Origin of the sequence: Polyangium jinanense, from assembly GCF_028435265.1 — a bacterium.
Lineage (GTDB): Bacteria > Myxococcota_A > Polyangia > Polyangiales > Polyangiaceae > Polyangium > Polyangium jinanense.
The window spans coordinates 57,672-115,342 of sequence record NZ_JAGTJK010000013.1 but is presented as its reverse complement, the minus strand read 5'-3'; the positions used below and the strand labels follow the sequence as shown (position 1 = coordinate 115,342).

Below are 57,671 nucleotides of genomic sequence, written 5' to 3'. Positions count from 1 at the left end.
TGGAAGACGAAGTGCTCGCAGACGCAGTGGGCGAGATCTTCGCGGCCGTGTTCCAGATCGAGGGTGGCGGCAACTTCGCCCGCCTGGCATCGTGCGCAGAGGAGCGCCGCGTTCCGCTGCTCGCCCGCGTTCTCGGCATCGACCCCGTGGAGGCTGAGGCTCGCGTCACGAAGGCAAGCCATGAACTGCACCTGCCTCTGGAAGGTTCGAGCCCACGTGCGGCTCCTTGGGTCGAACCGCCTGCTCATGGCGAGGAAAAGGGACGGGATCCGGAGGTGCGCGCAGGGCAAGGCCCAGGTGAGGGAGCGTCGCAGGCACCTTCTCCACCGCTCGGACCACCTCCGGCCCCCATGGATTCGCCCGGAGCCGTGGTTGCCGTCGCGCAATCCCGCCCCGTGCTCTCGCCGCCACGTACCATTCAACTGCGGGTGCGCGCGACGCCCCGCGGTCCAGCCGATCGGTCGTCCTCGCCGTCAGAGCGACGGATCACGGACCCCGTCCGTTGCCAGGAGCTTGCTGCACGGTTCGAGGAAGCCGAGGGGCAAGGCCGCTTCCCCCTCCCGGTGGATCACCTGCAAGGGACGGACGCCTATGGCTGTGACATCCTCAGTTTCAAAAGTGCGGCAGACCGGGAGCAGTTCCGTGCGCAACCTCGGATCGACCTCGTCGCACGCTTCATCGAGGTCAAAGGGCGTGGCGACGAACACGGCCATGTGGAGCTGAAGGGAAATGAGCTCGGAGCGGCGAAACGATTCGCCGATAAGTACTTCGTGTACCGAGTCTACGACTGTGGTGACGGCAATTGCGATATTGCGATCCTGCCGAACCCCATTGTGGGAGCGCGCGACATCGTTTATGACATCGATATTTCGCGAAGCCCCCGGATGACGCTTTGGCGTGTCACCGTTGTTCCGGGAACGTGACGCTCCCTTTACGTCGTTCCGAGCACCTTCATCGCCGCCGTCTTCGGATCCCCGAAGAAAACCGGATCCACGTGCTCCATGATATCCGCACTCACATCGAGAAAATTCCTCTTGTTCTCGATGGGAATCAGCGCCCGCTTGGCCCCATTGTCCTTCGCCACCTGAAGCGGCTCCGTCAGCGAACGCAGAGGCTTGATGTTCCCCTGCACGCTCATGTCCCCAAGCACGAGCAACGCTGGACTCACAGGCGCTTTCCGCATCGCCGAGTAGCAGGCCACGAAGAACGCCACGCCCACCTCTGCATCGACACGGTTCGCGAGCAGATCGATCACCTCGACATGTAGATCCGACGTATCGAGATCCCGCGCTACCCCGAGATCACTCTTCTTCGCCTGCAAATAGCTGAACGCCCGCTGCACCGACTCCTTCATCGCCCCCGCGACCCCACCCGCGAGCTTCAGCTTCCCCGTACCCGTCGACACGGACACCTCGACCCGATACAGCCCGACCGTGCCATCCGCCGTGACGCCCGCCGCGTACGCCGTGCCAGGGGGAAGTGGATCCGTGGAGATCAGGTCCCGGCCACCCTGCTCGGGCACCCCGACGAACTTCTCCTCGCCCGTCTCCTGCAGCGTGTAGCTGAACGACGTGTGGTAATACTCGAAGGAGCCCATCTTCTTGAGCTGCTCCTTCACGCGCCGGCGCCCCTCGAGCGCGAGCTCGAGGAGCTCGGCGAGCTCGTCCTGGCTCACCTCGCCATGGGGGAAAAGGATCTTCATCAGCCCCGACACCGTCTTCCGCACCGCCTTGCGGTCGCGGGCATTCAGGTGCGCGCCCATCGAGAAGTGCCGATCGATCACCTCCGTGAAGTTGTGCTTCCGCATCTCGCGGAGCGCCTCGGCGAGGTAGTCGACGACGAAACCGTAATGGTCCGTGAAGAAGTCGTTCCGCATCTTCGGAATCTCCCAGCCGGGGAGATAGAAGTGCAGACGATCGATGAACGCCATGTCGTCACGGATGATGTCGGGCATCGGCGCGAAGAGATGCCCCGTCTGCACCATCACGTCGACGGGCTGGTTCGTGTTGCCGAACAACGCAATGCTGGCATCACCCGTCATGGCCTCCTGGCCACGCTGGAACGTGCCGGACTCGCAGTAGGTCTTCATCGTCGTGATGACCTCCTTCGGCATCTTTTGCAGGTCCGCGACCTCGTCGAAGCCGACGACGTCCCAGATCTGCACCATGCCCTTCTGCCGGCCCGACATGTGCCCGAAGAGGTTCGCCACAGTGGTCCCGCCGGTCAGCAGCGCCGAGTACGGCGAGACCTCCTGCACGACGTAACTCTTGCCCGTGCCCCGAGGGCCGAGCTCCACGAGGTTGTAGTTGCGCTCGGCGAGCGGGATGAGACGCACGAGGAAGAGCATCTTCAACCGGCGCGACATCTCGCCGGGCTCGTAGCCCATGCTTCGCAGCATCAGGTCGAGCCACTCGTCCGTCGTGAACTCGCGGCGGACCCGGCGGTACTCTTCGAGATCAAACGTGGCGATCTGGATCGGCGTGAGCTTGTCGATCCAGAACGGGTTTTTCCCGCGTGATTCCTCGTCGTACTCGAAGCGCATGTCGACCTGCGCCCAGACGCCGCCCATCACGAGCCGCTCGTAGTCGCGAACGTAATGCTCGGGGATGTGCACGTTCTTGTGGCCGAAGTTCGCGACCTCGGCCCAGTAGTCCGAGTCGACGATGCGCACCTTCACCTTGTCGATGAACGTGTGACGGCCCCGGTCCTTCACCTTCGCCTGGGCCTTCATCGACTCGTCGGAGCGGATGTAGTTGTTCGCGAGCGTGTCGTGGACGACCTGCAATCCCATCTGGATCGCGATTTCATCCGACGACGCGCAGTATTTACCGAGGAGGAACTCGAGGACGAACACCGGCACATTCGCGCCGACCTTCACCTTGCGAACGAGATCCTTGCGCACGACCTTGCCGGCGAACAGGCGGTTCACCTTGTCGTCGAGGGCGTCGCGGGCGGACGTGGCTCCGTTGCTCATGGATCAGATTCCGAGTCGAACCGGGATGTCGGCGGGAGAACGGTACAGATCCGCGTCCGTTGTCGGGTCCTGAACGACCACGCGGAGGGAGGCTGCGCTCTCGTCGCTGAGCAGGAAGGCCACCGTGACGGGCTTGTTCGGCTCGAGCTTCACGCACCCCGTGGCTCGGTCTAGCTCAGCGTCGATGGCCATGCCCACCATGCCTACCTGCTTTCCTGCCGACATCAAGAGCGGGCGAACGATCATGGCCGTGGCTCCGAGCATCATCTGCTGCTTCTCACCGAACACCAGCGTGACGCTGAAGATACGGTTGGTGATCGCCTCGGGCAAACCCGTGGCCGTGATCGGGCCCGCCGAAGGTCGGGCGGACGGACGGAGCTTGGTGCGGATGGAGAGGACGGGCACGATCAGCTCCTGCAAGGACGGCCCGCCGTGGTGGAACGCGAGGTCTCCGCCGGCCTTGAAGACGCCGGCACCGGTCGGGAACACGAACTCGAGGTCCGACGCGTAGCCGAGCGCGGACGCCGCTACGCGAACGCACCCCGGCGGCGTGGCGCCGCCACGACCGATCCAGCAGCGACGATGCAGATCCACCGTGTCGCCGCCCGGAGCATCGGTCCGCATGGACTCATCGCGATCCGAGGCGAAGAAGAGATGGCCATGGTCCGCGCTGACCACCGCGTGTTCGACGCCCGCGGCCGCGAGCTTCCGGATCGCCCGCGCGATGTCGTCGATGACAGCGTCCATCACGCGCCGAGCCTGGGACGCGAAGCCTGCCTCGCCTGCGTGGTCGATCTCCTGGGACCGAACGACAACGACCTGGGCGCCATCGAGCTTCTTTCCAAGCCTCGACGGCTGAGAGGTCAGCAGCTCGTCGAGCGTCATGTCGACGAGCTTCGGCACGCGCGACATGGCGAACTTCTTCCTCGATGTCACATCCGACAGGAACGCCCCCTCGATGCTCGCGCCGAGCTTCCCGGCTTGCGCGACGACGCTGAAGCTCTGCGATGCGCCAGGTTGCAGCGCCGCCATGCCAACCGGCGTGATGCTCGGCAGCGTGCAGAGGGCGTGCCTGACCGAGATCTCTGACGTCTTCGGCAGACGCTCGGCGAGCTCGACGCCCATCTCGAAACGCATGGCGTCTACGAGGAAGTAGGCCACGGGCTTCGGCCGCTCCGAGACGACCTCGCTCCAGAGCCGCGTCTGGTTCAGGGAGCCCCCGGACGCCGCCCAGCCGGCCTTCACGAGCGCCCGGACAAAACCCTCGGCCATCGCGTGGCACGTGTCCTCGTACGCGCGACGAACGACCCCGAGCGGCCGCTCCTCGGGCTCCTCGTCGAGGTTCGCCACCCAGGCTTCGAGCCGGCGTTGCGCTTGGTCGAGGCGATACCAGCCGTCCTTCGCCGTATATGCCTCAATCCAGGCATTCGCGTCGCCGCTCGCCTTGTGGACGGCTGCGCGGACCAACGTGGCCACGCTTCCCAGCTCCGCCATGCGGCGGCACGCCTCCCACTGGGCCTTTCGTCCGACGTCCCGGTCGAGCCAGAAGCTGTGCTCGCGCTCGCCCACGAGCTTCAACGCCTCGTCGAACTTCTTGTTTGCGATGAGCTCACCGCAATGGGTGAGCAGCGAGCGCTCCTCGAACCGGAAAGTATCGATAGCGCCGAGCACGCCGGGGGGCAGCTTCGCGTTCCGTAGTCCGAGCTCCTTCTCGACCCGATCTGCGAGGCTCGCATACGCGTCCGCGAAGTCAGAGCGAAGACGGCGCGCAAGCTCTCGAAGCGCGTCTCCCTGCGCCTTCGTCTTCGGGCTCTCGACCCCATCGAGGCACGCGGGGGGCGGGCAGTTCAGATCACTGCGGAACTCGCCCGCGAGCACGTACCGCAGGGTCACGGCGCGTAGCTTCGCGAGCGGCCCGTCCTCCGCCAAATCGAGCCCGAGGCGTGATCGAACCAGCTTGCAGAGCTCGCGTGTTGCTTCCTTCGCCTCGATGTCTGCGTCTCGCGTGTCGCTTACGAGCCATGCCGCGAGCAATCCATCATCATCACCTGCATCGTGGAAGATGCTCTTGAGGATTGAAGGCGGCTCCATCGACGACGCGTTCGAGCACGCGATGGCGAGATCTTCGTATGTCACCCGCCGGTCGAAGGGGAGCAAGTCGTCGACTGTGCCCAGCGTGTACTTTTGGAGCAAGACGTTCTTCGCGAGCTGCTTCAGCTGCGGCTCCCACGTCGTCCCGGCCTTCTCCAGCTCCATGAGCACCGAGGCGTGTCGGTCGCGTTCGCAGCCGGGCAAATAAAGGAGGACCGACTCGGGCGTGTCCCCGCTGACGCGTGGCTCCACGAGCGCACGCAGCTCGAACATGGATCCCGCGTACTCAACGAGGTGCGTGTCAATGCCGGCCACCGATATGGCCACAGGCTCGCTGCTCTTTCGTTGGCCGCCACGCGCCTCGTCGATGAACGGTGCGAATTCACTGCGGGCGTCGTACCAGACGACGACCTTCTTGCTCTTCAGCTTCTCCGCGAGTTGCTTGGCGACGTATTCGTGCAGCGGATGCATCAGCTCTTTCCCCCGGCTCCGTGGAGCTCCTGGAAACGTTCGGCCAGCCAGCGCACCCGGGCGACGCCATCCGAGCCACCATCTGCCGGCAACGCAGCGAGAAATCTTTTGATCTTGGGCAGCAACAAGACGAGAAGTAGATCCGATGAATTGCGATCGAGAGAAAACCGTGAATCCGGGAGCCCGGCAAGCTGCGTCGAAAACTCGTCTACCGCAATGCGCGCAGACTCGGTCATGGGCGGACTGACATCGAGCTGCTTGCGGATACTATCCGGAGTGAGCAGACGGATTTCTCGAAAAGCCTCGAAAAGTGCACCGGCATGACGACCGAAGTCGGTATCCGGAAACCAAGGGCGGACGCGGGCGACGAAGTCGTACACGTCCGTGAACGCGCCGCCCTGCTCCCTCTGTCGACGCTCGGTTTCGGCGAAAAGATTACCGATCGTCCCATCCCCGACCCGCACCGATTGTCCCAGCATGACGAGCAGCTTCCGCTCTTGCTCCGAGAGCGCGCCCGCCATGGGCTTGTAGCCGAGATCATGCTCGATCTCGTTCCACACGTGGGCCATCATGCTGCACACCTGAATTTCGCAGGGGACATCCGCAACATTGGAGTACGTGCCGACGACATCCGAAGCTCGGAGGAAGACCTCGACGTGCGTGGCACGATAGAAGTTGTTCTGGTCCACTCGGTTCTTGTCCTTGCGCTCGGGCTCCGGTGTGTGCCCCGACCGGTCCACGAATCGCTTGGAAACCATCTGAACGATCTGGTCCTCGTGTCTCTCCTCGTAGGTGGCGACTCGAACGGCCGCCAGATCACGGATTTGTTCGAACACGGCGTCCACGTCGGGCATGTCTTTCTTGCCGCTCGCCGCGAATCGCCGAAGCTTGCCTTCGAGACTCTTCGGGCTCTTCGCCCGCGAGGTGACCTGCGCGCGAATCGCGTTGCCTTCGACGACCTCGACGCGACAGATTTCGGCCACGCGCGCGCAAAGCTTCAGATACCGATCGTACTCGCGGTGGTAGCGCTGCACCGCTCTTTTGATGACGTCGTCCGGGATCGTCATCGGCCCCCCCGCGATCGGCCCGACGTCTTCCCGGTCGCCGTGGGCACGCCGAGCAGGCTCTTCAACGCGGCCTCCACAGCCGGTGAGGTACGTTCGCGGACGAGTTCATCGACGGGCCTCGGCAGCTTCGTGCGCGCTTTTCGCTTCCCATCGGCGCCCTCCACCCAGAACTCGCTTTCGAGGCCGTGGGCGATAGCGAGGCTGCGGTCCGTTAGACACTTCTCGACGACTCGGGCTGGCCAAAGACGCAATGCGGTCGCGCTCCAGTCCCACTCGCCCGCCTGCAAGACCCGCCAAGCCTCAAAGCACTCGCGCTGCCAAGCTCGGTTGCAGCCGAACAGCTTCCACAACGGTGCGCATGCCACCAACGTTCCGTCGTTTTGACATGGCTTCCACAAAATCGCCGCGAGCTTCAAATCCTCGACAAACCCCTTCAGTTCAGCGACAAAGTCCTCCTGTTGCTGAATCGCCTTGCGTCGCTGGGTGGCACTGCCACCCGTTTCCGCCATAAGCTGGGTGAGCCTGCGCTCCTCGTGAGCAGTCTTCGGAAGAACAAAATCCTGAAGTACCGCAAAGAGCGTGTCAGGACGCATGCTCGGGTAGTGCAGCCACACAGAATACCGGCAAGAGCGAACGCCCAGTTGCAAGTAGATTGGGGCCTTCCGGCGAGCATCCTGGTACCGACGCACATGTAAATCAAAAAATTTTTCCGCGATCCACTCCCGAAGTTCTTCGCCAGAGCAAAGAGCCCGCTCAATCTCGGCGAGCACCGTATCCCCACTCGAGCCCCACCGTCCTTCAAGCGCACGGCGTACGGCCGCTATGATGTCATTCGAGTGCCCGGCGTCATCGAGAAGAATCGGACTCAAGTCAGAGTCTGCACGTGCGGCGGAGAAGGGAGTCCCGAAGAGTTCCTCTATTGCCAGATTCCGCTCGAGATTCGGCGTCGCGTGCACATGCCATCTTCCAAATGATACGCCGATCGCGTAACTGACTTCATCAATAGCCGCGCGCTCGAGTTCGGCCGATGTCGGACAGATCGCCTTCGCGAATCGGCCAGCCAGCGACGACGCAGAAAACTGCATCAGATGGGAGACAAGTTCCAGCTGTCTATCCGCAATATAGGACTTCTTCGTTAGCTGTCGACGCGCACCCAGCTCATCAATGGCTCGTGCCATGAGATGGTCTGCGTCGCCTCTGTATAGCTGGATGGCTTCCTCTTCTCGGGACGATGGTAGCGAGGCATAGTGCTCCGGGTGAGGACCTACCAGGTCATCAAGTAGAGCGATATCGGCCGAGTTGAAGCCGTAATAGTCGCGGACTGCATCCTCAAGGAGGAGGTTCGTCTGTAGCACGTGACCATAACTCAACAATTTCCATCGGAGCACGGTCGCGACCGCTTCGCTCAAGCTCGCGCCGGCCCTGACGTAGGTACCGGCAAACGTCGACGAGGTCTCATCGAGAGCTGCGACTTTCCAGTAGAACGACGCACTCAGAATAATGGCATCCAAGAGTGGGGGGGCAGCCCACGTCAGTGGCGCCGGAATTTGATTTAGGAGACCAGAACGATATCTCTTGGCAGCAGACCCGGAGAATGCGTTGTCACCCGAGCCCACGAAGCTCTCGGTAACCATCTTGAAAACGCGAGTGTACGACCCACCTAGATACGCTAGAGCCTGTGCTCGATCGGGAAATTGAATTGCGATGCCGGTACCACTGAAGGCCGCGCCGCGTGGAAGAATCCGAGGACTGAAGTCGCTGGTGGTTCGCTCTGGATATGTCAACCCTTCTTGAAAGTAGAACTCGCTGTGATTCAGCCAGGGTGTCCAGTCCGCCGATCCCTGAAGCCGCAGTCGCTTATCCGCCAAGTAAGTTTTCAGCAGCGCCCCGTCCTCGCCCCAATCAACGACGAGGGTCAGATCCTCCCAGTACGGCTGATACTCGCCGCCCTTCGCGATCGGGACCCAGCGCCGCTCCTCGCACCTTTCGACTTCCCAACGAAGCCGAAGGAACCTGAAGTCGTCGGTCGTCTGCATCCCGTGGCGCGCTGCGGCGCCGGACTCGGCGAGAGCTGGCAACGATGTAATCTTCGACAAGACCCGCTTTGGGAGCCAGTAGCACAGAACGTGCAACGGCACTGACGCGAACTCATCGACTGAGTGCTCCCATCTGCTTACGTCTCGACGAACTTTGCCTTCGCCAAAGTACTCGGCGACCGCCCGTTCCTTTTCACGCGATTCGAGGACTCTAAAGAATACTGAAGTCTCTGTGCGTCCCGGTTCAAGGACGTACGCTGCGGCCTCGACCATTGCAGCATCAAGGACGCCATAGCCAAGGTCGAGAAGCACGGCGGGCGGGGCATTGGCGACGAGAATGTGCTCGCGGAACCACTTGAACGTGTCCACAGCGAGGAAGTTGCGCGATGTGATCGCGCCAAGCAGACCGCCAGGAGCCAAAAGCTCCAGCATCCGATTCACGAATGCTAGCCCAATGTCAGTTTTGAAGTGTGGGTACTGTGAGTCGAAGTACTGTTTGCTCTTGGCGGATGCCTTGCCGAATGGCGGATTCATTAATACGACATCGAAGCGCAGCTGCAAAAGGTCGACAAGAGCTACGCCGTTCGCTGCGTCTTCGACAAATAGACGTTTACGCGCCCCAGCCCCGCCGGCTGCAACTGATGCGTACGTCTGCAACTGAGACAGAAGGTCGTTTTCGGCCTGGAGCCAGAACTGATTGGAGAGCGTAGCTGGTGCCGCAAATAGATCTCCCTGCTTTGTTGTCGACTCAGCCGCCTTCAGAAGACTGCGGATGTCTGATTCGAGCCGAAGGAGGACACCGAGTTCGCCTGCGCGCTCAAGACGATCGCAGAGTGCAACGAACAAGTCCGCAAGGGCACGGGGCCTCAAACTCGCCGCGAAGCCGCTTCGCACGTCAGCACCGTCAGGTATCGGTTCGGCGACGATGATATTCGTGCGAGTGACGGGCTCTCGGATCTCACGAGGCACCTTGCGTCTCGCCAGCCAGGCTTGCGCTCGAATCCATAGGGCAAGCTGGGCGATCTGAGCGCACCGAGCGTCAACGTCCACCCCAAAGAGATTGTTACGCAGGATCAGTGAGGGAAGTGCGGCATAGAAGGCACTATTAGTGGGGTAGTCAGCTCGCAGGCTGGGGGACCCGAGCTCGGCATCGAACTCACCGGACCAACATTCCTCGTAGATCGTGGTTAGCAGGTCAAAAGCGTACAGCAGGAAGTGCCCGGAGCCGCAGGCCGGATCGATAACCCGTATCTCTCGCGGATCCTTGCGTGCTCGCGTCGGCAAGCTTCCACTTGGTACCCGCAAGAATGAGCAGCGGCGCGACAATGCCGAGCGGCCTTGGGTCATTTCGACCCATAGACGTCCCAGCGTATTATCGACAAGGAACTCGACAACGTAACGAGGTGTAAAGAACTGGTTCCGAATCGCCAGTTCGCGAGCATCCCTGGGGGCTTGCGACTCATCACGCATGTCGCGGCGTTCATCGCTCGAATTGAAGTACTGGTAGACCCACCCAAGGGTCTCATCCTGGGTCCAAGCGCGGTCCAGTTCCGGTACGTTCAGAGTGTCTAGCATTGCGTCGAACGCGGCTCTGCGGGGCCAGACCACAGACGCCGGATCGCGGCGATCGAAAAGGACTTTCACCTCTGTAGACAACTCGTCGAACAGAGACTCGATATAGAGACGGTAACCGGCGCTTGCGGGGAGGAGCACGACGGCAGGGGCCATGCCGCAAAACTCGCGGTATCCCGAGGACTGCTCCCCCTTCGTGACACACTCCTGCACGAGCTCGCGCGCTTCGAGCATCTTGAGCGCCACAAAACGATTGAGCGTCGTGAACGCGGCGTCACGCAGATAATCGACGACCGCCTCGGCAGAGCTCATGCCAGCAGCCCGCTTGTGCTCGATCGCGGCGACAATCTTGTCCCGATGGAAGACCTGCCGCGGGGACAGGTGGGATCCGGCCTTCGTCGCGACGGTTCCATCCCGCAGCACGTCGAACGTACCCTCGAGCTGCGCGGCGAAGTCGTCCTCGAGCAGCTTGCGGGCCCGCTGGGTCGCGCGCTCGATGGCGTTGCGTGTTTCCTTGTCCATCCGCGGATTCCTCGGGGTTGGGGCGAAGGATGCCGAATGGCGATCCCAAGCCCCAAGCATTTACTGCACGATCACTTTTTTGCCGGCGCCGATGAGCCGCGCGCATTCCTCGCGCATACCTGCGAGCGCGGCGTCGAGCTGCTCTTCGTTCTCGATGCCGCCGCCGAAGTAGCTCCCGAGGCTCACGCTCACGACGCGCTCGCCGTCGATCATGCGGCGAAGCTCGGCGATGGCAGCACGAAGCCTGCCATCACAAGCATCCCGCTCGGAGCGGAGCTGGGGGATCGGCAGAGATTGCCCGTCCCGCGATTTCCCCCGCTCGAACGGCGCAGCGAGGCGACGCTGCTGCTCTTCGTCAATCTCGCCCCAGCCGGGCGTCTTCACGAGGCGTTCGAATGCCTTGGTGTAGGCGGCGGTGCGCTCGGTGAGCGCCTCTTCGAAGCGGCGTTCATACTCGACCTCGAGCGCCTTCGCGCTCTGCTCGATGGTGGGAATCTCCTTGTAAAAGCTCTCCCGCTCGAGCAGGTCCTCGAGCGCGGCGGCCTTGGCACGCAGCGCCTCCGACACATCGGCTTCTTCACGCAGGAAGGGCCACGCGGTCGCGAGAGCCTTACGCGCGCGCCCGAGGTCGCGGAGGCGGGGCTCGGTGAGGTTCTGCTCGAGCTCCGCGGCACGCTTGATCGCGTCCTTGATCGAGCGGTGCGACGCGTTGAACGTGGCGAGGGCGTTGTCCTCGGAGCCACGAAGGATGGCCTTCATCTGCCCGAGGGCCCCCTCGAGCACAGCGCCGCCGGGGAGCCGATGGGCCGAGAGCTGCGCGAGCGCCGAGGCCACCGTGTCTTCGTGCCGCGCGACCTCTTTGCGCAACTCGTTGACGATCGCGCCTGCGTTCAGCTCACGAACCTCGCTCCCGAACGTATCGCGGAAGGCCTCCGATGCCTTCACCAGCTCCTCGAACTCGATTCCCCTCTTCGGGCGGAACGACGCAGCCCGGAAGTGATTGTTGTTCGAGAAGGTATCGCGCGCCTCGATGCCGGTGATCGTGTCGATCGTTTGGCCCTTGCTGGTCGCCTCGATCGTTCCCGCACGGAGGAGCGAGAGGACCAGGAGGCGAACGGCCTCGAAGTCCCAACCGAACGGCTCCTTCGCGAATTCGTCCGCGAGGAAACGACCGCTCGCGGTATCCCCGTAGTTGGCGCGCTCGTCGATCCGGTCGAGCACCTCCTTCAGCGGCCCGCTCTCGACGCGGAAAACGGTCTTCCCCTTCTCGTCCCGGAGCAGGCTGAGGCTCGTGAACACCGGCGGAAGGCCCTGCAGGTTCTCCGCGGTGAAGAGCGCATCGACACCCCTTTTCACGTCGGAGGACTTGGCCGCGGCCTCCTTGAAGCGATCGAAGACCTCGGGCAACACATGGCCAAGAATCTCCGCGACGCTCTTGCCGACATCGACGACGCGATCCCCAGGGCTGCGATCATTGCCTCGGAAGTACACGCTGCCCGAGAGGCATGCGGCCTTCAAGAGGCGTCGAAGCTCCTCGCTGTGCCTGCGCTGACGACCCCGCTCCTCGGCGATGAGGCCCGGAGTGTCCTCGCCCTTGGTATCACGCTCCTTGCGGGCGAGCATTTCCTTCGACCGGAACAGCTCGACCGTCTCCCGATCGACCGCTTCTTTGAGAGGGATGGCCCAGAAGACGTGCTTCCGCTCCTGCTGGCTGCGCGTGCGAAGCTCGGTCGCGAGCGCTTGCCATTCCTTGCCTTCCTCGGCGAGGTGAAGGTGGAAGATCATATCGCCATCGACGATTTCACGACCGTGGATGGCGAGACCGGCCTTGAAGGTCTTGGTGTCGAGGAGCGTGTGCGTCGGCTGCGGCTGCCAGAACGACGACAGCACCTCGGCGTAGATGCGGTGCGAATCGCCGGGTTTGGGATTGATGCCATTCCGAAGACGCTCCCAGTCGTCCTCGGCCGGCGTCGGGATGCGATACCCATCGTCGCCGCGCCGAACCTTGTGCGCGGCCTCGAGCTCGCGCAGCGCTTCCTTGACCGCCGCGAGCTGGGAATCGGCCGCGACGCCCGGGTGCAGGGCAGCAGCGATGTTCTCCGCCGTACGGTGGACGCTCTTCACGTATTGAAGAAGGCAAATCACCTTCGCGACGGGCTGCGCGAGCGGGTGGCTCAGCTCCTTGGCGATGGCGGAGATCTTCGCGCGCACCTCCGAGCCGATGTTTCCTTCGACGAGGTCATAGACCTGGTCCAGGCGTACCAGCGTGCCGATCGGCTCGTCGGCAAGATGGACGGCCGGGTTGATGAGAAGCTGCTGCGCGAGCTTGATGATCGTCCGATTCGCTCCACCGACGTGCTTACTCGCGCCCCCCTGGGTGCGGAGCCCCGACACGACCTGGATGATGAGGTCGATCTGGTAGGGCAAGAGCGGGTAGAGGTCGATGAAGCCATCACGCCTGAGCTCGGCGAGCTTGATATCCGCCGTCAGCCGCGTGTGCTCCGTGAGCCGCGCCCGATGGTCGTCGAAGAGCTTCCCGAGCGCGGTTTGCGCCCCGGCGTTCTTGGAGAGCACGCGCCGGCTCGTGACCTCGGAGATGTCGGTAGACTCAAGATGGACCTGGAGGGGAAAACGGTCCATGAGGCGCGCGAGTTCGGGCTTCCTTTCCCCCAGCGCGCTGACGAGATCCCCGAGTTGCTCCTGCGATGTCACGACGACCCAGTGCTTGCCGCGTCCCTTCACGCCGAGGCTCTGCACGACGGCCTGAAGGTCAAGCATCTTCTGCACGTCCCGCGCGACGAACTGGCCGACCTCGTCGATCACGAAGATCAGGTGCTGACCGGGACGCCGCCGCTTCATCAGCTCATTGGCGCGCTCGGCGAGCTTGCCCGGCGTGATGTCCGCCTTGTTCTTGACGGCCTTCACCCAAGAGTCCGCCATCGGGTACGTCGCAGGATCGAGCTGATGCAAGACGCGGCTCGCCTGGCTCAGGGCGAAGGCGACCTTGCCCTTCTCGACGGACCATTCTTTGTTCTCGAACGTGCGCCGATACTCCTCTTCGAACCGCCCGAGCTGCCCCTTCTCTTCGAGCCCGATCTCGAGCTCCGACAGATCGAGGTCCTTCGCATAGCCGAGGCTCTGGAGGAAAAGCCCGTACATGATCTCGGTGAGTGTCTGATTGCCGCTGCGAATGCCGCGATCCGTCGAGACGTCGAAGATGACCGCGTGCGTGGGGATCTTCTCGTTGATCGTCTTCAGCAGCGTGTAGAGCTTTTTGTCGCCGGCACGCGCCGCGAAACGCGCGGCGGCGGGCTCGCCCAGAATATCGCGGTTCTCGATGGACAGGCCGAGCATCTTGGCGAAACTCGATTTGCCGGAGCCGAAGAACCCCGAGACCCAGACGGCGATGCCTTCGTGGGGCTTGTTCGGCGTCTCCGCGTAACGCTCGAAAATATCGTTGTAATGGCGAATAATGGACGTCGTGGTGACGTACTCATCGATCTCGTCTCGCAGGATCTCGACGCGGGTCTGATCGACCTTGATGACCTCTTCGATGAGACGATCGATCCTCTTGTCGAAGAGAGTCTTGATGAGCGGTAGGGTCGTCATGAAGTATTCCTCGTCAGAAGATCTTCGGGCGGTAATTCGGATCGGCATCGAGGACGCCCATGAACTTGAGACCAACCGGCCCATCCAGCGTCCCGGGATAAAAAAGAACTGCCGGAACAGTCAGTCGTCCGTGCATTTGCTCGAGGAGCGTGTGGCATCGGTACACCGGGAAGAGCGCTCCAGCGCGGGTGAAGAACACCACGTCGCGGAGCGGATCGAGGTCCTCGGGTATATGCGCTGCCACGAGGTCCACGAGCGGCGCATACTCGGAGAGGACCGAGTGCACGGTCTCGACGAGGGTCTCCACGCCCTGCTCACGCTCCGCGGCGAACCACTCCTCGAGCGGCCTTTGCGAGCGCATCGCTTCCTCCAGGCACTCCGCGAGCGAGATGCGCTTGATGCGCTTGCCCTTCTGGGAGAGGCGCGTCTCGAGCAGCGTCACGAGCTTGCGGAGGGCAAACTCGTCCTCGGGATCGTATCGGAAGATGGCATACGGCATATCGTGATATGCGGAGAGCTTCTTCCGCGGATCAGGAAGCGACAGCACGGGTTCAAGATCGCGTGAAATACGCGTCGCGGCAGGATCCGTGAGGCTCATGAGAACCACCTCTCTGCATAGTCGCGGGCGCTCGCGCAGGGCAAGGAGAGCTCTACGAGGCTGCCGGCGACCTGATAATGGAGCTTGCGGAACTGATGCAGCCGCAGAAGCTCGTGCTCCACATCGGCCGGACGCATCAGGAACATGCGCCAGTCAGGCGCTCCCACGACCTTGCCGGGGCTCAGCTCGGCGTCCCGCATCGCATGCAGGAGGTAGAGGAAGCTACGCTCGGGGAGGTGGAACGAGGCAAACTCTTTGACCACGCTTCCGCGCAGGAGCCCGAAATCCACGGCGATCTTGAGCAAGCCCGCGGCGACCCGCTTCATGGTCTGCTCGGCCCATGCATGCTCGGTCCTGCCGCCTCGCTTGCCAATGCCCTGAAGGTAGGCGTGGAGGTCCTCGGGGCGAACGCGGAACGCGCCGTCGTCGTACGCAGGAAACAGCCAGTTCTGCAGGAAGTCACGAACGAGGAACTCGTCGCGCGTCATGTGCCAGAGCAGGAGCGGCTTCCATGCTTCGAGATCGCAGCCGCTCTTGGCTAGGAGGACTAGCGCACGATCGCGACCATCCGGCTCGAAGCGGCGATTCAGCACCTTGGCGACGTCCCGGAGCCACGTGGTGCTGCGCGCGCCGATGAAGTTCTCGTCGCGAAGACGATCGAGGTTCTCGCGCTTCGAACGGTCGAAATCCCACGCGGCGAAGACGGCGTAAGTCTCGTCGATCATTGCGCCCTTCACGACGGTGAAGGACGACGCAACGTTCGCGCGCGTGGGCGAGGTCATTCGTCCGCCCGCTTGGCGTAAGGCACGGCGAGCGCGCCGGGCTCGCCTCGCGCGAAGCCCAACGCGAGCAGCGCGACGTCCTGCTCGGTGCCGGCGTAGACGCCGGGGAGCGGGACCGCGCGGCCCTCCGCGGAGCGTCGGAGCTTACCGTAGGCCGCGACGTCGTTGTCGGTGACGAGATCGGAGCCGCGAAGCGTCGCCACGAGATCGGAGCCCGGGAGCGTCTCGAGCTTCGCGAAGAACGGCGCCCAGTCGGTGGCGTTGTCGAGCCACTGCTCCCAACGCGCCTCGAACTCCTCCTCGGTCGCTTCGGGCAACCGCCAAAGCGTCAAGGAGCCCGGGTGATCGAACACCTCGGCGCAGCGATGAGCAGCGACCGCGAAGACGGCGCGCGCCTGGGCGAAGCGGTGGGTGCGGGGAAACCCTCGTCGAAGCGTGGCTGCACCGAGCCGTCCTAGCTGGCCCTTGGTGTTCCACCACTTGGCGAGGTCCATCTCACCGAACCGGGCGACGACAAGACGAAGCTTCAGCAGGCGATCCAGATCGATCGCAGACGACGTCATCGCGCGCAGGCTACCCTGGACTGAGCTATTCCAACAAGGGCAGACCAGAGTCAGCGATGCGCCTCCACCTCACCGTCCCCCGCACCACCCCCGACCTCGACGGCCTCGCCTGCGCCATCACCTACGCCGAGCTCCTCCTCGCCCAGTCGATCCCGGCGCGCCCCTGGATCGCCGGCTCTCCCGACCCCGAAGCCCGCTTCGTCGCGGACCACCTCGGCGTCCGCCTCGACCCCACGCCGCCGCCAGACGACTGCGCCTTCATCCTCGTCGACGCCAGCGATCTCCGCGGCATGCCGGAAGCCCTCGACGCTCTCCGCGTCGTCGAGGTCATCGACCACCGCCTGCACCACCACGCCGCCGAGCTCTTCCCGAACGCCGCCCTCTGCATCGAGCCCGTCGGCGCGGCCGCGACCCTCATCGCCGAGCGTCACCACGCGCTCGGCATCCCCCCGTCGCCCCTCGCCGCGAAGCTCCTCCAGGCCGCGATCATGTCCAACACCCAGGCGCTACGCGGCACGATCACCACCGAGCGCGACCACGCGGCGTACCGCACTCTCGCGGCGCTCTTCCCGCTCGACGACGCGTTCATCGCAGCCCAGTTCGACGCCCGACGACGCGCCATCCTGCTCGACCTGCGCGCCGCCATCGTGCTCGAGCGCAAGGACTTCGATCACGCGGACGGCGCCTACATCCTGTCGCAGCTCGAGTTCCCGGGCGCGCGGCATCACGTCGACGACTGCTTGCCCCACGTCGAGCAGCTCGGCTCGCGAGCCATGCTGAACCTCGTCGACGTGGAGGACGCGGTCTCGCTCCTGCTCGTCCCCGATCCGACCTGCCGCGCGTGGGTCTCCCGTCGCGCGGGCCTTCACTTCGACGGCCCCGTCGCAACCTCGCCTGGTATCCTGCTTCGCAAGCAGATCGTCGCCCGACTGGAGGGGCGGTCATGACGCGCGCAGAAAACTGGAAGAACGCAGGCCCCGGCGGGCTCCCCGTGCCCTTGAACGTCTCGTGGCACCTCTGGCCCGACTGCGATCTTGCGTGCACCTACTGCTACGCGACGTTCCGCGACATTCCGCGGACGCTCAGCAAGGAAGAAGCGATCCGCGTCCTCGATCTGTTTCGCGAGGCCGGTACGGAGAAGGTCACGTTCGTCGGCGGCGAGCCGCTGCTCTGCCCGCACATCGACGAGCTCATCGAGCACGCGAAGAGCATCGGCCTCGTAACCATGCTCGTGACGAACGGCACGCGGCTCGCCAAGGAGCAGCTGCTGCACCGGATCGTGCCGCTGCTCGACTGGGTCTCGCTCAGCATCGACGCGAGCACGCCGGAGCTGATGGCCGAGATGGGCCGAGGAAATGCGGCCTTCTGGAGGCATTGTATCCGCTGCTGGAAGACGCTCTCCGAGTACCCGCACCTCCGCCTGAAGATCAACACCGTGGTGACCCGGCAGAACGTCCACGATGACATGCGCGCGCTCATCCGAGAGCTCCGCCCCGCGCGCTGGAAGGTGTTCCAGGTGCTGCCGGTGAAGGGCCAGAACGACGGCAAGGTCGAGCCTCTGCTCATCAAGCGGGAGGAGTTCGACACCTACGTCGCGCGGCATCGCGAGCTCGACGCGGAAGGGCTCGGGCCCGTGGCCGAGGACAATCGCGCGCTCACGGGCACGTATCTCATGCTGGACGCGCTGGGCAGGCTGTTCAGCAACAAGACGGGCGAGCACGTTTACACGGAGTCGGTGCTCGACGTGGGCGTGTGGGAGGTCGTGCGGCAGGTGGGCTGGGACGTGGAGGGGTTCCTCGAGCGGGGAGGGGTTTACGGCTGGAAACACGACGCCATCCGTCCCGCCGCCGAGGCGCTCGTCCCGCTGCGACGCCGCGGACCGGGCTAAAGCTTGCGCAGCGTCGGAGCGAGTCCCGGGGTGACGTCGAGGACCACGCGATCGCCGTCGGACACTTCCTGTCGCACGTTTGGCAGGATGAACCCCGGCACGCCGTGCTCGCGCATCACCACGGCGAGGTGGCAAAGCAAGGAGCCCTCCTCGAAGACCATCCCGAGCGTGCCGGGCGGCGCTGCGTAGACGATCTCGTCGAGCACGTGGAAGGGCCTTCGCGCCACGAGGATCAGCGGCTCGCCAGCGCCTCCGCTCGCGGAACTGCGCGTGTTGTGGATGTGGCGCTCGATGCTCTCGCGCACGGCGCGTGGGTCGTGATCGACGAACTGCACGCGGCCCACGACGCGCCCCTCGCAGATCACGTCGTCGCGCGGGGAGCGGGGAGCAACCGCGTTGCCCTCATAGAGATCCACGAGGAAAAACTTGCCCGCAGGCGTATAGCCGAACTCGATCCCGGCCCTGGGATGATGCGTCGCGAGCCGCTGGACGATATCGAAGATCTGCTTCCTCTCGGCGGGGGAAAGCTCGGGAGGTTCGTCGACGGGTTCTTCCCGCACGTTTCCATGCTCGACGACCGCCTGCGTCGCCTGTTTTCCGAGACGCACGGATCGCACGACGCCGCCGGGGCCGATCCGGTAGGTCGTCGCATCGGCGATGCCCTTGCTGATGAAGTGGCCATGCACGATCTCGACGACCACGTCGCCCTCTTCGCGTCGGACCGCGATACCCGTCCGCGCCGTGGGTTGCAGCTCCTTGACCAGGAACGCGAACCACGCGTCGTGCCCTGCAAGCTCGTCGATCAATGCCCGAATGCAAGCCTCGGCAGCGTTTCCCTCGCCAAACTTCCGGACGATCTTGTCTTGCCAGCGAAAGGGGGCGAGCAGCACCGCGATGAATTCTCCCCACGAGCGCAAGGCCTCCGCTACGGCCGCAACATGCTGGGCCTCGGGCTTCTGGCACACCGCGACGAAGCCTCGCGAGATCGGGATGTCGAGCTCCTCTGCGAGGAGCCGGAGCGTCACCTTGTCGTGCCGCCGAACAGCCTCCGGCAAGCGCGCCGCATGCGCTCGATCCACGGGAACGAGCTCGATCCCCGGCTCGCCGCGAGTCCCACGGAGGCCGGTGATCGGTCGTGCTTGCAGCGCGATCACGTCGTGGTCCACGAGCGCCCATTCGACGTCGGCGGGCCCTCCCACGGCCTGCTCTGCACAACGCGCGAGCCTATCGAGGGCGTCGAGCGCATCGACGCCGAGGCGCGCCGCGACGGCCCGTCGCCCTTGTTCATCGAGCGAAACACGCAGCTCCGGCGCAGCGCCGTCGACCAAGTTGCGCAGGTGTCCCTGCACGAGCTCGATCACGGCTGCACCGATACCGTCGCGCGGATCCTTCGTGAAGAGCAGCCCGGACCATTGTGGGTGAATCATTTGCTGAACGATGACGGCAGGGAGTCGTTCAGCGGCTTTCGCAGCCTCGGCGCGCGTGGACCGCCCCGAGCTTCGGCACCTTGCGATGGCCTCGAGCACGCGCGCGGCCGTCGCTTCCACGTCAAGCTCGGATTCGAAGAGTCCCGCGAGGGATCGAGCACCGCCGTCCTCGAGCGCCCCCGACGAACGGACCGCGACCGTCACGCAGCCGGACCGCGCGACGAGCGCACGTAAGGCGTTGGCGATTTCCGCCTCGGAGGGTTCCTCGCCCGCAAGAACCACGAACCCATCGGGCACGGCCACGCCGAGGCTCCGCAGCCGGAACAACCCCGCTGCCTTCCCGCCAACCCGCTCGGACACGCTCCCGGCCCCGAGCTCGACGTAGGCCGTCACGAGGCCCCCGCGCCCAGCAGCTCGCGCACGTACGCCTCCACGGCAGAGGAAAACCGCGCGCCGTCGACGCCCGCCCTGCGGAGCTCGACGATGCGAGCAGCGAGCGGGGAGGCGAATCGATCCATGTAACTCTTGATCTGCGCCGGTTCGAAGAGCGGCCGCCCGTCCGTCCCGGCGTCGTTCCCGCTCATGACGCAACGGAGCTGTCGATCTCCCTCTTTCCAATCATCGCCGAGCAGATCGGCCATCTCCGCCTCGGTCCGCACGTGGTGGATGGGAAACTGGTGATCGATCCCGTGGTCCTTCGAGAACCGCAGGTAAGCATCGACCGCCTCTACGGTCTGGTTGGCCTTGCGGCGCGCGCCGTGGTGCAGCTCCTTTTCGCCGGAGATGAGAACCTTCGCGCCGAGCGCCTCCCCCAGGACGGCGCGCATCGCATAGAAGTGAAGGTGGCACCCAAGGCAGGGCGTGAAGAAGCCGAACGTGCGGGAAAGCTCATTCAGGAAACGCGCGTTGAGCATTCGCCAGAAATCGACGTCCTCCAGGCAAAACCACGGCGTCACGCGCACGCCGGGGAACGCACGACCCACGTGGTCGCGCATCCGTACCCAGTTGTCGTCGTAGACGCTCCAGTCGCCGTACCTCGTCGGCACGACGTCGGCGACTGGGATCAAGGTCGCGACCTCGTGCCCGCGCAGCCAAGCCATGGCCGCGGCCACGCTGTCGCGTCCGGCGAAGTCTGCGAGCACGAGCGGCTTCGGGGCGCCCGCAAGGCTGTCGACCACGTCCGGCGGCAAGAGCTCCTCGATGGCCCGCTTCCCGGCGAGGGCGTCACACAGGTCGATGAAGCGTACGCGGCGGGGAACGTGATCGTACATCGCTAAGCTCCAAGTTCCGGCACCCGCCAGCCCTGCGGGAACTTGGCATGATGGCAAACCACGCAGGGGAGGTCAAACCCTCGTCCGTCGGCGGGCGGCTGGCCGCGCACTTCGGGGTCGGGAGGGGACCACGACTGACTCGTGCTATAAGGTAACCTCATGCCGCTCATCCCTCGCACGGGTATCGACGCCATCATCGCCAGGCTGAGCTCGCCAGGGGAGCGCGCGCTTGCGACGGAGGAACTCGCGCGAATGGGTCCCTCAGCGATTCCGTACCTCGTGGATGCTGCCAGGGGGACATGGAGGAACGCTTGGGGCGCTTCCTGCGAGAATGACCACCAAATCCGCTCCGGAGCCGTGATCGCCCTCCGCAGGATGGGGGCGGCGGCATCGGAAGCGTTGCCCGCGCTCATCGCTCTCCTATCGCACCCCTCTGCCCCACTTCGCCGCGAGCTGGTTCATGCCCTCGCCCTCATCGCAAAGGGGAGCAGCGAAGCGGGGGCTGTGGAGCAGTGTGCGGCGGCGCTTGCGCAAATGCAGAATGATCCGGATGTTGAAGTGCGCTACGAGGCCATGTGCGCCATCCGCGGGCGGGTGCCTGTGCGTGAGTTGTGAGGACGGCACGGACGCACGCCCCACCCCCTGCGATTGATGCCGCCCGCATCTCGTACTCCACCATCTGCCGCCCGAGCACGCCCGGTCGGGTCGATGACGTGCTCGTACCAGCGCAGATGCACCGCCTCGTACATCGACAACGGCACGCCCCAGATCACGTGTCGCCGCACGATATGTGGCTCAGCAGCGGACGCGGAAAGACGGTTCGAATTCAGGCGCGTCCACCCGGATCAGGAAATGTCGTTGTCCGTGTCGACGAGGTCGAAGCGGACCTCCGCGGCCTCGATCTGAACGGCTTCGAGCCGAACAATGTAACCTTTTGGCAAATGGGTGAACGCTCCTGGGATAAGAGCCACGACAAACCGCAAAGGAGCTACCATTCGTGGCAGATCCGCCCCCCGATAATCCTTCTAGCCCGGTCACCGAGATCAAACAACAGGCCACCGAAACCCTCCTCGACCACGTGCTCGGACGCCCCGGCGTCGCAGGGCATCTCCTCGAATCCCTCGGCAACCTCGCCGCTCTCGCCCGCCTCTCCCCCGAAGCGCTGACCGAACGCTTCGCCCTCACCCCCGACGAAGCCACCCGCATCCCCGCCGCCTTCGAGCTCGGCCATCGCCGGCTCATCGAAGGCACAGACGCACCCCGCATTCTCTCCTGTCGGGAGGTCGTCGCTTGGGCCTACCCGCGGCTTGGCCACCTCGTGCACGAGGAGATGCACCTCCTCGCGATCAGCGGTCAGGGCGCCCTTCGCGGAGCTCGCCTCATCGCACGAGGCGGCCTCCACGCGCTCGCGGTTCGTCCCTCCGACATCCTGCGCGCCGGCCTCGAGCTTGCCGCGTCCGGGTTCGTTCTGGTCCACAACCATCCGAGCGGGAATCCAGACCCCTCGTCCGAGGACATCGCTCTCACCCGTCGCGTGCAGGAATCCGCGGACCTGCTCGGAATGCCGCTCGTCGACCACGTCATCGTGGTTGCATCCGGGCAATTCAGCTCGTTCGTCGCGAACCAGTGGACCAGCTACATTCCGCAATAATCGCAGTAGCACGGGGATAATAACCACGAGGGAACCCCTCACCACCCAAGAGGTCACCACGATGTCTCGTCTCGCAAGCTTCCTCCGCGACCCCAAGGCGGTCAGCAAGGCGCTCCGCATCGCAGCCGCGGTCATCATGATGGCCGCGCAGATCATCACCATCTGCCTGGGCTGAGGAGCCACCTCGTCCCCATCCAATCCGAAAGATATACAGGAGAAACCATGCCCACCACGCCCAACGCCGCCCCGTCGAACCCCGAGAACCCCGGCGCCTCGTTCATCAAGCGCGTCATGGCCAACGATTCGGCGAAGAAAGGCGCCGCCGCCCTCGTGGCCGGCGTCGTGCTGGCGGTCGTCACCGAGGCCATCTGGCCCTCCAACTCGTAGCCGACATCCTCGGCGAGGCGCTGTTCGACGAATTACGGCGCCGCCTCAAGGACATCGCACCCGTCGCCGATGAGACGCTCGAATGGCTCCGGGAGGCGGCACGTCCGCCACCGGGCGTCGAGCTCGTCAGCGAGGACGGGGCCATGTTCACCGGTGTCGTGTTCGTCGAGCGAAACCGGCCCGTGGCCATGCTGGCCATCCGGCATGCGCCGACGCGGCCGGCGCCTCGATACGGTCCGCCCCAATACCCCAACCAGTACCCGCCTCCCCATCAGCGCCATCTCTTCGACGAAGACGAGGAGGAGCCGCCGCCGGCCTGGAGGCCCAGCAGGTTGTGGGATCGCTGAAAGCATTCATCGTCCGTCGCCCAGGGCGTCCCGCTGGCACGCAATGACGTGCTCCGGGGCGCCCTTCTGTTTCCGGAAAGGAGATTCCCATGCGCGTCAATGGCCGCACGCTTCGCTACTCCACCCTCGCCGAGCGGCGCATGTTCCTCTCGCTCGGCATCACGGAGCTGCGCGTGCCGCGTTCCATGAACCCGTACACGGTCGCCCGGCGGATCGCTCGGGCGGCGAAGAACAACACGCCCGACATGGAGCTCTTCAAGAGCCTCGCCACGCAGTCGAAGCGCGCCCCCGACCAGGCGCCGGGGCCGTCGCCGGATTTCGACCGGCCCGAGCCCGTGCTGCCGGAGCCGCACGAGCCGCTCCATGCCGCGGCGTAGCAGCCTCGAAGAGCTGCGGTGCGCGCTTCGGATCGCGGAGCCAAATACGAAGAGCCTCAGCCGATACCTCGAGGAGACGTCCGAGCACGTGGCCGTTCTCCTCGGGGTCGAGCGCGAGGCTCTCGAGCAGCTCGTCGGCAAGCCTGACCGCGAAGTGGGGCCGCAGCTCGAGGGCCTGCTTCACCAGCGAGCAGAAGCGCAGGAAGCCAGGCGCGCGGAGCGGGCGGCCCGGATCGCCGGCTCCGCCGCCGAGCATCTCGCTCGCACCGCTGTATGGCACGAGGGGCGGGCGCATCTCGACCCGAGCATTCTTTTCAGTGCCATTCTCGCGGATGTGGGGCACAAGTTCATCGCGTTCCACGGCGGACGTGCGTTCGAGGTCCGCATGCTGCGCCATACGCTGTGGAGCGCGGGCGAGGCGCTTTCCCGGCATGACGACCTCGCCGCCTGGGTGGATGCCGAGGGGCTTCACTTCCGCTGGAAGAATGGACGCGGCGGCCTGAACTTCCTTTCGCAGCACGTGCCCGCGCGCGACATCGGGTTCGGGCTGCACGTGTATCTCACGCCGCCCGTACAGCGGCCGAGCGTGCACCGGGCGCAGCGGCCACCGCGGCGTCCGGTCTCGCTGGGCGATGAAGTCGTGAACATGACGCTCTTCGCGTAGCGCCTGGCGGCAACGATCACCGTGACGAACCACCGTCTGCGGTGCCTTCTCTTCGGACGGCATGCTGCAAGGCATTGCGTCCTCTCTCTGGACAACCCATGACCAGCAGCGCTGCTTCGACCCTTTCCCGGTCCCAGCGCCGTGTCGCCGCCGCCGGAGGTCGCCATATCGGCGACATCGTCGGATGGAACACGGAGCGCATCAATGTCTCCCGCGAGGATGCTAGGAAGCTCCTCGAGCCCGAGAAATTCGAGCATCTCATCGTGGACATGGACCCCGCCGCGGCGCTCTCCCGCGCTGCCGGCGAGGTCAAGCGGCCGGCGAACATCCTCGTCCGGCCGTTCTCCCGCCCGAACGTCGACACGCCCGCGTCGTTCGGGGTGTACCTCCAGAACAAGAACGACGGCGAGAAGGGCGACAGCGTCGTCTGCGGCGCGCGGTGCCGCGTCGATTCCGGTGGTAATCGGATCGTCTCCCTGCCGCCCGAGGGAGGCGCCGGACTCGAGGCCGCTCTCGCGCATGCCGAGAACATCGCCGCCCACGCGAACCACCTCATCACGCACTGCGAGACGCGGGACATCTCGAATGTCCTCGTCGCCATTGTGAAAGCGCTCTCCGGGGTGCCCATCCGCAACCGTGGGGGCCTCTACCTGCTTCCGCCGCCGTCCTGCGGCACGTGGCAGCGGCTCAAGCCGGCGCTCGAGGACCTGCGCGTCGAGCCGATCACCATCGTCATGCACGACGCGCCGGACAACCTCGCCGTCGCGAAGTCCGCGGCGCAGAGCGCGCTCGAGTCCGACATTGCCGAGCTCCTCACGGATCTCGAGAAGGCCAAGACCGACGGCATGCGGCAGGACGCCCTCTCGCGACGGGTCCAGTTCTGCAACGAACTCGTCGCGAAGGCCGAGCTCTACCGCGGCGTGCTCGCGGGGGTCTCCGACAAGATCACCGCGAAGGTGAAGGAGCTCAAGGACAGATTCCAGCGCCAGCTCGCGGGCGGTGGTGGCGGTGGCGGCGTGTCCAGCGAGCCCTCGTTCACGGTGCCCATCACCGACTGATTCTTCGACAAACCGGCCCCGCTTCGGGTGACGCCGAGGCGGGCGCCGTGGCGGCTTCTTTTCATCTCGGATAACCAGCATGAAGAAAAACGGATCCATCGATATCGGCTCCGTCCGCGCCCGGTTCCGTGCCGTGCGCGACGGCCTCAACGCGGCCTTCCGCGAGCGCGAGGATGCGATCGAGTGCATCATCCTCGCCGCGCTCTCACAGAGCCACGCCCTGCTCGTCGGGCCTCCCGGTACGGCGAAGAGCGCGCTCTTCTTCGGCTTCCTGGCGTCGTTCCCCGACGCGCGGAAGTTCCAGACCCTCGTCACCAAGTTCGGCACCGAGGACGAGTACTTCGGCCCGGTGAAGCTCTCGGCGCTGAAGAACGACCTGTGGGAGAGGAACCTGGATGGCCGCCTCGCTGCCGTCGAGTGTGCCTTCCTCGACGAGGTCTTCAAGGGCTCGGACAGCGTGCTCAATGCGTTCCTGAGCGCGATGAACGAGCGGCTCTACAAGGGGCAGCCGATCCCCCTGCGGCTGCTCGTGGGCGCGTCGAACGAGTTGCCCGAGGAGGAGATCCTCGCGGCGATCTACGACCGCTTCCTCCTGCGTGATGTGGTCGAATACGTCCAGGCGGACGCAACCTGGATGAACCTCGTCGCCACGCCGCCGGAGTACAAGCCCGCCGCGCAGATCGGCCTCGCCGAGTGGGAGGCGGCGGCGAAGGAGGTGCAGCGGGTCGAGCTGCCCCAGCGCGTCGTCGAGGAGATGCTGCGGCTCCGCACGGCCCTCAAGGCGGATGGCCTGGTCCTCTCGGATCGGCGCTGGATTGCGCTCACGCGCGTACTCAAGGCGGCGGCGTGGCTCGACGACGCGCAGGCTGTCGAGCTCGATCACCTCGCGGTCCTCAAGTACGGGCTCTGGAACAAGCCCGAGGACCGTGCCCGGGTCGTCGCCGTGTTGCAGACGGTGGACCGCTCCGTCGTCGCGCAGGCCATCGATGTCGTCGACGAGGCCCTCAAGGCGTACACTAATCGGCCGACCGACACGGCGGCCTATCAGGCGGCGCTCCCGCAGCTCGCCGACAAGGTCACGGAGGCGGGCAAGCGCGTGCAGGACATGCTGAAGAACGGCGTGTCGCGCCGCGCCCACGCCCGCATCCAACCCAAGCTCGACGAGCTGAAGAAGGCCCACGACGCGCTCACGGGCGACCTCTCGAAGCGCTACCAGCTCTCGTAGGCCATGGGCTCATTCCTGCAAGCGAGGCGCCGGCATCTCACCTTGAAAGAGGCTTCGCGCGAGGACGCGGAGAAGGCCGGCGACCTCTGGAATGCGATCGTGGGTCTGGGCAGGGATCCCCCTGCAAAGACCTTCGCGGAGGCGGTGCGCGACACGGTGCCGCCCGAGCACATGGCCTTCCTCGCGCTCGACGAGGTCGGCGCGGCCTACGCGTTCGATCTCCTCTGGAAGGCGGGGAAAGACGTCCCGGAGGGGGCCTCGGCCTTCGAGATGCGCAGCGCCGCGCGGGAGCAATGGGCGGCGTTCGACAAGAAGGCGAAGCAGGCCAGGCACGTCTCCGATGGCTTCGGATGGGACCTCGCCGCGGCTTGGGCGCATGTGCGGGAGGTCGAGACCGCGCAGGGGGACATGGATCGGGTCGAGCGTATTGCTCGGCTGGCCGGTCGCATGTTCGCCTCGCTGCGTGGCGCACATGCGACGAAGGTCCACGGGGTTTCGGGCGAGGTGTATTCGGTCGAGCAGGGCAATGACGTCGCCCGGCTTCTGCCGGCGGAGACGGTGCTCCTGACCGATTCCCAGCTCGAGATCGTGGCCCTCGAGCGAATCGCGTCTCGTCGTGCGGCGCAGTATGCCGTGCGCGGGACGACGAAGAAGTCGAAGGGCCCGCTCGTGCTCGCGCTCGATGAATCGGGCAGCATGCACGGGATCCGGAACGAGTGGGCGAAGGCCGCTGCGGTGGCGCTCGCCCGTGTCGCCTCGGAGGAGAAGCGGCCCGTGGCCGTGGTGCATTACGCGACCTCGACCGTGGTCCAGATCGTGAAACCGAACGACGCAGCCGGGGTGGTGAAGATGCTCTTGCACTTCCTCAGCGGCGGCACGGCCATCGGTCTGGCGCTCGGTGTGGCTGTCGACCAGGTGAAGGCGCTCGCGCAGAGGGGCCAGCGCGGCGCCGACATCGTCCTCGTCACGGACGGCATCGACCGCAACGAGGACGAGCAGAAGAAGTCGGTCGACGCGGCGTCGAGCATCGGCGCGCGGCTCTGGACGGTGGCGATCGAGTGCTCCATCGCGGAGGACTCGCCGCTTCGGAAGAAGGCCGCGCAGTACACCGAGCTCAACGACAAGGCGATGACCGAGGGCTCGAGCATCACGTTGCTCGCGGGGGCAACGTGAGCGACGAAGATGATGATGTCGGTGGAAAGTTTGTCCTGATCGCGGCATACAGCCGCGCGCAGGCGCTCGAAGACGGCACGCTCGTCGACGTCACCCAGCTCGCGAAGCAGGCCGGAATCAAGGCGCCGGTGGCGCTGACGCGCTCCGTCTGGGAGAAGTACGTCGAGCTGTCCCCGGCCGCGGAGAAGGCGGGGAACGACACGACGGGTAGGACGTGGGACATCCTCGTGCGCCGTGAAAAGGGAGATGGAGACCGATGACCTGATAGTAACGTAACGTCATCCCCGTCTGGGTCGGGCCGGATGCGGAAGGGGACCGCGAACGTTGTCCGCAGATTGGAGCGGCAACCTGCAATAGCCGAGCGGTCTGAAATGGCCACGCCGACACCGCAAGGTGGCGTCGGTGGTCTACCACAGGTGCCATGGTGAATCTGAGACAGGACGTCTCAATGATGAAGTCGATGCTTGAACCCCCTGCAAGAACCCAGCACCCGTCATCGACGGGATTGCAGCCCGAGCCTGGTCGCCTCAAGGATAGCGACTGGGTATACCCTCAAAGGGTACGCCATTCCTCAGTCCCGAAGGAGGACATGGTCTGCGCTGCCAGGGGCAAAGTCGGCCACCTAAAGCACCAAGGGTCACCATCTTCAACACGGGAACCTCGATCCGAGCGCCGGGACGCGAAACCCGGCAAGCTGCCAAGTCCAGCGATGTCTCGGACGAGGGGCGGAGTCTCCGTAGTAGTCCGAGCGCGGGAAAGCCGCGCACATGGCGAAGGGAGACAGTAGATGGGTGCGACTACGAAGCCGCGGGAGAAAGCCATGTATGTGGCGCCTCAGTCCGATCGAGACTGGCTCTTGAACGTGCAGAAGCAGTTGTACCGGCGAAGCATGGATCAACCGGACTACGTCTTTCGCAAGCTCTGGGGCTTCGTCACCGATCCCCAAAACCTGCGGATCGCGCTCTGTCGTGTCGCCCGCAATCGCGGAAGGCGCACGAGCGGCGTAGACGGTATCACGGTTCGGGACATCCTCGCGGAGGGTATCGAGTCATTCGTCGCTACGTTGCGTGCGGATCTTCGGTCTGGCGCATACCGGCCGAATCCGGTGCGGCGAGTGCTCATCCCGAAGCCTGGTCATCCGGGGAAATTTCGCCCCCTGGGAATCCCGACCGTGAAAGATAGGGTGGTGCAGGCGGCATTGAAGAACATCATGGAGCCGATCTTCGAGGCGGATTTCTATCCGATCTCGTACGGCTTTCGCCCTGGGAGATCCGTTCACGGCGCGCTGGAGCAACTCACAAGCTTCATGTGCCCGCAGAGGGAGGATCCTACGGGGAAGCCTCGGCTCCCTTATCAATGGGCCGTTGAAGGCGACATCAAGGGGTGCTTTGACAACATCGGTCATCATGGCCTGATGGAGCGATTGCGCCTTCGCGTCGGTGATGCGAAGGTGAATCGGCTCGTCCTCGCATTCCTGAATGCCGGCATCATGGCGCAGGAGCAATTCCTGCGAACGGATGGCGGCACTCCTCAAGGCGGGATCTTATCGCCGTTGCTCGCGAACATCGCGCTGAGCGTGCTCGACGAGCGGTACACGCGTCACACGTGGCCACGTCGAAAGCCGACGCTGTTGACCGAGCCGGCGAGGATCCTGAATCGCGCGAGAAAGCTGCGGGACATGGACAAGTCAAGCGGCAAAACCGTCGCGGTGCCTGTTCGATATGCGGATGACTTCATTGTGCTCATCAGCGTGCCTCCGGGTCCGGATCAATCGGACCGAGCCAGGGAGGCGGCGCTGGCCGAAAAGCAAGCCATCGCGGCGCTATTGAAGGAAAACCTCGGGCTGGAGCTCTCGGAAGAAAAGACGCTCGTCACTCCGGTGACGCAGAGCCTTGACTTCCTGGGACACCGCCTGGGCGTGCGTCGATATCGACGGCACGGGCGAGCGCATTGCGCTCTCGTCATTCCCAAGAGTCGAACGCGAAGGCTGCGCGAGCGCGTCAAGGATCTCTTCCGGCGGAACACCATCGGATCGAGCCTTGACGAACGTCTGCGCCTGCTAAACCCCATGCTGCGAGGATGGGCGAACTTCTATCGGCACGCGAACGATGCATACCGTGTCTTCCACGGTGTCGATCGGTACGTGTGGTGGACCATCTTCCGATGGATCCAGAAGAAGCACGACCGTCCCGCGATGAGAGCTCTCCTGCATCGATATGCCGTGCGGCGGCGCGGCGGCTCGTCCATTGAATGGCGCGACGGTGCGACGGCGCCATTCAGGTTGAGCACGGTGCGGACGGGAAGCTTTCGATTTGCATGGCAGAAACCACCACGCTTCGCAGATCCATCTATGGAGAGCCCGGTGCATAACGAAAGGTGCACGCCGGGTTCGGCGGGGGGCGCCCGGAAACCAGCTCGGCGTTGAGTCGAGTATGGCGCCGGGCGCCCACCCACCTGGATGTTCCGCTGCGCCGCCCTGCAACGGCCGGATGAAGCTGAAATCCGGTACGAGTTGCATGTCGTCACCGACGCGATCGAACCGTCCCTCGTCGAGCTGAAGGCCATCATCGGGCCCGGCGACGACGGCGAGGCGGTCATCACGATCCTCTTGCCCGAAGAGGATTGAGCGACAAACCAAGAACAGGAATGCGGCGTGCGGTTCTTCCGTGCGCCGCATTCGCTTTTTCAGGGAGACACATGTCGTCCAAGCAGTCGCCCACGAAAAACGCGGAGAACGAAGAGCAGGACCGCGTGGAGGAGTGCATGGCCTCGTTCGCGCTCGCCAGCGACGGGCACGTCTACATTCACGAGGACGAGTTGCCCGCCGACAAACGGCGCGGGCGGAAGGAGTGGCGGGGCGTGCGCCTGACGCGTGCCGAGGCGGAGTTCTTCGCCGAGGAGGTCGAGCTCATCATGCCGAACGTGGCCGTCGCACTGCGGAGCGCCATCGAGAGGGGCAAGCTCGGCGGGCAGGAGCCGCCCGAGGGCGCCGAGCCGGTGAGCCCGGGGACGGGGCCGGAGTCGGGCGTCTTCTGATCGGACTGGGCCCGGGGGCATCACGCCTCCGGGCCCTCTTCCTTCCGCTTCAATCACCCAAAAAGGAGACAACTATGGGGACCAATCCCCTGCCGGAGAAACCTCTCCGCAGCGAGGTTTTGTCCATCGCGCTCACGGGTCTCGTCGCCACGCTGGTCAGCATTGTGGTCACGATCGAGGCAGGATCGAGCACCGTCGAGCTGATCGGCCTCGCGGAGGCCAGCGTCCGCGATACCAAGGTCCGCGTGCTGTCCGCGCTTGCGAGGCTTGGCAAGTGGCTCGACGGCTACAAGGTCAAGGTCGAGTTCTCGCCGGTCGACACGCGCAACGACGGAATGCTCGACCTCGCCGTGGCGACGGCGCTGCTCATGGCCCTCGAGCAGAAGCCGCTCCCGCGCATGGTCATCATCGGCGAGCTCGCGCAGACCGGCGCCGTACGCCCGGTCCGGGGTGCGCTGCCCGCGTTGCTGGGCGTGAAAGACATGTCGCGCGCCATCGTGCCCTGGTCCAATGGCCCCGAGGCGGCGAGCGTGCAGCACATGGAGGTGCAGGTTGCGGCGCACCTGCAGGACGTGGTCGACTCGCTGCGGGGCGCGGGGCAGCTCCAGTTCGCGCGTGACTTCTTGAAGGCGCCTCCGCTCGCGGAAGTCGATCTCGCAGATCTCCAAGGGCTCGTGTCCGGCCGTCGTGCCCTGGAGATCTCGGCCGCCGGCCTCCATCCGCTGCTCTTCATCGGCTCGCCTGGGTCAGGGAGGACGGTGCTCTGCTGGCGTCTGCCCACGGTGATGCCCCCGCTCACCCGCGAGGAGGCGCTCGAGGTGACGTCGATTCATTCGGTGGCGGGCCTGCTCCACACCTCCCAGGGGCTCCTCACGCAGAGGCCCTTGCAGGCGCCGCATTACACGGTGAGCGAGGTGGGCCTCGTCGGCGGCGGCCTGCCGATACGGCCTGGGCAGGTGTCGCTCGCGCACCTCGGCGTCTTGTTCTTGGACGAGCTGCTGGAGTTCAAGAAGCGGACGCTCGCGGTGCTCGATGGCGTGCTCAAGAACGGGCAAGCGGTCGTCTGCCAGCGCCAGACCCGCGTGGTCTTCCCGGCCCGACCGCTCACCGTCGCGTCGGTTCTTCCGTGCCCGTGCGGCTTCCACGGCGCGAAGGGCAGGACGTGCAAGTGCCCGCCGGAGCGCATTCGGGCGTACCATGAGCGGCTGCGCGGTGCCGTGTTCGACCGCATGGACATGAAGGCAATCCTGTCCGGGGACGAGCTAAAGGGCAGCCGCAGCGAGTGCTCCGCGGACATGCGCGCCCGCGTCATCAAGGCGAGGGAGGTGCAGAAGAACCGCTTCGAGAAGCTCGTGGTCACCGAGCCGGCGAACGGCCGGCTCAGCCTCGCGGACCTCGATCGCGTCGCGAAGCCGGACGACAAGGGGCAGCGCATGATGGGGCAGGCCGTGGAACGGCTCGGGCTCTCGGCCGAGCTCCACGCGAAGGTGCTGCGCGTCTCCCGCACGATCGCGGACCTCGACGGCAGCGATGTGGTCCGGGCTCGCCACATCGCCGAGGCCCTCAACGCCGCCCCGCTCGTCACATGATGCCCATCGTCGAGTGCCTGCGGGACGGACGACATCTCGCTATCACGGATGCGCACGGCAACTGCGTCCTGTGCGGCCGGGAGAAACCCACCAGCGGCGAGCGCTTCATTGCAGAGTTCGAGACCGACGCCGTGGGGAAGTACGGCATCAAGCTCCTGGGCCGTCTGCCAGGCGTCGAGCTTGGGCACCGCCTCATCGAGCACGAGGACACGCGGGAGGTCTACCTGGCCTCCACCATTTGCGTGACTTTGGGCGATGAGCAGGAGCGCCGCGATGTTCTTATCGACGACGCGCCCATCTTCTTCGACCCGACCTGGGACGAGGACACGCTGGTTTTCTGGGTTGCGGAAGATCTGGACCTCACGAGAAGCGAAGCGCGGGCGCGCCTGGTGAGGTGCGGTCTCGTGCAGAGCACCCCCGGTCCCGCGCACGAGCCTGGGACCTGCCAATGCCCTGGCTGCCGCCCGGACATGTACGTCAAGGGCAGCGCGCGGCAGAACCGGCTCGTGGCCATTGAGACCGGAGCGTGGCCGGACCAGTCGTGCCCGGGTTGTAATGCCCCGCCGAACACGCCTTGCACCGAGTCGTGTCCCCTCCGCCGATACGCCGAGGAGCTCAAGAAGAAGACGGTGCGTCCAGGCGACACGGGCGAGGCCGATACGCTGGCGCCGCCCACCAGCGAGCAGAACGACGTAAGGCCCACGGAGCCCCCGCAGGTCCGCTGGCACGTCGCCTACCGCTGCGCCGACAGGCAGGTCATCCTCGACCAGAACAAGCTCTTCGTTGCGGAGGCCGTCGAGGGGGCTGCGGAGCTAATCGCGGCGGCTCCCGAGCTTCTCGACCTCTTGAACGACCTCCTGGACGATCTCCGTCGCGATCATCGCATTCTCGAGGCACTCGCGCTCCTCGAGCGGCTGACCGCGCATGCGAGCCGCGAGCAAAAGCAGGAATAACAACCACGGCGCTGCCTCCGGGCATCGCGCGAATAAGCACCCGAGCCCAGATGTGCCGCGAATGCCGGCTCCTGGGAGCTTCGATACGCGCACCCTCTCGGGGAGGGTGCGCTCTTCTTTTGTGGACCAACGACCATGCAGCAGAACAACGGCGCCCTGCGGGGCGCCCTGCAGGCCATCGAGAAACAGTACGGCAAGGGGGCCATCATGAGCCTCGGGGACGACAATCCGGAGCGCGGTGTACGCGTCTTGCCCACGGGCTCGCTCGCGCTCGATGCCGCGCTCGGGATCGGGGGATATCCCCGCGGCAGAATCGTGGAGATCTACGGGCCCGAGTCCTCGGGCAAGACCACGCTCACCCTGCACGCGCTCTACGAGGCGCAGAAGGCGAAGGGCATCGCGGCGTTCATCGACGCCGAGCATGCGTTCGATCCGAACTATGCGCGCAATATCGGCGTCGACGTCAACCGCTTGCTCGTCTCGCAGCCGGACAACGGCGAGCAGGCCCTCGAGATCGTCGAGACGCTCACGCGTTCCGGCGCGGTCGACATCATCGTGATCGACTCCGTCGCGGCTTTGACGCCGAAGGCCGAGATCGAGGGCGACATGGGCGACGCGCACATGGGCCTCCAGGCGCGGCTCATGAGCCAGGCCCTGCGCAAGCTCACTGCCATCGCGTACCGGACCGAGACGCTGCTCATCTTCATCAATCAGCTCCGGCACAAAATCGGGGTCGTCTTTGGCAGTCCCGAGACGACCACGGGCGGCAATGCGCTCAAGTTCTACGCGAGCGTGCGGCTCGATGTCCGACGCATCGGGGCGCTCAAGGTCGGCGAGGAGGTGCTGGGCTCGAAGACCCGCGTGAAGGTGGTGAAGAACAAGTGCGCGCCGCCCTTCCGAGAGGCGGAGTTCGACATCCGCTGGGGAACGGGGATCGACGCAGCCGGGGACCTGCTCGACTTCGCCGTCGCCCACGGCATCGTCGAGAAGACCGGCGCGTACTTGTCTTTCCGGGGGGAGACACTCGGTCAGGGCCGGGAGAAGGCGCGCGAGGCGATCAAGGGGCCGCTGGGCGCGGCGATCCGGAACGCGGTCGAGCACTCCCTCGCGCAGCGGTCGGCCGCGGAGTAGTTGAGGGGCCTGTGCGGACGCCTGTGCGTCATCACGCGGGCAAGAAGAAGTAGAGATCAGCGCGCCGTCAGAGTCGCCGAGGCAACTCGCAGGACTTCTGACGTGCGCACAGCCCTCTCGGAGGGTTCATGTTCACGGTGAAGCAGCCGGGGGCCAAGCGGGTCGCTCTCGTGGGCTGTTCGGCTCTGAAGAGCAAGAAGCCGGCTCCGGCCAAGGACTTCTACATCTCGCCGCTGTTTCGTGCGGCTTATCAGTACGCCGAGAAGACGTGCGACGTCGTTGTCATCGTCTCCGCCTTCTACGGCGCGGTCGCACCGAAGACCGTGCTGCACCCGTATGACCGGAGCCTCCGCAAGTTCCGGAAGAACGATCGGGAGGACTGGGGAGCGCGAACGATCGGCGAGCTTTTGCCGGCGTTCAATCCGCCCCCACAGCTCGTGATTCTCGCCGGAAAGGTTTATGCCGACGCGCTCGTACACGGGGCGCATTGGCACAACCTTCCTCGGCCGGAAGAACCACTGCGGAGGACTCGTGGATGTGGCGCGCGGGTCGCGTGGATGAAGGCGAATACGCCAGTTGTGAAATCGAGTTCCTGTCAGTGGAGTAATCAATGACGAAGAAGAAACTCGACCAGAAGAAGAGCGGCACCCAGACCGGTCCGACGAAGGAGAGGAACCACGAGACCGAGGCGAAGAACAACGCGTCCGAGTGGGCCCTTCCGGCGATCCGGGGTGTCCAGGCCGGCGGTGAGTACTACTCGGTCATGGTGCACCTCCGGGACGTGGCGAAGCTCTTTGCCCCCGTGGATGGCAAGCTGCCGCCGGAGCTCCGGGCGCAGCGGGTGCTGAGCAAGGTCCGTGTCCCGAAGATCGCGGACTACATCACGAACAACCCGACGAACTACACGTTGCCGGCCCTCGTCGGTGCGATCGACGGCCTGCCCCGCTTCGAGCCGGCGCACGAGAATAGCCACATGGGCACGCTCTACATCCCGCGGGACATGACGATCGCGGTCCTCGACGGGCAGCATCGGCGGGCGGCCGTCGCGATGGCGCTGTCGCAGGAGTACGTGCGGAAGCGGCGGGGCTCGCTCGGGGACGAGAGCCTCTGCGTGACGTTGTTCGTCGACGCGGGGCTCGAGAAGGCGCAGCAGCGGTTCGCAGACTTGAACCGCTTTGCGGTGCGGCCGAACAACTCCCTGGGCCTGCTGTACGACCACCGCGACGAGCTGGCGAAGCTCACGCGCGCCGTCGTTCGCGACGTCTTCCTTTTCCACCAGCTCACCGACGGGGAGAAGACCTCGGTCTCGGGAGGCTCGAACAAGCTCTTCGCGCTGGCCAGCATCCATGCGGCGACGAAGGCGCTGCTCGCGGGGTTTAGTGGAAGCTTCGAGACCGCGAGGCAGATCGCTGTCGAGTTCTGGACCGAGGCCACGCGAGTGATGCCGGACTGGCACGAGGTCGGCCTCGGCAAGATCCGCGCGTCTGCGCTGCGAGATCGGTGCGTCCATGCACACGCGGTCGTGCTCGAGGCGCTCGGCCGCGTCGGCAACGCCGTGCTGCGGGAGCGGCGCGAGGAATGGAAGAGCGTGCTGACGGGGCTCGGCAGGATCGACTGGTCGCGGAACAACCCGCGATGGGAGGGGCGCGCCGTGGTGAACGGCAGGGTCTTGAAGAACGCGGCGAGCGTGATCCTGACGGCGAACCTGATCAAGCATCACCTCGAGCTCGAGCTCTCCATCGAGGAGCGGCGGCATGAGCCTGTGCACGCTAATCACGCCGATGAGGACAAGCCGGAGGACGAAGACGCGGCAGCTGTCTAAAGCAATCCAACCACGCAGTGGTTGGTGGGGGCGGCATCGCCCTCTTTTTAGCCACGCACCTCCTATCAGGGCGCCACGTCGAGCATGCGCGGCTAGCTTCACCAGGGAGCAAACGGTTTGGACCAGGTCCCTCGCCTTATTTTCCGCCCGTCGTCTTCTTCCGCAGTCAGTAGCTCCGCCGCGCGGGTGTAATCGGCTAGGGCACCCTCAACGTCGCCGATCGCCTCCCGCACCATGCCGCGCTCTTTGTAGTACCTGGCGTCCAATGGCGAGAGAAGGATCAGTATATCGTAATCGGCTATCGCCTCTTCGGGCTTCGCGACGAGGGAGAAGTACATTACGCTGCAGGATCGGATCTCGTCGTCGTAGTGCGCGAGCTCGACAGCGCGTTGAAGATCGGCCCTTGCCAGAGGAGTGTCTCCCTCAAGGTGGGCCCTGTATAGGGCGCGCCAAGCAGGGTGCTTCGCCTGGTGGGGCGCGAGCTCGATAGCTCTCGATACATCCACTAAGGCGCGATCGAAGCGGCCGGCTCTCGCGTGCATTCGCCCTCGCTCGAACAATGCCTCATCCCACTGCGGGCTCTCCTCGACCGCACGGTCGAGGTCAGCTATTGCCTTCTCGAGGTCGCCCAACCGGGCCCAGAGGTGCGCGCTTTCGATTCGTAGCCAGCCGTCCGGCTCGACCAAGAAGAGAACGTCGAGATCGGCGCGCAGCGCTTCAGGCTTGTCGAGCGTTTCGTTTATCCGAATCTGGAGGCGCAGGTCCTCGAGCAGCTTCGGATCATGGTAAAACGCCTGGCGATAATAGGCGGCGGCGCGCTCCTCGTCGCCGAGCGCGAGGTGCGCGGCGCCCAGGCTGCGCAACGCCCTATCATCTCTCCACCCGTAGAGCTCGAGTCGTTGGCGGAAATCGTGGATTGCCTCTGCGTACGCTCCCATCGCAAGATGCGCATTGCCCCGGCCCATGAAGAACGCCGTCTCGCTTGGATTCAACGCGATCGCGCGCGTGAAGTCGGCGATCGCTCCGGGGAGGTCTCCGCGCTTCTCGTGGCAGAATGCACGGAGTTGGAAGGCCGAAGCATTGGTAACGCCGAGCTGGATGCTTCTGTCGAGATCCGCGAGCGCTTCCGCGATTGAGCCCTTTGACCACCAGCGGCGCCCGCGCTCGTAGAATAGGTCGGCGCGCCACGGATCGCGATGGATGGCGCGCCCGAGGGCTCGGATGGATCCATCCTCATCGCCAAGGGACCCGAGGACGAATGCCATCGTTTGGTAAGGCTCCGCGTCCTTTGGTAGGAGCTGGGCAGCGCGCTCCAGATCGGCGAGCGCACGTTCGTTATCATTGAGCTTGAAGTAGGCGAACGTGCCTCGCTTCAGGTAGATAGATCCGTCCTTCGGCGCGCGTTCGGCCGCGCTGTTGTAGTCTGCGTGGGCACCGGCGAGGTCACCGTCGTCTGCGCGGTACTGTGCCCGTGTCATGAGGGCCTTGCAGGAGCCCTGCTCGATCAGCTCGGCCCACTCGGCAAGGGCAGCCTCCCGATCGCCTCGTAGGTGGCTCCGGACCGCGCGCCAGTCGCGAGCATCCTCCAGGAGGGGTCGGAGGTCGTCGCGCCCCTCCTCGATCCTGACACTGATGTCCGCTATATGCGCGTCGAGATCCCAGGCGTTGAGCTTGTCGAGGAGGCTATGGTTCGACTTCGTCTCGTCGCCCTCCTCGGTCTCCAGGGACATTTTCGCCACGCTCGCGAGCTTCGTCCCCCCGCGCTTCGCGGCGACGCGAGGATACTTGCCCGCTATGGGGATCACGTTCCCTCCGGCGTTGCCGGTCCCCTGTGGGTTCAAAGGCTCTTCGTCGTCTTTGTCGCTCATACGACTGAATCACGCGGGCGCTCCAGGCCTCCGGGTAGAATATCACAGGGCATGCCGGCGATCCTGCCAGGGTCATCAAGGTAATCCGTCCGCGCGGCGCGCCGACTCCACAGCCAGCGACCCCGGCACCTGCCGCCAAGTGAGCAGGTGGTGGCAGCGCGACCGGTCTCGTGTGCGAGATGAAGTCCCGGAAAGGGAGGTCGGACACGCCGTGACTGGCGAGTGAACGGTGATGATCTCGACTCACATGCTGCAACATGCTCGACGAAGCTCATCACCCTCGACGACGCCATCCTCCGCGCCGTCTCTTCTTCGGTGCCTCGGCCCGACGAGCCACCTCGGGGACGTGACTCCACGTCTTGCCCTCGTCGATGTTGCGGATCGACTTCGCATCGACGCCGAAGCTGAACCCGATGATCCGCGGAGACACGCCTTGATCGAGCAGGGCGCAGATCTCCTTCACCTGCTGCTCGGTGAGCCGAGCGCGCGGGTTGTTGATCCCCGGCCGCCCTCGCGATGAAGAAGCCGCGGGAAGCGCCTTGCGCTCGATCTCCTCGAGCAGCACCGCGTCCGCGTTGAACGGGTTGGGCTTCGAGCCCTCGTAGAGGTGGCTGGGGTTGACGCACGTCTTCTTGCCGCAGGTGTGCAGGACCATCCCAGACGGAGGACGTCCGTGCTCCAACTCGAACATGTGGCGGTGGGCCATAACGACGCGGCGGCCGACGCGGAAGACGCCGTACCCGCGGTTGTTCACCGCGCCGAGCCAGTACCAGCACTCGTCGCCGCCGCCCTGACGAACAAGGGCGCTGAACTTCGCGAAGGACGAGAGCCTTTGCGCCTCCGGGTCACTCGATGTCGCTCGCTGAGAAGTACGGCTCGGCTTCTTCGTCTCGTCCACGTTCTACTCGGTGCAGTTGAACAAGGCCGCTGGCGTCGCTCTGCCCTCGGTCACGTTGTTGTTCAAGTTCAACGACTACATGTCCGACTCGAACCCGATGTTCTTCTTCGCGTGAAAGTTCAACCGCCAGCCTCCCGGTTGAAACGGGACTTGTCGTTGTTCTTGGTGTCGATGTTCTCGCTGAGCTTTGAACCAGCGACGCTTGCAGCGCCGGGTGGGCTGGAGACGGTCGTCGTTCACGACGGCCTCGTTGAAGTTCAACGGCTGCCAGGAACAACATCTGGTCCTTGAACTACAACCGCTTCAACCCATGCCTGGAGGTCCAGGGAGGAGAGCCGGCCCCAGTCCTCAGGGTCGTGATCGGCTGAGTCGGAGAGGCCGGGGATGCACGCTCAACTTTTGTGGTTAGGAGTCTGTGTTGAGTAGATAAAACATATGTCCGATCATGGATTTAGCTAGAATCGGTCCGATCAGATATAGGTACTCAACACCGAGTCCCAACTGCAAAAAAGATCGTCACCACCCCCTCCCTGACGCTGCGCAAGCACCCGCAGACACACCCCCAGGGGCCACCGCCGGGAGTACATCTCCGCAGCTCGGAGGTCTTGTTCATGCGCTTCACCATGATCTCGATGTTCAGCGCGTGAGTCGCCGCCGGCACCTTTCGGTGAAGACGGGCAAACAGCGGCCGTGATCGGCGAGTTCATCTAGAACGACGTCGGCAACTACAACGACTACTTGCTCGCCGAGCTGATCGACATCGAACTCCTCCCGCGATCGGCAGAACAACGTGGGCCGGTTCCACGGCCTCGCCTATGCTCCGCGCATGCTGCGCGTCGCAGTTCGTCTCGCACTCTCCCTCTGCGGCACCCTCTCGTTCATGGCGTGCGGCGGTACTCAGACCGCCATCGCCACGGTTGATCCAGGCGTCGCCTCGCAGGGGGACACTGGAGTTCGTTGTGGGCCTACCAGCATCCCGGTCGACGGCGGACCCGAACGGCCTCTGGTGGGATGAGACCGCAGCGACCCTCTACATCGCTGACGCGAAGAACAACCGCATCTTGAAGTGGACCGACGCGGCTGGGTTCTCGACCGTCGCGGAGTTGCCCCCGGCGCCGCCCGAGGGCGGGGGCCTCGGCCAGGTGGTGAAGCTCCCGGATGGCAAGCTCGTGGTGACGCGCTTCGGCCACGGCAAGGCGGGAGACGTTGTCTACGCGAACCCCGACGGCACGAGCGGCACGGTGCCGAACCTCGATCCTCTCCGCCGTCGCATCGGTCTCGCGGCCACGAGCGACGGGACGCTGTACGAAGCGTTCTTCTTCTCGAAGGACGGCGTGAAGAGCGGAGGCATCGCGCGGATCGATCTGGCCGGGACCGAGGCCGAGGTCGTCGGCGGCCTGAAGAAGCCCGTCGGGGTGCTCGCGCTCGGTGGCGAGCTCGTCGTCAGCGATCAGGTTGCGGGCACGATCCTGCGCGTGCCCATCGCTTCTCCAGACAAGCCAGTTGTTGTCGCCAAGGTGCCCGAGCCAGATCTTCTGTGCGCGGGGCCGGAGGGCTCGTTCTTCACCGGAGGCAAGGCCGGCAGCGTGCGGCAGGTCCTGGGGAGCGGCGAGGTCAAGGAACTCTCGGACGGCTTCCAGGACGTTCGGGGCGTCGCCTACGACGGCAAGAACAAGCGCTTGTTCGTCGCCGATCACGACCGCAACGAGGCCGACGGCATCACGCACCTGGTGCGGATTCTGCCGGTCGATTGATGCGGCGCATGCAGCGGGTCGGCAGCCTGCATGGGTGAGGTGTTCTCGGCCCTGCCCGTCGGCATCGTCGTCTTCGCCTCCACGAACGTCGACGACCTCTTGTTGCTGTCGGCCTTCTTCTCGGACCCGAGCTTCAAGCCACGTCACGTCGTCGCTGGCCAGCTCCTCGGCATCGCGGTTCTCGTTGCGGCCAGCGCCGCGTGCGCACTCTTCGCGTTCGTCGTGCCCGAGGGCTGGATCGGGCTGCTCGGGGTCGTGCCGCTTGGGCTCGGTCTTCGCGGTCTGTGGGCTCTGCGTCAGGGCGAAGAAGAAGGCGACGCCCCGGAGGTTGAGCCAGGCGCCGGCATGCACAGCTCCAAGGTGCTCGCGGTCGCCGGTGTCACCGTGGCGAATGGCGGGGACAACCTGGGCGTCTACATCCCGCTGTTCTCGAGCGCCCCGAAGCTCGTGCCGCTCTACGCAGCCGTGTTCGTGGTGATGACCGGGGTCTGGTGCGCCATCGGCTACCACCTCGTCCACAACGAGCTCCTGGGACGCCGCATCCGACGTTGGGGCCGCCTGGCGCTGCCGTTCGTTCTGGTTGCGCTCGGCCTCCTGAGCCTGTCCCGCGCGATGGTGCTCGTCCGCGCATGAAGGTTCGGACAGGATGAGCCCATGAGCGACGCGCGACCGACAGAGCGCACGGCGATGGGAACCCTGGGCAACGTGCTCTGGGTCATGCTGGGGGGCGGGCTCGTGCTCTCCCTCGGCTACCTGATCGCAGGGGCCGTCCTGGCGCTCACCATCGTGGGCTTGCCCTTCGCGGTGGCGATCTGGCGTGTGGGGCTCTACGCGCTGCTGCCCTTCAATCGTCGCGTCGTGGACCGCCAGAACAGCCTCGGCTCGGGCTGCCTGGGCGCGTGCTTCAACTTGTCATGGCTGTTCTTGTTCGGGTGGGGGATCGCAGTCACGCACCTCGGCGCAGCGCTCTTGTGCGCGGTGACCATCATCGGCATCCCCTTCGCCGTGGCCCACGTGAAGCTGGCCATCCTGGCGTTATGGCCCTTCGGCAAGGAGATCGTCTGACGGGTCGAAGGAAGAGCTTCGGTGCTCAGCGTGCGGCGACGAGTTCCTCCACGCACCCTCGCGTAGCCACCTCGGTCGCGCGCTCGGCGAGCGAGACGCCTCCATCCACCTCGCCGCCTCTTCCTCGGCGCGTCCGCGCGATGAGCTACCTCGGGCAGATGGGGCTGAGCTTGATCTTGTTCACCGTATTCTCGATCGAGCGCGATGATCTCGCGGAGGCTGGACGGGGCCTTCTTGTCGATGTCCTGATCGCTCAGGGGCAGCGACACGCGAGCTGATCATGACCGGCAGTCCGCATGAAGCTCTACGGCTCGCGGCGCGGCTTATCAGGTCGTTGTGGAGGTAGCCGTTGGAGATCAACGACTGCGCCGCGCTCGCCGTCGTTGACGTTGTTCACGTCGCTCTCGCTCAAGCTCAACATCTCGCAGCCCTTGGCTCCCGGTGAAGCTGGCCTCGTGGTTGAGGAGGTTCGCGATCGAGATCCGCGACTGGAAGACATGACCTCGGTGATCTGAGGATCACGACAGCTGTTGAACCATCAGCACCCGGGAGGAGGTCCGTACCCATGGGCCCTCTCGATCACGAGCGGCGGAGCTGAGAGACCTGGGGCCCGTGGTCCTTTTTTGTAGTTAGGACTCGTGTTGAGTAGGTATTTGGTAACTCGCAACACCGATCAGAGTCCTATCCCCAACCCTATAGAGGTACTCAACATGACTCCCAACTGTAGAAATGATCGGCATCGCCCTTACCCAGCGTCGTGAGCGCCAGCGATCAACGAGGACCTGACCGAGCTTCGTCGTCAACGACGCGCAGTTCTCGTTCATGAACTCCTCCGTCAAGCTCGAGCGCGACAGCTTGGGATGAGGTGCTGGGAGCCTGTAGACGGATCACCCGCTCGTGGCCTGAGCAGGGTCGTGAGCAGGAGGGATCGGAGCGCGATCATCAAGCTCAGCGAAATGATCGACGACACGCTGGTCAAGTTCATCCCGGCCTCGGGCAAGTACCGCTCGTCCGGCTAGCAGCGTGAAGCAGGAGCCACGGGCGATCGAGCATCGCATCCATGCTCCCGCCTTCCTCGACGCGCCCCGGACATCCTCGTCTTCACGATGCGTAGATGCGCGTCATCAAGGAGATGCCGCTCGACGATGTACTTCTCTCTCCACGGCGCTCGTGCTCGCGCAGCGTGATGTGGCTGTCTCGCTCATCAAGGCGGCGGAAGACGCGCCAGCGCGGAGCGAGTTCTTGAAGCGGCTCGCGGACAGCATGCTCTTCGCGACGATCGCGCATCGCGCAGCTCACGACCAGCCGCCAGGGCGGCGCCCGCGTTATGGGCGCGAGCGGAAGGAGACGGCTACGTGCTCGACGGCCTGGCGCCTTGGTCGATGGGGCCAGCGCACGCACGTCCGTGAAGAGGGACGTCGAGAGGCTGGCGAAAGACGCGACCGTCGCGTCCTTCGCCAAAGACACCTGCGCGAGGACCGGCCTCTCGCCCAGGATCCTCCAGAACAAGAAGGCCATCCGGGCACGCCGCTGGACGACCAGACGCCCGTGCTCTGTCAGCTCGTGTTGAGCTCGGAGGACCCGGCACGACTTCTGGGCACTTTGTCCAGAAGTTCAAGGGGGAGCTCGAAGCCGCGCGTGAGCGGGCGCTCGTCGCGCCGCGCAAGAGAGCGCGCATCAACCCTGGCGACTTCGGTTGCAAATAACCAAGGTCACGTCGCCCCTGACATCGCCCCGAGTAGTTCCACCACCAGACGCCCGAGCGCTTCGCGAGCGCGAGGACGCTCAACGGTGACTGGTCGCGCCGGCCTCGATCCCCTCCGATGTTGTTCGCGTGCGCCCAGGGTGCTTCGCGCGCTACTCCAAGGTCAGCCTCAGCGTCTCTCGCCGCCGCCCCACGCCTACTTCTGCGCCGCCATCGCCCTCAGGACGGCGAGCGCCACGGGGCGGAGCTGCTTCGGCATCGTGGCGGCGACAGTGACGACCTCCTCGAGCCATGGGTCTGCCCGAGGCTCTCCAAGCAGATCGGCAACGGGCACATCGAGCGCCTTCGCGAGGGCGACGAGCGTGTCGAGGGTCGGCAGCTTCAAGCCTCGCTCCAGCACCCCGACGTAGTTCGCGCTGATGTCGACCTTCTCCGCCAGCTCAGCCTGGCTCAAGCCGAGGGCTTCGCGCCGCGCACGGAGACGCGCACCGAGCCTGGCGCTGAAGCTCTTCCCTGCCATGCCCAGGGAGGAGACCGCCGGGCGGGCTGCCGAGCGACAAACTGGTAGACCTACTACTAGGTCTATTAGACACTACATCGCATGCGCACACGGGGGTTCGTCTGGGTCTTGGGGTTGGTCATGACGCTCGGGGCCGCTCCCGCTTGCGGCCGGAGCTCGAGCGCGGATGGGTCATCCTCCCCGGCCACGTCGACGGCATCTTCCTCCGCGCCGGTCTCCTCAGAACCATCGTCGCCATCTGCGAGCACAAGCGCGACCGCGGCACCAGAAGCTCCGCCGACGCCGGCACAGCTCGCCTCAGCGCACCGCGGGCGGATGGTGAACGCTGCGCGGGAAGGGCGTTACGCCGAAGTCTGCCAAGGAACGCCTGCGGTGCCGTCGATCATCTGCAACTGGGTCGCCGCCAAGGCAGAGGGGAAACCTGCGGCCCGCCCCGACGGCGAGGTCTTCCGTGCCTTCTACGCTCGCGAGCACATCAAGAAGGTGTCCGGCCGCATCATCGAGTCGGCGGGCGGCAACGACAGGTACGAGGTCACCGCGAGCGGGTATCGCCGGCACTGCATCCTCGAGACGGTCGACACGCGGTTCGAGACCACCGGCGCCTTCACCATGTGGGTGCAGGAGCAGCCTCAACCCGAGGAGATCGAGCTCAAATCAGGCCGGACCGAGGAGTGGGTTGTGCTCGCGGAGTCGGTTCTGGGCAAGACCCTGATCGACCTCGCGAAGTCGCACGGCGCGGGGGTCGAGGGTCAGGCGATGGCGAAGGACGCCATGGGTCTCATCGCGGACTTCGTGCCTTACACAGAGCTGAAGGGTGACCCGCCGGTGCTTCCGGATGCCGGGGCGCCTGCCCCCGATGCAGGCGGCGCGAGCGCAACGCCGACAGATGTATCGCCGCAAGGCACTGCATCGCCCCAGCCTCCCCTCGGCGCCGGACAAACCGCACCTGCACGCGCCCAAACAGCGCCCAAGGAGGCGCAGGAACCGGCCGCGCCCCCGCCGTCACCCCCTACCGCGCAGCCACCGCAACCCGCAACCGCCCCGGCACCCGTGTCGCAGGGACCGTGCGGCTGTAAGTCGGGGGATCTCATGTGCACGCTCAAGTGCAGCAAGGGGAAGGAAAAGTAGTCCGCTGAGCCTTCAAGACCCCATCATTCTAGCCCGGGCGCGCGGCAAGAGTGGCGCTGGTCTGCCCCAAGGGATCGGCAAGGGAACCGGCGTGCGGCGTACGAGGTGCAACGTCGTCCCGTCGTGATCGACAGCAGAAGCCGTCACGCCCAGACCGCTGGGGCCATCCTTATCGCCCCACGGGCGCAGCCCAAGCAGGCCGGCGCGATGCGCAGCTCGGAGCCGAGCCTTGAACGCCTCCAAGCTGAGGCCCGTCGCCTCACCGCGGGCGTCGAACTCCTCGAACAGCTCCCCGATGAGCACGTCTTCGGCAGCTTCGTTGGTCACCGCCTGCACGCGAGCAGCGAAGCCGTCGAGCGACAACGTGATCAAGCGGGGCCGTCCTTCTCGGCGTTGTTCATCCTCGTGAACCTTACGCGCGTAGTCCTCGGCCGCGGCATACGCCTTGGGATCGAGCGCATCGAGGGTGTCCTCGAGCACGAGCTGCACGTTCCTGCGCGGCCACCGGAGCACCACGTGGAACGTGGCCTGCCTGCGGCGAACCGCAGATGCTGCGACGATCAACGGGTTCACCTTCTCGGCTGGCGGGCACTTCGCGAGCGTGAGCAGCCCTCGAGCATGAGCGCGGAGCAGCCGCGCCTTGAACGCCGCCGTCGTCGGGCAGGAGGAGACCTCGCCGCGTTCGCGCATCAAGCGGAAGAGCGGCGCGATGAACACGCGGCCGCAGTACACGCCTTCCGTCGCTCTCCGCGCTGCCGACTGCACGCGCTCGGCGAAGGCCGGAAGAGATGCGTTCACGAGATGTGGTGCTCGGCCTAGCTCGTCCTCGAGCATGGAGCGGACGAAGAGCAGGACCGCCGCCGCTCCCTCGGACGACAGCAGGTCGAACGCGTCCGGCCCGGTTCGTGGCCGTGTCCGCGAAGGCGGCGGCGGCTCGGAAGACCATGTGGGCGGTCGTGCGGCGGACATCGCGATGGTGATCTCATGTTCCGCGTCAAACCGCAACCGGACGAGCCGTGCGTGACCTTGGGCTTGTTTCTGGCCGGGGCACGCGAGGTCAGAGGATGAGCAGCTCGCGCTCCGTGCCGTCGGCGCCACGCAAGATAATCCGCTCTCCGCGCTCTTTCACCGCGGAGAAGAGCGCGTCGTACAAGGCCACGGCTCTCCTCACCACCTCGGTGATCGTGTCGGCCTCGCTCATCACCCGGAGCTGCTCAAGCCTGGTACGTAGGCGCTCGGGTAGTTCGATGTTGAGCCGGACCTTGGGCTCTTCGCTTGCTCGTCGCGGCACTCCATCACCTGCCTGCCAGCGCCTCAATGAGCAACCGCATCTCCTCGTTGGGCACGCTCACGTGGTAGACCGGCAGCTCGCCCGGGCCGCGCGAGCGCATCTCCGCGGTCAAGTAGCCCATGAACACCAAGCGCCAGATCGTCTCGTCGAACATGGGCGGCTCGATGGTCATCCAGAGCGGATACGGCAGTTCCACCAGATCCCCTGCGAGCAACGTCTGCACGGCCTCCCGTAGGTCGCGCCGATGGAGAAGCGCGCGAAGGCATCCTCGCGAGCACGCGGGCAAGAACACCTTCGGCTCTCGCTCGTTTTGCGCGAAGAAGCGCAGCACCGAGCTCGGCTTGTACTTGATCGTCCCCCCGAGTTTGTACGCGCCGTACCAGTCTCTCACGAGCGCGAGATCGTCGCGTCGCCCTACCCGATCGAGCAGTTCTTCCACCTCGGCCTCTGCGAAGCCGAACGCGTCGGCGAAGTTCGACTCGAGCAGGGACGACACGACCAGGTTGCTCCCCGACCAGAGGCTCCCCAGCGGCAGGCGGACGGTCCCCATGACGACGGCCTTGTAGAGGTGCGGGTTGTCCTTGAGCGCTGCCATCAAGAACCTCTCGTGCCAGTCGCGCACGTCGCGCGCGTACCCGTGTTGCTGTCCAGCGAGCACGGGCGTGTCGTAGTCCTCGATCAAGATCACCACCCGCTCGCCGTGGTGCTCGTACAAGTACTGCGACAAGTAGAAGAGCGCGCGGACGTAGATGTGCTCGCCGGCCGTCCCGTCGATGATCTCCCGGTAGCGCTGTACCTTCAGCTCGCTGGGTCGACCATCTTCGAACACGACATGGTGCTCGCGGAAGAGCGCGCGGATCCTCGTGCAGATCGCCTCCCGGAAGGACGAGCAGTCGCTGTACTCGAACCCCTCGAACGACAAGTCGATGACCGGGTAGCGCTGGAAGGGACGCCGAGACTTCTCGTTAGGCGGCCACGGCCGTCCCGTGGGTTCCTTGAGGAGGCCGGCTTCCAGCACATCGAACGTGCGCTCCCTGTGCCGGCCTCCCGCTACGGTGCCGATACTAGACCGACCCCGTAGTCTGACGCGTCGGTACCGAGGACAAACGCGTTGGTGCGCGCTGTTGCCACCAGATTGGACATCACCGCTTTCGCACCCAGGTGCCGCGGCGTCTCGGCCAACGCATGCCACCATAGCGCGGCGGCGCCCGCGACATGTGGCGTGGCCATACTCGTCCCGGTGAGCGACAGCAATCCACCTCCCGCCCTCGCAGATACGATATTGACCCCGGGGCCGCAGAGGGTCGGGAACGCGTTGGAGAACGGCGCGACCGTGAGCATGTCGCCGGCCCGATCGAGCGCGCCTACCGAGAGCACGCCGTCGGCCGCCGCCGGCAGCGACACCGCAACGCGAAAGTCTTTGCGGACATCCCTGCGACTTTCGTTGCCGGCCGCTGCGACCACGACGACGCCGTTGCCGAAGGCTCTCCGAGCGCGGAGCAGCGCCATCAGCGCATCGAAGAGTCGCAGGTTGGACCGGTACGCTTCCAGTGCCGTCGATGTCGCGAGTTCGGTTGGCCAATGGTCCTGCTCGAGCCTCTTGACCAGCCCCGGAAAGTCGAACCCGAGCGACATCGAGATCACCCGCGCTCCCTGCTCGGCGGCCCAGGTGATCGCCTGGATAAGCACATCAGACGTGCCTCCGCCTTTCGCATCGAGCACCTTGGCGATGTACGCCTCTGTGACCCCACGCGCCACGCCAATGCGTAGCCCGCCGCAGTCGCGCCCGAACACCGTGCCGGCACAGTGCGTGCCATGACCGTTCGTGTCCCCGTCTCCCTCGCCCGTGAAGTCCTTCTGCACGAGCTTCGTCACGCCCGCGAAAGTTGGGTGGTTCGCATCGATGCCGGTGTCGAGGATCGCGACGGCTACGCCTGCCCCGTCGAAACGCGACCCAGCCGCACCAATGCACTCCACGCCCCAGGCAGATGAGGCCGTAGCCGTTGTCGCATCGACTGGCGCCACGAGCCTTGTGGGCATCACGGGCGCGACGGCAGCGACGCCTGAGTCGCGATCGATGTCTCGCAATTCGGCGGGCGTCAGGTCCGACGTCTCGACCGAGATCGGACAATCGAGGTCCGAGATCGGGGTTAACCGCGCGGGACTACGGTCCTCGTGACCGCGCGGCACCTTCGGACCTCGGAGAATCGTGAAGCGTGTGCGCATGTGGCTCCTTGAGATCGGGGCGTGGATTATCGCACGTCGAGGCAGCCGCGTACGGGTTGGAACTGCGCGAACTGCGTCGACTGTCGGATCGTAACGCCCGTACCGAACTCGCCGTGGGCGTCGCTGCCCGTGCGCGTCAACACCAGCACGTCGCGGACCCCCTCGACCTCCCCGACGCACCGTCGGTTCGGCATTCCGCTGACTACGTACCCGCGGTCGTGAGCTTGGATCACCACACTCGTCGGGCAGTTGTCCGTCCCCGGCTCACCGAGCGGAAGGCCGAGGTAGCGGTGCAGCCCATAGAGGCCGTACAGAGTGGCAAACGAGCCTGTGAGGTCAAGGCCCAGGCCGCGGTCATGTTCCCGTACGCGCTCGGCTATTAATTCGACGCGGGCGGTGGTCGGATAAAACGAGAGCGGCAGATCGGGGTGGGGGCGTTGTGCGAGTTCGAGATATTGGCCCGCTGTACTGATCGACTGCAGCCGACCCGTGTGCCAGAACCATCGAACCGTCCGGTCCGCGTCGTCTTTGCGGACTATGAGGGCGGAACCGTTCAGCTCGCCCCTGCCCGCATTACCGGAAATCACAACGCCTGCTCGACGAACACCAGGATGCAGGACTGCGCCGCCTTGCATCTCTTGAAACCACGCGCAGTAGTAGTCCCGGTATCGTATACTCCCGAGGTCGGTTGCTGTCTCGGTGACGCCGTTGTGCGCGACACTACTGAGTTGCAGGGCATATACTTGATGGGCGATCCACGTTCTCAGGCCGCCCTGCTGGGCCCCGTACATCCCGATAGCGGTAACGGCAAGCACGGACATTGCGGCGGCGCCCCTCCGCCTACGCCTAGCCTTCACGCTCCGGCGCACAAGAGTGTTCTCTGGATCGTTCCACGCACGCATGCCCGACTTGCCGACAAGAACCACTTCCAGTTCGGCGCCAGAAAGGGGTCCAACCTTGGAAGGTGCCCCAGACGTATGAAACTCAAGGATCCGTCGCGCCCGCTGACCGGGTAGCTGCGAGCTCGCGAACATATCGCGGACGATGGGAGCGAGCGTGTCGTGGCAGAGCCGCACGGGGTGTTCTTTGCTGCGCTCCTGCGGAACGGCAGTGATGATAAAGCAGCCCTTGAGATGCTCAACCAGCTCGGTCAGCCGGGGGGTCGATGACTCGTAGTCCACCCGCAGGTCGCTCAGCGAGCGTGCGCAGGACGTGAGGAAAGCAGTAGTCAAAGAATAAAGCAAGTCGAGGACAAGCCCGGACCGAACCTCGTCTGGGAACTCGGCCTTCAGCGTAACCAGTTGCCGCGCGAAAAAGTCACCGACGTCGAGGCCAGCCTTCCTAACCGCGCGGTATGTGTCGTCGCCAAATCCTGCGGCCTCGCCCCCGCAGAACGCCTCCCACATTCCTTTTAACGCAATCTGAAGGACCGGTCCAACGGGCGACGCAGGGTCGTCGAGCAGGTCCCGCGCCATCCTCGAGGCCAGGCCTGGCTCTACCGACACCTTGTATTTCGCGCGTAGACGCTCGGTCGATGCAATACCCTCAATCGATTCCACGATCTGGCCGAAGTCAAGCGCACGCACTGGTACTCGCGTGACGTCAACAGAGAGCTTGTCGCATTGCATCTCGACCTCGGCGAGCCACTCTTTGCGGAACGAAAGGATTGCGACGCCAGCGGGAGCGGGCGCCGATCTGTCGGCGCGCTTGCTCTGCGATAGCGCATCGAGAACCCGCGCCAGTTCGTTCACTGCGGCGTGTGCGCGCCGCGTGCAGTACTCCTCAGCCTGGTCGATGATAAGGATGACGTCGCGCTCCTCTCTAGCCTCCCGCGCCGCCCAGGCTTGGCGCAGGCTTGCGTTACCTGAGGGCGCGCCGTCGTCCAGTATGCGGATCAACTCCGTGAGTGTCGGCGCCCGGGCGTAGACTGGCATGGCACGGGCCCTGAGCCGTGGTAGTACGCCCGCACCGAGGAGCGACGACTTGCCGGCACCGGATTGACCGTGGAGCAGGATCACGTGCGCGGCTCTCGACTCCAAGGCCGCAAAAACCGCTTGGATTTCGCGGCAACGCCCGAAGAAGACCTCCGCGTCCTTTTCGGTATACGCCTCCAGATAGCGGTAGGGGCAGCTCGGGAGGTCGCCGCGCTCGTAGCCCGGAAGCCCACGACATGGGTCAATCGGGGGCAAGCTCGACGCCTTCTGAGCGACGCGCTCAATCGCGCAGGCGAAGAGCGTTCCGCCGGCGGTGCGTCCCGCTTGGTCCGTCAGCGCCTCGCGCATGAGCGCCACGACCGCGCCGTCAACGATGCATGGCGCCCCGGAGAGTCCATGCATGTCCAGGCCGTCACCCGCAGCGGCCTGTGCGGAGTAGAGCGCAATCGCGTAGGCATCGGTGGCCGTCGACGTCGCCCCGCCAATTGGCACGGCTGGGTGTTCTACCGTGCCGCGGACCGGGAGACGGAGCCCGCCCGAATCCGCAAACGCGCCCCACGCGGTCCAGATGTCGCCGCGTGAGAGTGTTCGGCCGAGCCGAACCGGCTCGAGGTCCAGTCCGATCGCGCACCGTAGCAAGGCCCAGTCTTGCTCCGCGTCGAATTGTTCCACGGTCGCCTGGACCGCCACTTCTTCAAACACGAGCCAGATGATGCCCTCAAACGGGTTCTTGCGACGGTCAAGTAGGACATGCCACGCCGTTAGCGCGATGTCGCAAGCCACGAGGAAGCCGCTCCCGCGGGCGAGTTCTTTGCCGCCGTGCCGCACCAACAATTGCGCGACGGCCCGCTCCACGCGCCGCAGCGCGCCTTCGCGCTGATCCTGCTCGAACGTCGGCATGGCCATCGAAGCCTCTGAATCCGCATCCGATGAAACCTGAACGGCTGGGGGAGTCAAGACCGTCGCCCCAACCGCCCTCGGACAAGACGCGGTGCCCGCGGAAGAGCTCGAAGATCCTCAAGTTGATCACATCGCAGCATCCCGAGAAATCCCTGGACTGATGGCCTCCAACGACACGTAGATGACCGGGTAGCGTTGGAACTGCTGCTGGTACATCTCGCCCACCTGCCAGATCCGCAGGCCTCGAAGAGGTGCGACAGATCCTCCTCCCGCCTCTCGAAGAAGTAGCGGAGCATCGACAAGCTCAGCGTCTTCCCGAACCCCGGCGGGCGCAGGATGAGCTGCGCGGAGATGCCCGGGCTAGTCGATGAACTCGCCGATGAGCGCGGACCTGTCAACGTACACGAACGCGTCCTCGCGTGTGCACGGAAGTCATTGCTGTTCAAACGAAGCGGCACCCGTGTCCACCGGGTTCTCGTCACCGCGCAACTCGACGACCTGCTCAAGCCGAGTGATCTGAACCCGCAGCCGCTCTTTGGCCTGTTCGAGGCGTACGTGGGCGCCGCTCTTCGTGATGCCAAGCCACACGGCGAGCGCCGTCAGGGACTCGCCGTCGATCGCGTGACGCCGGAGCAGCTCAACGTCTCTGCAGGCGAGCTTGCGCAGCGCCGTCCGGACGAGGTTGCAGAGCGCGAGGTGCCCCTCGGGATCCTCGGGCTCGGCAACCGCGGCCTCGATCGCGTCGGGCCGGAACCCCTCGTACTTATGCCGGTACAGGCGGTGGAAGTTCGCGGCGAGCTTCCTCGCAGCGTCGAGGAGCCAGCGTCTGGCGCCGTCGTTGTTCTGCGGGATCCTCGCCTGTCTTCGCAAGGCGATGACGAAGACGTCCTGGAGCAAGTCCTCGAGCACGGGCCCCTCGATCCCCAGGCGGCGCAGCTTGGCGAGGACCGCGTCAGCGTGCGCCTTGTACAAGGCCTCCACCGAAGGCATCGTCCTACCCACGATGGGCGCCGCGTGCGCGACGGGGGCTCTCGCCGGGGAACCGGAAGAGCGTATTGAGCTTCATCCCGAGGCCCCGCGCGATCTTGTCCGCGGTGCCCACGTTGATCACGGTGCGGCCGTGCTCGACGCTCGAGAGGTGCCCCTTCGCCACGCCGCTCGCCGCGGCGAGCTGGTCGAGCGACATGTTCTTCTCGAGGCGTAGGTCCCTGATGCGGGTGCCGAGCTTGATCGCCAGGGGATCTGGAGTTGCGCGGCGAGGCATGTGGCCCCTTCATCTCGCTGGCGCAGGGCAAGCGCAGAAGTAGAGCAAGCCCCGCTTTGGGTCATGGATGCCCGCGGCACGCTCGACGAAGGGAGCGAGTAGCGGAGCAGCGACTAGCCGGACGCGTCCCTCGCGCTCGGCGTGAAGTAGAGCCGCCTCGAAGGCCGCGCGTGGAACTTGAACAAGGGCCCCGCGGAGGATCGGCAGCGGCACGCCCTGCGTATTCTTGTAGGCCGGATGAAGCCGGCCCATCGCCGCGAGAATCTCGCTCACGACGGCCGGATCTGGGCCTGCGTCACGCGCGGCGAGGGTGCGCTGCGCGTACAGCAGGACGTCGGCGAGCTCGGGGATGCGGAGCTGCCGGAGGACATCGTTCACCTCCTCGATCGGCGTGCGATGACGTCGTCGAGGCTCGACGCGTGGGGGCCCAGGCGGGGAAGGTCGGATCGTCGACGGCGGATTTGTCGAGATGGGCGCGGCCTGCGCGTTGGCGCCGCCTGGCGTACCTGTTGTGGCGCGCTCGCCGCTCAAGACGCTCTCCTCGCTTGTGCAACGGGAGCGACGCGCTCGAGCAGCCCTCGTGTCGGATGTTCGATCCCTGCAGCAAGTTGTCGTGTCCCGGAGAGCGGATTCGCAGGACGAAGTACAACTTGGCCTTGCTCTTCGAGATGTAGGAGCGCTTGGTCCACCGCGGATCGAGCGAGCCCGAGGAGCTTGCCCCGCAGAACGGCGAGGCCGACCGCCCCGTCTTCGTCGGAGCGCATGTACAGGAGCGCGTAGATGATCTGCGCCTCGACGCGCCCCTCCGGACCCGCGAGCCTAGCTGCGGCGATGTGCTCGATGAGCTTCGCCGTCGCCTCGAGCTCGTGCGGCTCGAAGCTCCAGAGCAACGTGTGCACCTCGTCGACAACGGCGCGCCGCCCTGGGGAGAGAGGCGAGACGAGCGTGGGGACGGGCTTGCGCGCCGCCTTGTGCGCGGACACGTGCACGTGCGATGTCGACGCAGAGGCTACGGGACGCGCGGGTGCAGGGGCCGGAGCTGTAGCAGCGAGAACCGCTGCTACAGGGCGGCGCCGCCAGAAGCACAAGACCTCGATGAGCACGCGCCACCATGAGGGCCTCACCGGGATCGACGTGGCGGGGACAGGAGGCGCGGGAGCAGCCGGACGCACGAAGAACGCCGTGGGGGCGTTGTCGTCTTCTTCGTGGCTCGCTGCCGGGCGCGTCATCACGCGCGTGGCGGCTTCGTCTTCTTCCTCGTCGGCCATGTACCCCTCCGAGCGCACGAATGCCGTCTACGGCCTGAAAAGCCGCGAAGCTGCATGTCGTCGGCCCTGCGACGTCCACTCGGGAGACGTCGCAGCCGATAGCGGATGACGATGGGAGTGATGATCGCCCGGAGGCGGGCGCGGAACCTGGGCTAGCGAATGCGAGCTGTATCCCGCGACCTCCTTCGAGCGAACATCACCATCCCCAGGCGACCGCGGTGGTATGCCTCGACGAACGTCCTCCAACGCGCGCTCGCCACCGCGGCCGTCTGCGGATGATGATGATTCGCGAGGACAAACGTGCCCGCGTGCCGGCGACCATGGCCGGGCGCTGAAGCCGCATGTCCCTTACTCTCTAAACACGAGCCGACGCTGTCGACCCGTCCAAGAAAAGTGCACGCCTGCGTGCACGAGGCTGGTCAGGGCGTGCTGCCGCTCTTCTGCTCGTTCTGCCGCAGGCCCTCGAGCGCCGTGGCGATGTACTTGTTTCGGACCGCCGCGTGATGGCTGTCCCGGTAGTCCCGTTCATGCTGTCGCAGCGTGGAGAGCGCCTCGGCACACTGCCCGCGCGAAAGCATCTCCCGGGCTTGTTCGAGGTTTGTCGTCTCTGGGTCGTTGAGGGGCACGGCGGCGGGCGAGGGGCGCGGGGGCGCGACGACAACCACGGTCGCACTCGGGCCTGGGGTGGGCGGGGGCGCGACGGCAGAGCTCTCTCCACGCCCGCTCTCGTCGATCACGACGGAGAGCACCATCGGCACCACATGCCGCGCGGCAGGTGACTCGTCGCGGGGCCAGAGCGCGACCGCGCCACCCCCGCCCAAGGCGCCGACGCCGACCAGGAAGAGCGGGTGCTTGATGAGCTCGAGCACCGCCTTCACCGTGGCGCGAGCAGCAGGCCCAGAGCCCGTGGGCGCGACCGCTTGGATGAGCCGCTTGCCCGAAGCCGGCGGTTCGGAGGGCGGCGACGGGTTCGGCGCCAAGGCGGGAGGAAGTACCTCGTGGAAACCGAGCTCGCCGGCGACGCCACGCCAGACCTCGCGCCGTGCATTCTCGATGAAGTCGGGCGTGAGGTCCTCCGGGCGGAAGACGGCATCGACGCCGAAGGGCAGCAGCATGAACGGCGTGAAATCCCGGCCGAACAGCTTCTTCACCCTGCGCCGGAAGACGTCCTTGGCCTCGACGAGCCTGGCCTGCGCCGTGTTGCGCGAGACCCCGAGCGCCGCGGCGATCTTCGGCAGCGACTCCCCGTTGAACTCGGCCCTGATCAGTACATCGGCGAGCTGTGCGTCCATGGTCTGGAGCACGCGTTTGACGACCTGATCGAGTTCATGATGCTCGAAGCGATCGTGCGGGTTCTCGTCGCTGGGCACGTCCACGCCAGCGTCTGCCTCGGGGGTCTCGAAGCGGTGGCGGTAGAGGCGGTAATGCTCCGCCGCCTGCTGATCGCAGATCATCGTGAGCCAGTCCTCGACCCCTGCGGATGGGACCTTGTCGAAGTTCTTGTAGACCTTCACGAAGACGAGCTGCGCGAGGTCATCGACATCCGCCAGGCGCACGCCCATCCGCGCCAGGATCCCGAGAACGGTCAGAATGTGCGTCGCGTAGAAGCGGAGAAAGGCGTCGCTGGAGTGATGCAGGAACGGGAGAAGGAGGCGCACGACTACAAACACGCGCCGAGACGGGCGACGCGTCCAATAAATCGTACGGCTTCGCGCTCGAAGGCTACTTCACCGGATGTCGAAGGGAACAACCAGGCCGACCCGGACAGCGCCGCCGAGACGGGGAGAGCGCCAGAGCTTCTCGCCGTCGACCACGAACGCGGGCTGGCGGGGCACATAGACAACGTCCCCGTGGAGCTCGAGGCCCAAGAAACGAGCGAGCCAGAACCCGACGCCGATCCGCGCACCGAGGTCGAACACGAGCTCATCGTTATCGGAGAGCTTGATCTTCTGGGCGTCAACCAACAGAAGTGCCACGTCACCGAAGAGGCACGCGCGAGCGAAGGCCCGAGCCGAGAACAGGTCCTGGCGAAAGCACGCCAGCGCAGCCAGCGCCGCGCGTTCAGCCGCTACGTCCTGCTGCGTCGCCAATTCCCAGGCATGGTCGTAGTACCCTTCGACCCCGACGGAGAAACGGGGCCACCGCGCCTCGAGGCCCACCGCAAGGCTCAGCGCCGTCTTCGGAGCGCTCCACCAGGCTGCGCCTGCGCTGGCCGACACGGCGAGCTGCGGGAGCCAAGGCGAGCGCATCGGGGGCTTTGCGGCTGGCCGACTTGGCGGAGGAGCAGGTGGTCGACGTAGCGGCGCCGGAGATGATGCCGGGGGCGCGGACGAGTTCGGCACTACATCGGCTTCCGAAGGGGGAAGTACGACGGGATCGACGATGTCGCGCAGGTAGAACACGGTGCGATCTGCGAGCTGATCGCACCGCCAAGATTCCGCGTGGGTAACGTGGTTGCCGACGACCTCCCCGTTCTCGTCGCGCGCCTCGATATGCGCCTCGATCCGTTGCGCCGTGAGCACCAACTTGACGGAGATGGAGCGCGGCGCGTCGTCGGTGAAGGGGTCGTGGCCCTTGAGCTTCGTGGCGAGGGCGGCCTTGATGTAGCTCTTGTCTGGGCAGTTCTTCGGGGCGTCGGGACCGGGGGCGTAGTCGAGGCGCCACGGCAGCACCTGGGATGGCTGCGCCGTGGCCTCCGAGCTGCCGCAGGCCAGGGCCGCGACGAGCAGAAGGCGCGCCTTGCATGAGCGTGAAGAGGCGTCGCGCATGACCTGAGAGACCAGGTTTGTCCCCAGCGCAGAGCATGCCCGGGGGGCGCGAGAGGCGCAAGCGTTGGTGGAGCGCGACAGCAGTCAGGCTTGGTTTGTCCGTCGGGTCCGAACGTTGACGGTGCCTGGATCCGGGGGTTAGCCTTTACGGCGTGCGTGCGTTCAGGACCTTCGCCTCGTACCTCGGCACGTTGATCGCCTTCGGGCTCGCTGCCTGTGACGCGGACAGTTGTAACGGCCTCATCGTGGGGACCACCATCTGCTTCGACGATGACGGCGAGGAGGTCCCGTGCTGCGGCCCGCCAGGAGACAAGTACGCGTGCCCGCCTGATGCAGGCGATGATGCCGACGTGGATGCCGGCGACAACGCCGAGGCCGATGCGGGCGAAGATGATGGAGGTCCAGGATCGACGTGCCCTGGAGACTGCATCACGCCAGGCAGCGGCGGCTTCAACCGGCACCCGTCGTACGTGTGGTTCGGCAAGGAGACGGATCCTCCGCCGCCGCCACTTCCTGCCGAGCCTTACGAGAGCTGGGTGGACGTCGTGTTCGCTGAACCTTCATGCCCGACATGCTCCTGCGTAACGCCCTCGGTGGGCTGCGTCCTGCCGAGCGCGTGGCGCGCCAGGTCGACCGCTTGTCAAGACAATTCGATGTCCACCCTCACCCCTTTCGATCCTCCTGCCGACTGGGACGGGAGTTGTTCCTCGTCGAGCCCTATCCCAGCAGGCATGCTGTGCGACGGAGCTCCGTGCGTTCGATCGTTGGAGGTCGAACCGCCCACGGTCGCGCCGTGCG

At 65.3% G+C, this 57,671-nt stretch carries 51 protein-coding genes (1 of these 51 only partly in view); 25 read left to right on the top strand and 26 right to left on the bottom strand.

Annotated features, from left to right (window positions below):
- On the top strand, positions 1 to 923 hold the final stretch of the coding sequence (locus KEG38_RS23950; RefSeq protein ID WP_272422173.1) for a protein NO VEIN domain-containing protein. It extends 3,337 nt beyond the left edge of the window; 923 of the gene's 4,260 nt are visible here — the last part of the coding sequence; its start codon lies beyond the left edge, outside the window; the stop codon is at positions 921 to 923.
- Between the two features lie 8 nt (positions 924 to 931).
- On the opposite strand, the gene brxL is transcribed toward KEG38_RS23950, so the two are convergent.
- The 8 genes from brxL to KEG38_RS23910 are packed head-to-tail and all read right to left on the bottom strand — an operon-like array spanning position 932 to position 16,285.
- Positions 932 to 2,974: a protease Lon-related BREX system protein BrxL gene (gene brxL / locus KEG38_RS23945; RefSeq protein WP_272422171.1), complete on the bottom strand. Its 2,043-nt coding sequence runs from the start codon at positions 2,972 to 2,974 to the stop codon at positions 932 to 934.
- 3 nt (positions 2,975 to 2,977) lie between these two features.
- On the bottom strand, positions 2,978 to 5,536 hold the full coding sequence (locus KEG38_RS23940) for a PglZ domain-containing protein (protein WP_272422169.1): 2,559 nt from the start codon (positions 5,534 to 5,536) through the stop codon (positions 2,978 to 2,980).
- Positions 5,536 to 6,603: a GTP pyrophosphokinase gene (locus KEG38_RS23935; protein ID WP_272422167.1), complete on the bottom strand. Its 1,068-nt coding sequence runs from the start codon at positions 6,601 to 6,603 to the stop codon at positions 5,536 to 5,538. The genes KEG38_RS23940 and KEG38_RS23935 overlap by 1 nt, the downstream gene beginning before the upstream one ends.
- Entirely contained in the window at positions 6,600 to 10,733 is a 4,134-nt protein-coding gene (locus tag KEG38_RS23930) for an Eco57I restriction-modification methylase domain-containing protein (RefSeq protein WP_272422165.1), read from the bottom strand. Before KEG38_RS23930 ends, KEG38_RS23935 begins: the two co-directional genes overlap by 4 nt.
- 60 nt (positions 10,734 to 10,793) lie before the next feature.
- Positions 10,794 to 14,342, bottom strand: coding sequence for a BREX system P-loop protein BrxC (brxC, locus tag KEG38_RS23925; RefSeq protein ID WP_272422163.1), 3,549 nt, complete (start codon positions 14,340 to 14,342; stop codon positions 10,794 to 10,796).
- Between the two features lie 13 nt (positions 14,343 to 14,355).
- The gene (locus KEG38_RS23920; RefSeq protein ID WP_272422161.1) at positions 14,356 to 14,940 is read right to left on the bottom strand and encodes a BREX protein BrxB domain-containing protein; all 585 of its coding nucleotides are present in this window, start codon (positions 14,938 to 14,940) and stop codon (positions 14,356 to 14,358) included.
- Complete coding sequence (locus KEG38_RS23915; RefSeq protein WP_272422160.1) at positions 14,937 to 15,722, bottom strand: BrxA family protein; 786 nt, start codon at positions 15,720 to 15,722, stop codon at positions 14,937 to 14,939. The genes KEG38_RS23920 and KEG38_RS23915 overlap by 4 nt, the downstream gene beginning before the upstream one ends.
- Entirely contained in the window at positions 15,719 to 16,285 is a 567-nt protein-coding gene (locus KEG38_RS23910; RefSeq protein WP_272422158.1) for a BrxE family protein, read from the bottom strand. Before KEG38_RS23910 ends, KEG38_RS23915 begins: the two co-directional genes overlap by 4 nt.
- Before the next feature lie 56 nt (positions 16,286 to 16,341).
- On the opposite strand from KEG38_RS23910, the gene KEG38_RS23905 reads away from it, so the two are divergent.
- Both KEG38_RS23905 and KEG38_RS23900 read left to right on the top strand, forming a co-directional pair.
- Positions 16,342 to 17,232 (top strand): hypothetical protein, encoded by an 891-nt coding sequence (locus tag KEG38_RS23905; protein ID WP_272422157.1) that lies wholly within the window; start codon positions 16,342 to 16,344, stop codon positions 17,230 to 17,232.
- Positions 17,229 to 18,173 carry a viperin family antiviral radical SAM protein gene (locus tag KEG38_RS23900; protein ID WP_272422155.1) on the top strand — a complete coding sequence of 315 codons (945 nt, stop codon included), beginning with the start codon at positions 17,229 to 17,231 and terminating at the stop codon, positions 18,171 to 18,173. The genes KEG38_RS23905 and KEG38_RS23900 overlap by 4 nt, the downstream gene beginning before the upstream one ends.
- On the opposite strand, the gene KEG38_RS23895 is transcribed toward KEG38_RS23900, so the two are convergent.
- Positions 18,170 to 19,993 carry a PEP/pyruvate-binding domain-containing protein gene (locus tag KEG38_RS23895; RefSeq protein WP_272422154.1) on the bottom strand — a complete coding sequence of 608 codons (1,824 nt, stop codon included), beginning with the start codon at positions 19,991 to 19,993 and terminating at the stop codon, positions 18,170 to 18,172. The genes KEG38_RS23900 and KEG38_RS23895 overlap by 4 nt on opposite strands.
- Entirely contained in the window at positions 19,990 to 20,871 is an 882-nt protein-coding gene (locus KEG38_RS23890; protein WP_272422151.1) for a hypothetical protein, read from the bottom strand. The genes KEG38_RS23895 and KEG38_RS23890 overlap by 4 nt, the downstream gene beginning before the upstream one ends.
- A gap of 159 nt (positions 20,872 to 21,030) precedes the next feature.
- Here KEG38_RS23890 and KEG38_RS23885 point away from each other — a divergent pair, with 159 nt between their 5' ends.
- From KEG38_RS23885 to dndB, 18 genes are all read left to right on the top strand, one after another.
- Complete coding sequence (locus KEG38_RS23885; RefSeq protein WP_272422150.1) at positions 21,031 to 21,486, top strand: HEAT repeat domain-containing protein; 456 nt, start codon at positions 21,031 to 21,033, stop codon at positions 21,484 to 21,486.
- A gap of 382 nt (positions 21,487 to 21,868) precedes the next feature.
- Positions 21,869 to 22,522, top strand: coding sequence for a JAB domain-containing protein (locus tag KEG38_RS23880; protein ID WP_272422148.1), 654 nt, complete (start codon positions 21,869 to 21,871; stop codon positions 22,520 to 22,522).
- Positions 22,523 to 22,744: 222 nt separating this feature from the next.
- Positions 22,745 to 22,909 (top strand): hypothetical protein, encoded by a 165-nt coding sequence (locus tag KEG38_RS23875; RefSeq protein ID WP_153825033.1) that lies wholly within the window; start codon positions 22,745 to 22,747, stop codon positions 22,907 to 22,909.
- A gap of 143 nt (positions 22,910 to 23,052) precedes the next feature.
- Complete coding sequence (locus KEG38_RS23870; RefSeq protein WP_272422146.1) at positions 23,053 to 23,256, top strand: hypothetical protein; 204 nt, start codon at positions 23,053 to 23,055, stop codon at positions 23,254 to 23,256.
- Positions 23,257 to 23,345: 89 nt separating this feature from the next.
- Complete coding sequence (locus KEG38_RS23865; RefSeq protein WP_272422144.1) at positions 23,346 to 23,633, top strand: hypothetical protein; 288 nt, start codon at positions 23,346 to 23,348, stop codon at positions 23,631 to 23,633.
- 88 nt (positions 23,634 to 23,721) lie between these two features.
- Positions 23,722 to 24,297: a hypothetical protein gene (locus KEG38_RS23860; protein WP_272422143.1), complete on the top strand. Its 576-nt coding sequence runs from the start codon at positions 23,722 to 23,724 to the stop codon at positions 24,295 to 24,297.
- Between the two features lie 98 nt (positions 24,298 to 24,395).
- Positions 24,396 to 25,355 (top strand): DUF6744 family protein, encoded by a 960-nt coding sequence (locus KEG38_RS23855; RefSeq protein WP_272422141.1) that lies wholly within the window; start codon positions 24,396 to 24,398, stop codon positions 25,353 to 25,355.
- A gap of 79 nt (positions 25,356 to 25,434) precedes the next feature.
- On the top strand, positions 25,435 to 26,580 hold the full coding sequence (locus KEG38_RS23850; RefSeq protein ID WP_272422139.1) for an AAA family ATPase: 1,146 nt from the start codon (positions 25,435 to 25,437) through the stop codon (positions 26,578 to 26,580).
- 42 nt (positions 26,581 to 26,622) lie between these two features.
- A complete protein-coding gene (locus tag KEG38_RS23845) occupies positions 26,623 to 27,753 on the top strand; it encodes a vWA domain-containing protein (protein ID WP_272422137.1) in 1,131 nt (376 codons plus the stop codon).
- Complete coding sequence (locus KEG38_RS23840; RefSeq protein WP_272422135.1) at positions 27,750 to 28,013, top strand: DUF6573 family protein; 264 nt, start codon at positions 27,750 to 27,752, stop codon at positions 28,011 to 28,013. Before KEG38_RS23845 ends, KEG38_RS23840 begins: the two co-directional genes overlap by 4 nt.
- A gap of 602 nt (positions 28,014 to 28,615) precedes the next feature.
- The gene (ltrA, locus tag KEG38_RS23835) at positions 28,616 to 30,178 is read left to right on the top strand and encodes a group II intron reverse transcriptase/maturase (protein ID WP_272422279.1); all 1,563 of its coding nucleotides are present in this window, start codon (positions 28,616 to 28,618) and stop codon (positions 30,176 to 30,178) included.
- A 33-nt stretch (positions 30,179 to 30,211) separates the two neighbouring features.
- Positions 30,212 to 30,379 carry a DUF6573 family protein gene (locus KEG38_RS55590; protein ID WP_308216886.1) on the top strand — a complete coding sequence of 56 codons (168 nt, stop codon included), beginning with the start codon at positions 30,212 to 30,214 and terminating at the stop codon, positions 30,377 to 30,379.
- Between the two features lie 71 nt (positions 30,380 to 30,450).
- Complete coding sequence (locus KEG38_RS23830) at positions 30,451 to 30,789, top strand: hypothetical protein (RefSeq protein WP_272422134.1); 339 nt, start codon at positions 30,451 to 30,453, stop codon at positions 30,787 to 30,789.
- Positions 30,790 to 30,863: 74 nt separating this feature from the next.
- A complete protein-coding gene (locus tag KEG38_RS23825; protein WP_272422132.1) occupies positions 30,864 to 32,378 on the top strand; it encodes a YifB family Mg chelatase-like AAA ATPase in 1,515 nt (504 codons plus the stop codon).
- Positions 32,375 to 33,331: a hypothetical protein gene (locus KEG38_RS23820; RefSeq protein ID WP_272422129.1), complete on the top strand. Its 957-nt coding sequence runs from the start codon at positions 32,375 to 32,377 to the stop codon at positions 33,329 to 33,331. Before KEG38_RS23825 ends, KEG38_RS23820 begins: the two co-directional genes overlap by 4 nt.
- Positions 33,332 to 33,466: 135 nt before the next feature.
- The gene (gene recA / locus KEG38_RS23815; protein WP_272422127.1) at positions 33,467 to 34,462 is read left to right on the top strand and encodes a recombinase RecA; all 996 of its coding nucleotides are present in this window, start codon (positions 33,467 to 33,469) and stop codon (positions 34,460 to 34,462) included.
- A 128-nt stretch (positions 34,463 to 34,590) separates the two neighbouring features.
- A complete protein-coding gene (locus tag KEG38_RS23810; RefSeq protein WP_272422126.1) occupies positions 34,591 to 35,076 on the top strand; it encodes a DUF6884 domain-containing protein in 486 nt (161 codons plus the stop codon).
- Positions 35,073 to 36,284 carry a DNA sulfur modification protein DndB gene (gene dndB, locus KEG38_RS23805; protein WP_272422124.1) on the top strand — a complete coding sequence of 404 codons (1,212 nt, stop codon included), beginning with the start codon at positions 35,073 to 35,075 and terminating at the stop codon, positions 36,282 to 36,284. The genes KEG38_RS23810 and dndB overlap by 4 nt, the downstream gene beginning before the upstream one ends.
- Positions 36,285 to 36,382: 98 nt before the next feature.
- Here dndB and KEG38_RS23800 read toward each other — a convergent pair whose 3' ends face one another.
- Both KEG38_RS23800 and KEG38_RS23795 read right to left on the bottom strand, forming a co-directional pair.
- Positions 36,383 to 38,152: a tetratricopeptide repeat protein gene (locus tag KEG38_RS23800; RefSeq protein ID WP_272422123.1), complete on the bottom strand. Its 1,770-nt coding sequence runs from the start codon at positions 38,150 to 38,152 to the stop codon at positions 36,383 to 36,385.
- A gap of 274 nt (positions 38,153 to 38,426) precedes the next feature.
- The gene (locus KEG38_RS23795; RefSeq protein ID WP_272422122.1) at positions 38,427 to 39,050 is read right to left on the bottom strand and encodes an HNH endonuclease signature motif containing protein; all 624 of its coding nucleotides are present in this window, start codon (positions 39,048 to 39,050) and stop codon (positions 38,427 to 38,429) included.
- A gap of 959 nt (positions 39,051 to 40,009) precedes the next feature.
- Here KEG38_RS23795 and KEG38_RS23790 point away from each other — a divergent pair.
- Genes KEG38_RS23790 through KEG38_RS23780 form a run of 3 tightly spaced genes read left to right on the top strand, consistent with a single transcriptional unit; the run spans position 40,010 to position 41,869 of the window.
- Complete coding sequence (locus KEG38_RS23790; protein WP_272422120.1) at positions 40,010 to 40,804, top strand: SMP-30/gluconolactonase/LRE family protein; 795 nt, start codon at positions 40,010 to 40,012, stop codon at positions 40,802 to 40,804.
- A gap of 30 nt (positions 40,805 to 40,834) precedes the next feature.
- A complete protein-coding gene (locus KEG38_RS23785; RefSeq protein WP_272422118.1) occupies positions 40,835 to 41,437 on the top strand; it encodes a cadmium resistance transporter in 603 nt (200 codons plus the stop codon).
- Between the two features lie 21 nt (positions 41,438 to 41,458).
- A complete protein-coding gene (locus KEG38_RS23780) occupies positions 41,459 to 41,869 on the top strand; it encodes a YccF domain-containing protein (RefSeq protein ID WP_272422117.1) in 411 nt (136 codons plus the stop codon).
- Positions 41,870 to 42,970: 1,101 nt separating this feature from the next.
- Here the strand turns inward: KEG38_RS23780 and KEG38_RS23775 are convergent.
- Both KEG38_RS23775 and KEG38_RS23770 read right to left on the bottom strand, forming a co-directional pair.
- Entirely contained in the window at positions 42,971 to 43,156 is a 186-nt protein-coding gene (locus KEG38_RS23775) for a hypothetical protein (RefSeq protein ID WP_272422115.1), read from the bottom strand.
- A gap of 614 nt (positions 43,157 to 43,770) precedes the next feature.
- Positions 43,771 to 44,094: a helix-turn-helix domain-containing protein gene (locus KEG38_RS23770; protein ID WP_272422113.1), complete on the bottom strand. Its 324-nt coding sequence runs from the start codon at positions 44,092 to 44,094 to the stop codon at positions 43,771 to 43,773.
- A 372-nt stretch (positions 44,095 to 44,466) separates the two neighbouring features.
- Here KEG38_RS23770 and KEG38_RS23765 point away from each other — a divergent pair, with 372 nt between their 5' ends.
- Complete coding sequence (locus KEG38_RS23765) at positions 44,467 to 45,222, top strand: hypothetical protein (RefSeq protein WP_272422112.1); 756 nt, start codon at positions 44,467 to 44,469, stop codon at positions 45,220 to 45,222.
- 12 nt (positions 45,223 to 45,234) lie between these two features.
- Here the strand turns inward: KEG38_RS23765 and KEG38_RS23760 are convergent, their stop codons facing one another.
- From KEG38_RS23760 to KEG38_RS23710, 12 genes are all read right to left on the bottom strand, one after another.
- Entirely contained in the window at positions 45,235 to 46,020 is a 786-nt protein-coding gene (locus KEG38_RS23760) for a hypothetical protein (protein ID WP_272422110.1), read from the bottom strand.
- Positions 46,021 to 46,279: 259 nt separating this feature from the next.
- Positions 46,280 to 46,423: a hypothetical protein gene (locus KEG38_RS23755; RefSeq protein WP_272422108.1), complete on the bottom strand. Its 144-nt coding sequence runs from the start codon at positions 46,421 to 46,423 to the stop codon at positions 46,280 to 46,282.
- Between the two features lie 94 nt (positions 46,424 to 46,517).
- Entirely contained in the window at positions 46,518 to 47,531 is a 1,014-nt protein-coding gene (locus KEG38_RS23750; protein WP_272422106.1) for an AAA family ATPase, read from the bottom strand.
- 32 nt (positions 47,532 to 47,563) lie between these two features.
- Positions 47,564 to 48,739 (bottom strand): S8 family peptidase, encoded by a 1,176-nt coding sequence (locus KEG38_RS23745; RefSeq protein WP_272422104.1) that lies wholly within the window; start codon positions 48,737 to 48,739, stop codon positions 47,564 to 47,566.
- A gap of 26 nt (positions 48,740 to 48,765) precedes the next feature.
- Positions 48,766 to 51,573, bottom strand: a complete 2,808-nt coding sequence (locus KEG38_RS23740) for a serine protease (RefSeq protein ID WP_272422102.1) — start codon at positions 51,571 to 51,573, stop codon at positions 48,766 to 48,768.
- Positions 51,574 to 51,626: 53 nt separating this feature from the next.
- The gene (locus KEG38_RS56420; RefSeq protein WP_504970459.1) at positions 51,627 to 52,031 is read right to left on the bottom strand and encodes an AAA family ATPase; all 405 of its coding nucleotides are present in this window, start codon (positions 52,029 to 52,031) and stop codon (positions 51,627 to 51,629) included.
- Positions 52,006 to 52,563: an RNA polymerase sigma factor gene (locus tag KEG38_RS23735; RefSeq protein WP_272422100.1), complete on the bottom strand. Its 558-nt coding sequence runs from the start codon at positions 52,561 to 52,563 to the stop codon at positions 52,006 to 52,008. The genes KEG38_RS56420 and KEG38_RS23735 overlap by 26 nt, the downstream gene beginning before the upstream one ends.
- 4 nt (positions 52,564 to 52,567) lie before the next feature.
- A complete protein-coding gene (locus KEG38_RS23730) occupies positions 52,568 to 52,837 on the bottom strand; it encodes a helix-turn-helix domain-containing protein (protein ID WP_272422098.1) in 270 nt (89 codons plus the stop codon).
- A gap of 9 nt (positions 52,838 to 52,846) precedes the next feature.
- Entirely contained in the window at positions 52,847 to 53,215 is a 369-nt protein-coding gene (locus KEG38_RS23725; protein WP_272422097.1) for a hypothetical protein, read from the bottom strand.
- Between the two features lie 149 nt (positions 53,216 to 53,364).
- Complete coding sequence (locus tag KEG38_RS23720) at positions 53,365 to 53,820, bottom strand: hypothetical protein (RefSeq protein WP_272422095.1); 456 nt, start codon at positions 53,818 to 53,820, stop codon at positions 53,365 to 53,367.
- A gap of 704 nt (positions 53,821 to 54,524) precedes the next feature.
- Entirely contained in the window at positions 54,525 to 55,763 is a 1,239-nt protein-coding gene (locus KEG38_RS23715) for an RNA polymerase sigma factor (protein ID WP_272422093.1), read from the bottom strand.
- Between the two features lie 69 nt (positions 55,764 to 55,832).
- Entirely contained in the window at positions 55,833 to 56,873 is a 1,041-nt protein-coding gene (locus KEG38_RS23710) for a hypothetical protein (protein ID WP_272422091.1), read from the bottom strand.
- Positions 56,874 to 57,671: the final 798 nt, after the last annotated feature.

Bases quoted from the DNA above. Each gene is read 5' to 3' on its own strand.
- KEG38_RS23780 (WP_272422117.1), top strand. From the start codon at position 41,459: ATGAGCGACGCGCGACCGACAGAGCGCACGGCGATGGGAACCCTGGGC.
- KEG38_RS23770 (WP_272422113.1), bottom strand. From the start codon at position 44,094: ATGGCAGGGAAGAGCTTCAGCGCCAGGCTCGGTGCGCGTCTCCGTGCG.
- KEG38_RS23930 (WP_272422165.1), bottom strand. From the start codon at position 10,733: ATGGACAAGGAAACACGCAACGCCATCGAGCGCGCGACCCAGCGGGCC.
- KEG38_RS23710 (WP_272422091.1), bottom strand. From the start codon at position 56,873: ATGCGCGACGCCTCTTCACGCTCATGCAAGGCGCGCCTTCTGCTCGTC.
- KEG38_RS23800 (WP_272422123.1), bottom strand. From the start codon at position 38,152: ATGAGCGACAAAGACGACGAAGAGCCTTTGAACCCACAGGGGACCGGC.
- KEG38_RS23875 (WP_153825033.1), top strand. From the start codon at position 22,745: ATGCCCACCACGCCCAACGCCGCCCCGTCGAACCCCGAGAACCCCGGC.
- dndB (WP_272422124.1), top strand. From the start codon at position 35,073: ATGACGAAGAAGAAACTCGACCAGAAGAAGAGCGGCACCCAGACCGGT.
- KEG38_RS23775 (WP_272422115.1), bottom strand. From the start codon at position 43,156: ATGCGCGATCGTCGCGAAGAGCATGCTGTCCGCGAGCCGCTTCAAGAA.
- KEG38_RS23755 (WP_272422108.1), bottom strand. From the start codon at position 46,423: ATGAGCGAGGCCGACACGATCACCGAGGTGGTGAGGAGAGCCGTGGCC.
- KEG38_RS23900 (WP_272422155.1), top strand. From the start codon at position 17,229: ATGACGCGCGCAGAAAACTGGAAGAACGCAGGCCCCGGCGGGCTCCCC.
- KEG38_RS23785 (WP_272422118.1), top strand. From the start codon at position 40,835: ATGGGTGAGGTGTTCTCGGCCCTGCCCGTCGGCATCGTCGTCTTCGCC.
- brxC (WP_272422163.1), bottom strand. From the start codon at position 14,342: ATGACGACCCTACCGCTCATCAAGACTCTCTTCGACAAGAGGATCGAT.
- KEG38_RS23890 (WP_272422151.1), bottom strand. From the start codon at position 20,871: ATGTACGATCACGTTCCCCGCCGCGTACGCTTCATCGACCTGTGTGAC.
- KEG38_RS23855 (WP_272422141.1), top strand. From the start codon at position 24,396: ATGACCAGCAGCGCTGCTTCGACCCTTTCCCGGTCCCAGCGCCGTGTC.
- KEG38_RS23885 (WP_272422150.1), top strand. From the start codon at position 21,031: ATGCCGCTCATCCCTCGCACGGGTATCGACGCCATCATCGCCAGGCTG.
- KEG38_RS23735 (WP_272422100.1), bottom strand. From the start codon at position 52,563: ATGCCTTCGGTGGAGGCCTTGTACAAGGCGCACGCTGACGCGGTCCTC.
- KEG38_RS23830 (WP_272422134.1), top strand. From the start codon at position 30,451: ATGTCGTCCAAGCAGTCGCCCACGAAAAACGCGGAGAACGAAGAGCAG.
- KEG38_RS23870 (WP_272422146.1), top strand. From the start codon at position 23,053: ATGTTCACCGGTGTCGTGTTCGTCGAGCGAAACCGGCCCGTGGCCATG.
- KEG38_RS23740 (WP_272422102.1), bottom strand. From the start codon at position 51,573: ATGCCGACGTTCGAGCAGGATCAGCGCGAAGGCGCGCTGCGGCGCGTG.
- KEG38_RS23905 (WP_272422157.1), top strand. From the start codon at position 16,342: ATGCGCCTCCACCTCACCGTCCCCCGCACCACCCCCGACCTCGACGGC.
- KEG38_RS23850 (WP_272422139.1), top strand. From the start codon at position 25,435: ATGAAGAAAAACGGATCCATCGATATCGGCTCCGTCCGCGCCCGGTTC.
- KEG38_RS23910 (WP_272422158.1), bottom strand. From the start codon at position 16,285: ATGACGTCGTCTGCGATCGATCTGGATCGCCTGCTGAAGCTTCGTCTT.
- KEG38_RS23915 (WP_272422160.1), bottom strand. From the start codon at position 15,722: ATGACCTCGCCCACGCGCGCGAACGTTGCGTCGTCCTTCACCGTCGTG.
- KEG38_RS23825 (WP_272422132.1), top strand. From the start codon at position 30,864: ATGGGGACCAATCCCCTGCCGGAGAAACCTCTCCGCAGCGAGGTTTTG.
- KEG38_RS23745 (WP_272422104.1), bottom strand. From the start codon at position 48,739: ATGCGCACACGCTTCACGATTCTCCGAGGTCCGAAGGTGCCGCGCGGT.
- KEG38_RS23935 (WP_272422167.1), bottom strand. From the start codon at position 6,603: ATGACGATCCCGGACGACGTCATCAAAAGAGCGGTGCAGCGCTACCAC.
- KEG38_RS23865 (WP_272422144.1), top strand. From the start codon at position 23,346: ATGCGCGTCAATGGCCGCACGCTTCGCTACTCCACCCTCGCCGAGCGG.
- recA (WP_272422127.1), top strand. From the start codon at position 33,467: ATGCAGCAGAACAACGGCGCCCTGCGGGGCGCCCTGCAGGCCATCGAG.
- KEG38_RS23920 (WP_272422161.1), bottom strand. From the start codon at position 14,940: ATGAGCCTCACGGATCCTGCCGCGACGCGTATTTCACGCGATCTTGAA.
- KEG38_RS23730 (WP_272422098.1), bottom strand. From the start codon at position 52,837: ATGCCTCGCCGCGCAACTCCAGATCCCCTGGCGATCAAGCTCGGCACC.
- KEG38_RS23940 (WP_272422169.1), bottom strand. From the start codon at position 5,536: ATGCATCCGCTGCACGAATACGTCGCCAAGCAACTCGCGGAGAAGCTG.
- brxL (WP_272422171.1), bottom strand. From the start codon at position 2,974: ATGAGCAACGGAGCCACGTCCGCCCGCGACGCCCTCGACGACAAGGTG.
- KEG38_RS23820 (WP_272422129.1), top strand. From the start codon at position 32,375: ATGATGCCCATCGTCGAGTGCCTGCGGGACGGACGACATCTCGCTATC.
- KEG38_RS23810 (WP_272422126.1), top strand. From the start codon at position 34,591: ATGTTCACGGTGAAGCAGCCGGGGGCCAAGCGGGTCGCTCTCGTGGGC.
- KEG38_RS55590 (WP_308216886.1), top strand. From the start codon at position 30,212: ATGTTCCGCTGCGCCGCCCTGCAACGGCCGGATGAAGCTGAAATCCGG.